The organism is Amycolatopsis sp. NPDC051373 (assembly GCF_040689465.1).
GTDB lineage: Bacteria > Actinomycetota > Actinomycetes > Mycobacteriales > Pseudonocardiaceae > Amycolatopsis.
Genome location: NZ_JBFBAE010000032.1, coordinates 57,672 through 113,465 on the forward strand (window position 1 = coordinate 57,672; position 55,794 = coordinate 113,465).

The window sequence follows — 55,794 nt, forward strand, 5'->3', positions numbered from 1 at the left end:
GGGTTCCCGCCTCGGGCCGGGTTAGGGGGAGCGGGATGACGATCAGCAGGCGCACGTTCCTGTGGGTGTCCGGGGCGGCGGTACCGGTGGCGGCGGGCCTGGGGGCCACCACTCCGGACACGGCGCCGGACCGGTGGGCGGTCCTTCGGCGGCGGCTTTCGGGGGCGTTGTTGGTGCTCGGCGACGCGGGGTACGAGGCCGCTCGCCACGGCTATTTCACGATGTACGACCACCACCCGGCGGCGATCGCCGGCTGTGTGAGCGAGGCCGACGTGCAGGCGTGCGTGGACTTCGCCGCCCGGCACGGCATCCCGGTGGCCGCGCGCTCGGGCGGGCACAGCTACGTCGGGTACTCCACTGTGGACGGTGGCCTGGTGGTGGACGTGGGGCGGCTCGACGGGATCCGGGTCCTCGACCACGGACGGGCCGTGGTGGGTGCGGGCGCGCGGCTGGGGCCGGTGTACCAGGCGCTCGGTTCCGCCGGGCGGGCGCTGGCGGCGGGCACGTGCCCGACCGTCGGCATCGCCGGGCTGACGCTCGGCGGGGGAGTCGGCGTGCTGGGCCGCAAGCTCGGGCTCACGTGCGACCAGCTCGAGTCGGCGCGGGTCGTGACGGCGGACGGCGTGGCGCGCACGGTGTCGGCGCACCAGCACGCGGACTTGTTCTGGGCGTTGCGCGGCGGCGGGGGCGGCAACTTCGGCATCGTCACGTCGTTCACCTTCCGGACCGTCGAGGCGCCGGACCTCACGTCGTTCGGCCTGCAGTTCCCGCCCGAGGCGGCCGCGACGCTGTTCGCCGAGTGGCAGGACTGGCAGCCGCGGATGCCCGACGAGCTCTGGTCCGACCTCGGGCTCGGCGCCACGGCGGCGAACTTCGGCGGCTGCTTCGCAGGTCCGCGCAGCCGGCTGAAGCCGATCCTCGACGACTTCGTCCGCCGGGTGGGCGCGGCGCCGCTGAAGCGTGAGAAGCCGGAGACCGATTTCCTCGGCGCGATGCGGTACTTCGCCGGCTGCACGGACCTCGCGGGTTCGGCGTGCGGCCCCGGCTGGGGCGGCGGTACCGGCAAGATCGGGACCGCGGCGTACGTGGCGACCTCGCGGATGCTGATGCGCCCGGCGAAGGATCCGGCTGCGGTGCTCGAGCTGCTGAGCGAGGACCCGGATTCTTACACGATCGTGGACGGTGGCGGCGGCGCGATCGCGCGCGGCGACTCGGCTTTCCCGTACCGCCGGGCGCTTGCGAGCTTCCAGTTCACCCACGGGCTGGAGCACGCGACCGAAACCGCGGCAAGGCGCGCGATCGGGCGAATTCGCGACGGGCTCGGGCCGGAATTCGGCACAACCGGCTACGTCAACTACCTCGATCCGGAAATGCCCGACTGGGGTCAGGCCTATTACGGCGGAAACCTGCCCCGGCTGCGCGCCCTCGCGCGCCGCTACGACCCGGACCGCGTGTTCGCCTTCCCGCAAGGGGTAACCCCGGCCTGACTGTCCACAACGGATTATTTTACACTTCTCCGATTCCCGTTTTCGAGGAGGAGGAAAGTGCTGGAGCTGGCGTGGTCGGCGGACGAATTGGCGCGAACGAGGCTCGCGTTCTCCCCGTTGTGGGAAATCGTGGCGAGCGTCCGGGTGCTGGCCGGTCCGGGGGAGCACGCGCTGCACCTGCCGTGGGTGCGCAAGGCGTCCGGCGCGCTGGCCGACGCGGGGATCGACGTCACGCCGCTCGCCGATCTCGTCGCCGGCCGCTCGGTGCCGCGGTTCCTCACGCCCACGCCGGCTTCGCCCGTGCCGCAGCTGGCCGACGAGCTCGCGGACCTGCGCGACGTCGCCCCGCGCGCGGTGCGGCGCGAGCTGGAGGCGATGGACCCGCCGCGCTCGGCCGCGCTGACCCGCTTGCACCGCGATCCGGAGGCGGGGCTCGACCGGCTCGCGGGGCTGATGGAGCGGTACTGGGCGGTGGCGCTGGCGCCGGCGTGGCCGCGCATGCGGGCGCTGCTGGAAGGCGACGTGCTGCACCGTTCGCGCCTGCTCGCCGCCGGTGTGGCGGAGGACCTGTTCCGCGACCTGGCGCCCGCCGTCCACTGGGCCGAGGGCGCGCTGATCGTCGCGCAGCGCCACGTCCCCGGCACGGGGGCGCCGCACGGCCACGGGCTCGTGCTGGCGCCGTCGGTGTTCGTCTGGCCGCGCGTGATCTCCCGGACCCACGCGGGCCGGCAGCCCGTGCTGCGCTACCCGGCCCGCGGCGTCGCCGGCCTGTGGGAAACCGGCGGTACCTCGTCGTCGGCGGCCCTGCGCGGGGTGCTCGGCCGCAGCCGCAGCTCGCTCCTCACTTCTCTGACCACGCCGGCGGACGTCGGCGAGCTGGCGCGCCGCGCGGGTCTGAAGCAGGGCGTTGTCGCGAAACACCTCCAGCTCCTGCGCACCGCCGGCCTGGTCGCCACGGCCCCCGACGGCGTCCACTCCCGTACGGTCGCCGCCGACGCCGTGGTGACCGCGGCCGACGACTGAGTGTCAGGGGACTCCGGCCAGCCGCAGCAGCGCCGCCGTCGCCGCGGCGGCCACGACCACGGCCACGAACGGGGCTTTGCGCCACGCCAACACACCGCCGACCAGCACCCCCGCCGGCCGGGCGATGCCGGCGAACGCATGCCCCTCCGTCAGTGCGCTTGTCGCGACCAATGCGGCCAGCAGGACGACCGCCGACAGAGCCATGAGCCGCTGGGCGCGAGGGGAGAGGCGCACGCGCGTGCGCAGCACCGGCCCCGCGAAGCGGAAGGTGAACGTGCCTGCCGCGAGGACCACGGTGGCGATCAGGAGCTCGACGCCGTCCATCAGTGGGCTCCTTCCAGCGTCTTCGGTTCCTTGGCCGCGACGCCGACGAGCACGCCGGCCAGCGCCAGCAGCACCGGGAGACCCGCGGGCAGGAACGGGGTCGCCACCAGGGCGACCACCACGCCCACGGCGACGGGCAGCCGGGTTGCGCGGTCGCGCAACGACGGCAGCACGAGGGCCAGCAGCACGGCCGGGAACGCGGCGTCCAGGCCGAACGCGGCGGTGTCGCTGATCGCGGTACCGGCGAAGGCGCCCGCGACGCAGCCGGCGTTCCACGCGACGAACAGGCCCGCGCCGCAAGCCCAGTAGGCGGCGCGGCGGCGCGCGGAATCGTGCTGGGCCAGGGCGAAGGCCACCGACTCGTCGATCATCAGGTGGCTGCCGGCGATGCGGGCGGCCCACTTCGAGCCGAAGACGTCGCCGATCGCGAAGCCGAACGGCAGGTGCCGCGCGTTCACCAGGAGGCCCGCGACCACGGCGGCCAGCGGGTTGCCGCCACCGGCGATGATGCCCACCAGCATGAACTGCGACGCGCCCGCGAAGACCAGCAGCGACAGCAGCATCGGAGCCCACAGCGGGAAGCCCGAGCTCACCGCGATGGCGCCGTAGGAGACGCCCACGAGGCCGTCGGCCACGCAGACGAGCGCGATGTCCCGGGTCAGCTCCCGGTCGAGTGTTCGCCAAATCGAACGCATAGTGCTTTATGCTGAACACAAGACCGGGTGTTCGTCAAGGCGAACGGAAAGACTGATGGAGCGAACACAGATGTCGCAGGAGACCACCGGCGCGCCGCTGGAGATCATCGCCGCGTCGCTGCGCCGCGAGCGCACCCGTGCGGGCCTGTCGCTCACCGAGGTCGCGCGCCGCGCCGGCCTGGCGAAGTCGACGTTGTCGCAACTGGAATCCGGCTCGGGCAACCCGAGCGTGGAGACGCTGTGGGCCCTCGGCGTGGCCCTCGACGTGCCGTTCTCCCGGCTCGTGGAACCCGAACGGCCCCAGGTCCGCGTGATCCGCGCGGGCAAGGGGCCGACGGTGTTCGCCGAGCACGCCGACTACGCGTGCACGCTGCTGTCCGCGTGCCCGCCCTCGGCGCGCCGGGACCTGTATGTGATCCGCGCGGAGCCGGGCACTCCGCGCAGGTCGGACCCGCACATGAACGGCGTGGTCGAGCACATCGTGATCTGCGCCGGACGGGCCCGCGTCGGCGTGCGCGACGACCCGGTCGAGCTGCTGCCCGGCGACTACATCTGCTACCCCGGGGACGTGCCGCACATCTTCGAGGCGCTGGAGCCCGGCACGTTCGGGGTGGAGATCTCGGAGTACTCGTGAAAAACCGGCGGTGAAAAACGCGGGGCTTACCAGCCGCGCTCGGCGAGCCGGTGCGGCTCCGGCAGCTCCTCGACGTTGATGCCCACCATCGCCTCGCCGAGGCCGCGCGAGACCTTGGCCAGCACGTCGGGGTCGTCGTAGAACGTCGTCGCCTTGACGATGGCCTCGGCGCGCTGCGCGGGGTTGCCGGACTTGAAGATGCCCGAGCCCACGAACACACCCTCGGCGCCGAGCTGCATCATCATCGCCGCGTCGGCCGGGGTCGCGATGCCGCCCGCGGTGAAGAGCACCACCGGCAGCTTGCCGTTCTGCGCGACCTCCTTGACCAGCTCGTACGGTGCCTGCAGCTCCTTCGCCGCCACGAACAGCTCGTCCTCGGGCAGCGACGACAGCTTGCGGATCTCGGCGCGGATCTGGCGCATGTGGGTCGTGGCGTTGGAGACGTCACCGGTGCCGGCCTCGCCCTTGGACCGGATCATTGCCGCGCCCTCGGTGATCCGGCGCAGCGCCTCGCCCAGGTTGGTCGCGCCACAGACGAAGGGGACGGTGAAGGCCCACTTGTCGATGTGGTTGGCGTAGTCGGCGGGCGTGAGCACCTCGGACTCGTCGACGTAGTCGACGCCGAGCGACTGCAGCACCTGCGCCTCGACGAAGTGGCCGATGCGGGCCTTCGCCATGACCGGGATCGAGACTGTCTCGATGATGCCGTCGATCAGGTCCGGGTCGCTCATGCGCGCGACGCCGCCCTGAGCGCGGATGTCGGCGGGCACGCGCTCGAGCGCCATGACCGCGACCGCGCCGGCGTCCTCGGCGATCTTCGCCTGCTCGGCGGTGACCACATCCATGATCACGCCGCCCTTGAGCATCTCCGCCATGCCGCGCTTGACCTTGGCGGTGCCGGTGACGGACTGGGGTTCGGGGGTGGTCTGCTGCTCGGACACCTCGGGGCCTTTCTCGGGACGGACTCCTGCGCCTTCGAGCGTAGGGGCGTGGTGGACCGGTGAACCAGGCCAGTGCGCGGCTATCTCGGCAGTCCACTTTTCGAGGGGCCACCACCTGCGGATCCGGTCGCCACGGGGTGGTGTCGGCCGCGTCACGTGCGGCCGGATCGACGCTGACCTGCGCCGGTGTCGACGGGGTATCCTGGCGGTACGGATGGGGGTCGCTTCGCGGATTCCCGGTGCTGTCCGGCCAGTGGGCGTCGTGAGCTCCGGCAAGATCCCCCTCGAGGTGGCCACTCGGCGACGTTTCGGGAAGGCCACTCGCCGGCGCCGGAGTCCGGCGGCCGGCCCGGTCCCTCGGGTGGGTGACAGCCGGTCGACCGCCCGCTGACCTGGCCGGAAGGCCCGCGAGGCGTCCCCCTAAGCTGAGCAGAACGTCTTTCGGGAGGTCGGGTGGCGACAGCTTCGGGAGCACGGCCGACGGTCGGCGTGCTCGCCCTGCAAGGCGCCGTGCGCGAGCACGTCGCGATGCTGGAGCGCGCGGGCGCGCACGCCGTGCCCGTGCGCCGCGAGGCCGAACTGTCCGAAGTGGACGGCCTGGTGCTCCCCGGCGGGGAGTCCACCACCATGTCGCGGTTGCTGGAGAGCTTCGAGCTGCTCGAGCCGCTGCGGGCGCGGATCGCGGACGGGATGCCCGCCTTCGGCTCGTGCGCCGGGTTGATCCTGCTGGCGCGCCAGGCGCTCGACGGGCGCCCGGACCAGCAGCAGCTCGGCGGGCTCGACGTGGTCGTCCGGCGCAACGCGTTCGGCAGGCAGGTCAACTCGTTCGAGGTGGACCTCGACTTCGCGCGTGTCGAAGGCGGGCCTGTGCACGCGGTCTTCATCCGGGCCCCGTGGGTCGAGAAGGCGGGGGCCGGCGTCGAGGTGCTGGCCACCGTGCCGGCAGCGCTCGTGCCGGGAGACTCGGTGCCCGAAGACCCCGTGGTCGGTGAGCCCGGGGCTAGGATCGTCGCCGTCCGGCAGGGGTCGGTGCTGGCCACGGCGTTCCACCCGGAGATCACCGGGGACGAGCGGGTGCACCGGTTGTTCGTCGAGCTCGTGCGAGAAGCCTGAGCAGGGATTGCGGCGTGCGCGCGACGCGAGTCGGGGGTACGCGGAACAAATGGAGGAAAGATGAGCGGCCACTCCAAGTGGGCCACGACGAAGCACAAGAAGGCCAACCTCGACGCGAAGCGTGGCAAGCTCTTCGCCCGGCTGATCAAGAACATCGAGGTGGCCGCCCGGACCGGCACCGGCGGTGGGGACCCCGACGGCAACCCCACCCTCTACGACGCCATCCAGAAGGCGAAGAAGAACTCGGTCCCGCAGGACAACATCGAGCGCGCGCGCAAGCGCGGCGCCGGTGAAGAGGCCGGTGGCGCCGACTGGCAGAACATCACGTACGAGGGCTACGGGCCCAACGGCGTGGCGGTACTGATCGAGTGCCTCACCGACAACAAGAACCGCGCCGCCATGGAGGTCCGGACCGCGCTCACGCGCAACAACGGCTCGCTGGCCGACCCGGGCTCCGTCGCCTACATGTTCAACCGCAAGGGCGTCGTGATCATGCCCAAGGGCGAGGTGAACGAGGACGACGTGCTCATGGCCGTGCTCGACGCGGGCGCCGAAGAGGTCAACGACCTCGACGAGAGCTTCGAGATCGTCTCCGAGGGCGGCGACCTGGTGCCGGTGCGCAAGGCGCTGCAGGAGGCCGGGTTCGAGTACGAGTCGGCGGAGCTCACGTTCCTCCCGACGGTCTCGGTGCCGCTGGACGTCGACGGCGCGAAGAAGGTCTTCAAGCTGATCGACGCGCTCGAGGACTGCGACGACGTGCAGAACGTCTACGCCAACTTCGATGTGTCCGACGAGGTCATGGCGTCGGTCGACTGACGGTCGATTTCGCCGCTGTGACGCCGTTTCCGGCGTCGCGGAGAGCGGCTTGATCACTTCTCGACCGGCCCCGGTCGGGCACGGACCACCCGCGCCCGGCCGGGGCCGACTGATCACCGGCGAACTCGCGAGTAGCCGGATCCCTTGCGGCGTCCGGGAAAACGGTCGGAAAATTGCCCCGTGCCGGTACTGGGCTCAGCCGCGTGCTTCCGGCACAATGGCCGCCGTGACGACCTCAGCCCTCACCGCCGAAGAGCAGCGCCTGATCGACTGGATCGAGTCCCAGGCGAAAGAACGGGGCAACGCGGTCATCGCGGTCCCGCAGGACGATCAGGGCGCCGGCTTCTGCTTCACCGCCTGCGCGTGGGCGCTGCACAACGTGCCGGAGGTCGTGGTCGTCGGCCTGCCGGGCGACCTGGGCCCGATCCTGCTCGACGCGTACGTCGACCGCGCGGCCAACGGCGAGATCTTCGAGGTCGGCAAACGCTACGACGACTTCTTCCAGGGCAGCGCCGTCGTTTTCGAACGCGTCGCCAAGGGCCACTACCCGGAGTACTTCGGCTCGGCGTTCCTCGTCTACCCCGACGGCGACTTCCCGGCGCTGCAGGTCGTCGTCGCCACGGCCGACGGGCACTTCCCCTGGCAGGACACGGCTCCCGAAGGCTTCGCCGAGTGGCAGCCGGTGCTCACCGAAAGCGGTGTGCCCGAGAGCTGGACTCCGGGCGTCGACGGCCCCTGATCACCGGCCCCTGATCACCGGCTGCTGATCCTCGACGGGAGCTGCCTCGACGGGCGCTGATCACCGCGGCAAGGCCCTGAGATCCGCCCCTGCGGCGGGAAACCGGGCGGCGAGCGTCTCGACGTCGGCGAACTCCACGCAGTCGTCGGTGTAGGGCGGCACCACCACGGTGCCGAGCAGCGACCACTCGCCCAGCGGTACCGTCGCCTGCCACGTCCCGGCGGGCACCACGACCTGCGGCCGTTCACCCGCGGCGACGTCGGTGCCCAGCACCGGCCGCGTCACCGTGCCGTCCGAATGCAGGAGCAGCATTCGCGCGGGCGCCCCGGCGTGGTGCACGAAGATTTCGACGCGATCCAGCCGGTGCGGCGCCGAGAACCGCGGCGCCACCAGCAGGTAGTAGATCGCGGACCCCTCTTCGGAACGCCAGCTCTCCGCGAAGAGGCCGCCTTCGACGGGCAGCGGCGAAAGACCCAGGTGGCGGATGAATTCCGGTGGCTGCGGCATGGCGACCATCCTGCCGGGCCCCCGCCCAGTAGCCTGCATCTCGAACGGATGTTCGCGCGGGCGAAGGAGAAGGTGTGCGGGTGCTCGGGGTCGACCCCGGTCTGACCAGGTGCGGTCTCGGCGTGGTCGACGGTGGCAAGGGCCGGGTCGTCCGCGCGGTGGCCGTCGGCGTCGTGCGCACCCCACCGGAGGACGATCTCGCCCACCGGCTCCTCGGCATCGCCGACGAGGTCGAGGTCTGGCTGGACCGCTACAAGCCCGAGGCGATCGCCGTCGAGCGCGTGTTCGCGCAGCACAACGTCCGCACGGCCATGGGCACCGCGCAGGCGGGCGGCGTCGTCGCGCTGGCTGCGGCCCGGCGCGGGCTGCCGGTCGTGTTCCACACCCCGAGCGAGGTCAAGGCCGCGGTCACCGGGTCGGGCCGCGCGGACAAGGCGCAGGTCACCGGTATGGTGATGCGCTTGCTCAACCTCGAGGTGAAGCCGCACCCCGCCGACGCGGCCGACGCGCTGGCGCTGGCCATCTGCCACCTCTGGCGCGAGCCGATGCGCGTTCGCCTCGCCGAGGCCGAGGCGCGCGCGGCCGAGCTGGCCCGTGCGCACAAGGCCAAGCTGGCGGCAGCCGCGAAACAGGCGGGCGCCGCCACCCGCACCCCGGTGCGGCGCACGGCCCGCCGGATCCCGAGCAAGCTGGACGACACTGGAGCACCCCGATGATCTCCTCCGTACGCGGTGAAGTGCTGTCCGTCGGCCTGGACCACGTCGTGGTCGAGGTCGGCGGCGTGGGCTTCGCCGTGCAGGCCACCCCGGCGACGCTCGCGACGCTGCGCCGCGGCGAGCAGGTGCGGCTGCACACCGCGCTGGTCGTGCGCGAGGACTCGCTGACCCTGTTCGGGTTCGCCGACGAAGACGCGCGCGAGCTGTTCGGCCTGCTGCAGACCGTGTCGGGCATCGGCCCGCGGCTCGCGCTCGCCACGCTCGCCGTGCTGGAGCCCGACAAGCTGCGCGCCGCGCTCGTGGAAGGCAACATCACCGTCCTCACGCAGGTGCCCGGCATCGGCCGCAAGGGCGCCGAACGGCTCAGCCTCGAACTGCGCGACAAGGTCACCGCACTCGCCGGCACCGGCGAGGTGCCGGCGGTGTCCGCGCCCGGCGCGCTGCGCGCCGAGGTCGTGGAAGCGTTGGCAGGGCTGGGTTTCCCGGCCAAGCAGGCCGAGCAGGCCGTGGACCGCGTGCTGGCCGAAGGCGACGGGCACACCACCGCGACGGTGCTGCGTTCGGCGCTGGCCACCCTCGGGCGCAAGCGGTAGCCGATGGACCACGAAGTGACGGAGTTCGAAGCGGACGACGAGACACTCTCCGCTCTCTCACAGAACGGCGAGCGCGAGGTCGAGACGACCTTGCGGCCGCGCAAGCTCGACGAGTTCGTGGGCCAGCCCCGCGTGCGCGAGCAGCTGGAGCTGGTGCTCGAGAGCGCCCGCCGCCGTGGGGTGCCGCCCGACCACGTGCTGCTGTCCGGCCCGCCCGGCCTCGGCAAGACGAGCATGGCGATGATCGTGGCCGCCGAGCTCGGCGCGGCCATCCGCATCACGTCCGGTCCGGCGCTGGAACGCGCGGGCGACCTGGCCGCGATGCTGTCCAACCTCGCGCCCGGCGACGTGCTGTTCATCGACGAGATCCACCGCATCGCCCGGCCCGCCGAGGAGATGCTGTACCTCGCGATGGAGGACTTCCGCGTCGACGTCGTGGTCGGCAAGGGGCCCGGCGCCACGAGCATCCCGCTCGAAATCGCGCCGTTCACGCTGGTCGGGGCCACCACGCGCTCCGGCTCGCTCACCGGGCCGCTGCGTGACCGCTTCGGCTTCACCGGCCAGATGGAGTTCTACACCGACGCCGAATTGGAACTCGTCGTGCGCCGCGCCGCGACGATCCTCGACATCCCCATCGACCGTGACGGCTGTTCGGAGATCGCCCGCCGCTCGCGCGGTACGCCCCGGATCGCGAACCGCCTGCTGCGCCGAGTCCGCGACTACGCCGAAGTCCGCGCCGACGGCAACGTGACCAGGGACGTCGCCCGTGCGGCGCTGAAGGTCTACGACGTGGACGAACTGGGCCTCGACCGGCTGGACCGGGCCGTGCTCAGTGCGCTGACCCGCTCGTTCGGCGGGGGACCGGTCGGCGTCTCGACGCTCGCCGTCGCCGTCGGTGAGGAGGCGACCACGGTGGAAGAGGTGTGCGAGCCCTACCTGGTCCGCGCGGGTATGCTCGCCCGCACTCCGCGTGGCCGGGTCGCGACCGCGGCCGCGTGGGAGCACCTCGGCCTGGTGCCGCCGCCTGAGGCAGGGCGGCCGGACCAGGGCGGTCCCTCGTTGTTCGACCAGGGCTGACGGGGACGTCGGACACCGGCCGGCGGGAGCGCAACGGACGGTGGGTGCTGGCGAATTCGCGAGCACCTGGCACACTCGAAGACAGCACATCCGTCAAAACCGGACGTAAGCACCGACGACGTGACGTCCGTCGAATGGAGAGTCATGAACAACTTACTGCTGCCGTTGCTGCTGCTGGTCGTGGTGGCCGTGCCGCTCGTCCTCGGTACCCGCAAGCAGAAGAAGCAGCAGGCAGCCCAGCAGGACCTGCAGAAGAGCATCGCCCCCGGCGACCGCGTGATGACCACCTCGGGCCTCTACGGCACCGTCGCCGACGCTTCCGGCGACGACACGATCGACATCGAGATCGCCCCGGGCGTCGTCACCACGTGGCTGCGCATCGCGGTCCGCGAGAAGGTCAACCCGGCCGTGGAGACCGACGAGACCGACGTCGAAGCCGACTCGGCCGAGGTCGAGGAGACCTCCGGTGGCGTCGCTTCCACCACCACCGAGGCGCCCGCCCAGGAGTCCATCGAGGACGACGGCCAGAAGTCCGGTGCGCAGATCGCGCCCCCGCTGGAGCACGGCAAGAAGTAACCTGCTTCTTCCCCGGGCAGTGACACGCGCGTAGCCGACGAAAGTCGGTACGGGCGAACGCAGGGCTCACGCAGCACCGAGTAGTGTCTCGGTGCTGCGTGCGTGTCCGCCGCCGTAGTCATGCCCAGCAGCGTGCCGGGAGCACCGTCCCGGCTCGCTCACCGAACCAGTTGGGGTCCACCCAGTCCGAGGAGACCGAAGCACCGTGGCACCATCGGCCGGGCATCTCCGCCCGGGACGCTATCTCGCCTTCTTCGCCCTGATCGTGGTCGTGCTCTACGCCCTGGTGTTCTTCACCGGCAGCGGCAAGCCCACACCGAAGCTCGGCATCGACCTGCAGGGCGGCACCCGGGTCACGCTCACCGCGCGGACGCCGGACGGCGGCCAGCCCACGCGAGACTCGCTGAACCAGGCGCGCCAGATCATCGAAACCCGTGTGAACGGCATCGGTGTCGCCGGCACGGAGGTCGTGCTCGACGGCAACAACGTCGTCATCACGGTCCCGGGCGCGCAGGGTGACCAGGCGAAGTCCCTCGGCCAGACCGCGAAGCTCGGCTTCCGCAAGGTGATCACCTCGCAGCCGAACACCCCGGCCGCGCCGCCCGCTTCGGGCAACCCGGCGGCTCCGCCGGCTTCGGGCACCCCGTCGGCGCCGCCGTCCTCCGGCGCCCCCTCGGCCCCGCCTTCCGCCACGGGCGCGCCCTCGAGCACGCCGAACGGCGGCGGTGGCGCGGCCGGTGCCCCGGCCCAGCAGCCGCCGAGCACCACGCCGTCGGCCCCGCCGGCCTCGAACACCCCGCCGGCCGCGGGCGACCAGGCGAAGACGCCGATCCAGCAGGCGCAGGCGATCCGGCAGAACCCGGACCTGGCCTCGACCGACCAGGCGAAGGCGCAGGCCGCACAGCAAGCCGCGCTGGCTTCGCTCACCTGCGCGCCGAACGTCGCCGACCCGCTCGAGGGCAACGACCTCTCGGACAAGCCGCTGGTCGCCTGTGGTGACCAGGACGCGACGAAGTACGTGCTCGGCCCGCAGTTCCTGCCCGGCACCGAGATCTCCGGCGCGAACTCGGGCTACGACCAGCAGCGCGGCCAGTGGATCGTCGACCTGACGTTCAACGGCACCGGCAGCAAGACCTGGGGTGACTTCACCGCGGCCAACGTCGGCCAGCAGGCCGCGTTCGTGCTCGACACCCAGGTCGTGTCGGCGCCGACCATCCAGGGCGCCATCCTCGGCGGCAACACGCAGATCACCGGGCAGTTCACGCAGGCGACCGCGAAGAACCTCGCCGACGTCCTGAAGTACGGCTCGCTGCCGCTGTCGTTCGACTCCTCCGACGCCACCACGGTGTCGGCGACGCTCGGCTCGGCCTCGCTCCAGGCGGGCCTGCTGGCCGGCGCGATCGGCCTGATCGTGGTCTTCATCTACTGCCTGATCTACTACCGCCTGCTCGGCATCCTCACGATCCTGTCGCTGGCGCTGTCCGGCCTGCTGGTCTACGCGGTGCTGGTGCTGCTCGGCCGGTGGATCGGGTACACGCTCGACCTCGCCGGCATCGCCGGGTTGATCATCGCCATCGGCATCACGGCGGACTCGTTCGTCATCTACTTCGAACGGCTCAAGGACGAGATCCGGGAAGGACGCACGTTCCGTTCGGCGGTGCCGCGCGGCTGGGCCCGGGCCCGGCGCACGATCCTGGCGTCCGACGCGGTGAGCTTCCTCGCCGCGGCGATCCTGTACGTGATCGCGGTCGGCGACGTGCAGGGCTTCGCGTTCACCCTCGGCATGTCGACGGTGCTGGACCTCGTGGTGGTCTACCTCGTCACGCACCCTGTGGTGGCGATGGTGTCCACGTCGAAGTCCCCGTTCCTGTCCAACCCCCGGAACCTCGGCCTCGGTGCCGTCCAGCAGCTGGCCTCGGAACGCCGGGCCGGCCGCACCGCCGTCGGTCGCACGAACGTGAAGGAGGCCTGACGTGGGCGTCGAAGACCTGGGCACGGACGCCGAGTCGGGCGCCCGCAAGGCCACCCCGTCCGGCAAGAAGGAAAGCGTCTTCCACCGGCTCTACGTCGGCACGGGCGCGTTCGACATCGTCGGCGCGCGCAAGCGCTGGTACATCTTCTTCGCGGCGCTGGTGCTCGTCTGCATCCTCTCGATGTTCATCCGCAGCTTCAACTTCGGCATCGAGTTCGAGGGCGGCACGCAGATCCAGCTGCCGGCCCGCGGTGCGCACGGCGAGATCACCACGTCGCAGGTGACCGAGTCGTTCACCAAGGCGCTGGGCCAGCAGCCGGCGGAGACGCAGAGCGTCGGCACCGGCAACGCGAAGACGATCCAGATCCGCTCGGAGGCGCTGCCGGTCGACCAGGTCGCAAAGGTGAAGCAGCAGCTGTTCACCGACCTGGCGCCGGAGGGCACCAACGGCCAGCCGAGTGTGCAGGCCATCAGCGACAGCGCGGTGAGCGCGTCGTGGGGCGGCGAGATCTCGCGGCAGGCGCTGATCGCGCTCGCGGTCTTCCTCGTGGCCGTGGTGATCTTCCTGGCGATCTACTTCGACACCCGGATGGCCGCGGCCGCGCTGATCTCGCTGATCCACGACATCGTGGTCACGGCGGGCGTGTACTCGCTCGTCGGCTTCGAGGTCACGCCGGCGACGGTGATCGGCCTGCTCACGATCCTCGGGTTCTCGCTGTACGACACGGTGGTGGTGTTCGACAAGGTCCGCGAGAACACGCGCGGCCTGCTCGGCCTCACCCGCCGCACGTACGCCGAGGCAGCCAACCTGGCGCTGAACCAGACGCTGATGCGGTCGTTCAACACGGCGTTCATCGCGCTGCTGCCGATCCTCGGCCTGCTCATCGTCGGGTACATCCTGCTCGGCTCGGGCACGCTGCAGGACCTGGCGCTCGTGCAGCTCACAGGCACCCTGGTCGGCGTGCTGTCGTCGGTCGCGCTCGCGACGCCGCTGCTGGTCGACCTCAAGATGCGTGAGCCGAAGTACCAGCAGCAGGCACAGCGCGTCGCGGCCCGCCGGGCCAAGGCTGCCGCTCGCGAAGCCGCGGGCGAGGACTTCGACGCGGCGGACGACGACGCCCTGGCCGCCGAGCTCCGCAAGGAGAAGGCGATGGCCGCGGCGGCCGGCGTTCCGGCCCGCACCCCGAAGGCGCGCCCGCAGAACAAGCCGCGCCGCACCGGTGGCGGCGTGTCGTCGGCGAAGCGGAAGCGCTGAGCCGGATGGAGCTGGAGAAGGCCCTCGGCCTGATCGCCGAGGTGCCGGACTTTCCCGAGCCCGGCGTGCTGTTCCGCGACCTGAGCCCGCTCTTCGCGGACGGCCCCGGGTTCGCCACGGTCGTCGACGCCCTGGCCGGCACGCTCAGCCCCGGGGTTGAGCTGCTGGCCGGCGTCGAGGCCCGCGGGTTCCTCCTCGCGGCGGCCGTCGGGTACGCCCGCGGCCTCGGCGTGGTGCTCATCCGCAAGCCCGGCAAGCTGCCGTCGGTGGCCGGCCGGGTCGACTACGCGCTCGAATACGGCACCGCCGGCGTGGAACTGCCGGCCGACGTTGTGCACCCCGGCCGGCGCGTCGGCGTGATCGACGACGTCCTCGCCACCGGTGGCACGGTCGCCGCGACGGCCAAGCTGCTCGAGAACGCCGGCGCCGTGGTCGACGGCGTGTCGGTGGTGCTGGAGCTCGCGGCGCTGGGTGGGCGTGGCGTGCTGGCGGGTCGCCGGGTCGAGGCGCTGCAGGTCGTCTGACCCCGCGTCACCAGCGCGAACGGCCGGGAAGCCGGAGTCCTCGCGCGGCGTTGAAAAGGCTGTGGCTCCGCCGGTACCCGGCGGCGCGCCGCCTGCCGATCGGACGTAGGCGGCGTGGCCACGCGGTCGAACGGCTACCCTGAGGGTTCGAAGGCCGCACGAGCAGCAGGAGGTGCGGGTGAGCCAAGAGCTCGACGCCGCGGTGCCCGCCAAGCCGGTGCCCGCGAAGGATGGCTCCGGTGCGCGTAGCGCGCAGTCGGTGCCGGCGCCGAAGGCGAACGGGGCCGCGCCCAACCCGTCGGCGACCCGCCGGGTGCGGGCCCGTCTGGCCCGCCGGATCACGGCCCAGCGGGCCGCGCCCGTGAAGCAGGTGCTCGAACCGCTCGCCGTCATCCACCGTGAGCTGCACCCCAACGCGGACCTCGCGCTGCTGCAGCGCGCCTACGACGTCGCCGAGGAGCTGCACCGCGAACAGCGGCGCAAGTCCGGCGACCCGTACATCACGCACCCGCTCGCGGTGGCCACGATCCTCGCCGAGCTCGGCATGGACACCACCACGCTCGTCGCGGCGCTGCTGCACGACACCGTGGAGGACACGGGCTTCTCGCTCGACCAGCTGAAGGCCGACTTCGGCGACAAGGTCGGCGAGCTCGTCGACGGCGTCACCAAGCTGGACAAGGTCAAGCTCGGCATGTCGGCCGAGGCCGAGACGATCCGCAAGATGGTCATCGCCATGGCGAAGGACCCGCGGGTGCTGGTCATCAAGCTGGCCGACCGGCTGCACAACATGCGCACCATGCGCTTCCTCCCGCCGGAGAAGCAGGCCCGCAAGGCCCGCGAGACGCTGGAGGTGCTCGCCCCGCTGGCCCACCGCCTCGGCATGGCGACGGTCAAGTGGGAGCTCGAAGACCTCGCGTTCGCGATCCTGCAGCCGAAGAAGTACGACGAGATCGTGCGCCTGGTCGCCGACCGCGCGCCCTCGCGCGACACGTACCTGCGCAAGGTGATCGCCGACCTCACGAGCAACCTCGTGTCGTCGCGGATCACCGCCAAGGTCGAGGGCCGGCCGAAGCACTACTACTCGATCCACCAGAAGATGATCGTGCGCGGGCGCGACCTCGACGACATCCACGACCTGGTGGGCGTGCGGATCCTCGTGGAGGACGTGCGCGACTGCTACGCCGCCATGGGTGTCGTCCACGCGCTGTGGCAGCCGGTGCCCGGGCGGTTCAAGGACTACATCGCCCAGCCGCGCTTCGGCGTGTACCAGTCGCTGCACACCACCGTGATCGGGCCGGACGGCAAGCCGCTCGAGGTGCAGATCCGCACCTACGAGATGCACCGGACCGCCGAGTACGGCATCGCGGCGCACTGGCGGTACAAGGAAACCAAGGGCACCCACAGCGGCAACTCGATGGACGTCGACGAGATCGCGTGGATGCGCCAGCTGCTCGACTGGCAGCGCGAGGCCGCAGACCCGGGTGACTTCCTCGAGTCGCTGCGGTACGAGCTGGCCGCGCGCGAGATCTTCGTGTTCACGCCGAAGGGCGACGTGATCACGCTGCCGGCGGACTCGACGCCGGTCGACTTCGCCTACGCCGTGCACACCGAGGTGGGCCACCGCTGCATCGGCGCCCGCGTGAACGGCCGTCTCGTGGCTCTCGAGCGCAAGCTGGAGAACGGCGAGAACGTCGAGATCTTCACCTCGAAGGCGGAGAACGCCGGCCCGAGCCGCGACTGGCTGCAGTTCGCCGGGTCGCCGAAGGCGCGCGCGAAGATCCGCCAGTGGTTCGCGAAGGAGCGCCGCGACGAGGCGATCGACGCGGGCAAGGAGGCGATCACCAAGGAGATCCGCAAGGTCGGGCTGCCCATCCAGCGGCTCGTCTCGGCGGAGTCCATGGGCTCGGTCGCCAAGGAGCTGCGCCATGGCGACATCTCCTCGCTGTACGCGGCGGTGGGGGAGGGCCACACCAGCGCGAAGCACGTGGTGCAGCGGCTGGTGGCGCTCATCGGCGGCGTCGACGAGGCGGAGGAGGAGCTCGCCGAGCGGGCCACGCCGTCCACCGTCACGCGGCGGCGCGGGTCCAACGACGTCGGCGTGATCGTGAAGGGCGCCAGCGACGTGTGGGCCAAGCTCGCCCGTTGCTGCACCCCGGTGCCGGGCGACGAGATCCTCGGGTTCGTCACGCGCGGCGGTGGCGTGAGCGTGCACCGCACCGACTGCACCAACGCCGACGACCTGCGTACCCAGCCCGAGCGGCTGGTCGAGGTGGAGTGGGCGCCGTCGTCCTCGTCGGTGTTCCTGGTCGCCATCCAGGTCGAGGCGCTCGACCGGCACCGGCTGCTGTCGGACGTGACCAAGGTGCTGGCCGACGAGAAGGTCAACATCCTCTCGGCGTCGGTCACGACCTCGCGCGACCGCGTGGCCGTGAGCCGGTTCTCGTTCGAGATGGGCGACCCGAAGCACCTCGGCCATGTGCTGAAGGTGGTCCGGGGTGTCGAGGGCGTGTACGACGTCTACCGGGTCACATCGGCTTCCTGATCCTCGAACCACGAGCGGAGCGCCTCGGTCACTTCGGCGGGGCGCTCCATCGGGGGCAGGTGGCCGGTGTCGGCCAGGTCGAGCCGGGTTGCGCCGGGGATTTCCCGCTCGAACTTGTCGGCCAGCTCCAGCAGGCCTGAGCCGTCTTCCCGGCCGATGACCACCAGCGTGGGTGCGGTGATCTCGCCGAGGCGGTGCCGGGTGTCGGGAACGTCCTCCGTCCACTTCGGATCGGTCCACTCGCGGCGGTAGACGCCCTCGCACATTTCGAGGGTCCGGGCGTAGAAGCCTTGGTCGACGTCTGATCGTGTCCGATGTGGACCGACGACGAGGTAGCGGACGTTGGCCTCGGCGATGGCACGGACGTCCGCCTCGTCGATGCGTTCGGCGGTGTGGTCCAGGTAGCGCTTGAGCTTCTCCAGCGGCACCGCGGCGAGCATGGCTTCGCGGCTGTCCGACGCCATCGGCTCGGGCCACTCGTGCCCGGACAACCCGGCGCCGATGAGCGCGACACGAGTGACGCGTTCGGGCGCAGCCAGCGCGGCGTCGAGCGCGTACGCGCCGCCCATCGACGAGCCGGCGAGCGCGGCCTGGTCGATGCCGAGCGCGGACATGAGCGCGAGCAGGTCGCGGTGGTGGGAGACGGTGCCTTCGGCCGCCTGCGAGTCGCCGTGGCCGCGGCGGTCGTAGCGGATCACGCGGTGGTGGTCGGCCAAGGCCGCGAACTGGTGGTCCCACATGCGCCGGTCGGCGAGCCCGGCGTGCAGGAGCACTACGGGCGGGCCCTCTCCGGCCTCGTCGTAGCCGAACCGCACGCCGTCGACCTCGATCATCCCCATGGGCGCCACGCTAGCGCGGGGAGCTGGTCACAGGCGCGGGTTTCGCGCAGGGCGATCCCGCTAGGGTGCTGGCATGACCGACGGATTCGAGTTCACGCGCGACGGCGAAGTCGCGCGGCTGACGTTCGCCCGGCCGGAGAAGATGAACGCCATCACCTACGGCATGTGGTCGGCGATCCCGGACGTCGTGGCTGAGGTCGAGGCCGACCCGGCGCTCAAGGTCCTCGTGCTCACGGGCGCGGGCAAGCACTTCTCGGCCGGTGCCGACATCAGCGAGTTCCGCGACCTGCGTTCCACCGCCGACGGCGCAGCCACCTACGACAAGGCCGTCGACGGCGCCGTGGCCGCCCTGACTTCGATGCGCAAACCGTCCGTCGCCATGATCCAGGGCAACTGCATCGGCGGCGGCTGCCAGCTGTCCGTGGCGTGCGACTTCCGCTTCGCCTCGGAAGACGCGCGCTTCGGCATCACACCCGCCAAGTTGGGCATCGTCTTCCACTTCGACTCGACGCGCCTGCTGGTTTCCCTCGTCGGCCCCGCGAACGCCAGGTACCTCCTGCTGTCCGGCGAGCTCATCGACGCCGTGCGCGCCCGCGAGATCGGCCTCGTCAACGATCTCCACGCCGCCGAAGGCCTCGCCGCGGCCACCGCGGCCTTCGTGGACACCCTCTGCTCCCGCTCGCAGGCCTCGATCCGTGGCATGAACCGCATTATCGAGAAGATCGTCGCGGGCCGGCAGACGCCCGATGACGAGGTGGACGCCATCCGCCTCGCCGCACTGCACGGCGAGGACTACGCGGAGGGCGTCGACGCGTTCCTGAACCGCAGGCCGCCGAAGTTCACGCACCGCTGAAGCGCGCTCAGATCTCGTCCCAGGGCACGCTTTCGTACGCCTCGGCGAGCAGCTGCGCGGCCGCGGGATCGTTGCGCAGCGCCACCCCGTCGACGGACGCGACGGGCCGGCCGACGGTCTCGGAGTTGGTGAGGAACACGGCGTCGAAGCCGGGCAGCTCGCGGGGTGGACCGGGCGGGTCACCTGCGCGACCGCTCCCTGCTGCTGCAGCCGTTCCTTCAGCAGCAAGGAGGTGATGCCCGGCAGCACCGCGGCTTCCGGCCACACCACGGTGTCGCCCTCGAGGAACCCGAGGTTCCAAATGGACGCTTCGCTGAGATGTCCACTGTGGTCGACGAACACCGCGTCGTCGTAGCCCGCGAGCACGGCCTGGCGCGAGTGGTGGATCAGGCCGAACGTGCCGGTGTGCTTCACCTCGGGCAGATCGCGCTGGTACCGTACCGACTTCAGCCGGATCGGGTCGGCGACGTGCTCGTGCGGGGGACCGGTGCGGACGAGGATTTCGGGCGTCATCACGGCGTCGTCGGTGCTGGATTGAGAAGAGATGAGCACGCGCACGGACAGCGCGCCTTGCCCGGCAACGAGCTTGCGGACGTAGCCGCGGACCAGGGAGACGTCGAGTTCGCTGCCGAACAGCAGCCGGGTGCTCGTGACCAGCCGCGTGAGGTGCAGCTCGAGGCCGCGGACCCGGCCGTCGCGAACCTGCATCGCGGTGAAGTGGCCGTAGCCGCCCAGAACGCGAGCGAGCTGAACGGCGCCGGGTTCAGCGCCGTTCAGCTCGAACGGGAAAGACACTCAGGCCGCGACGTTGACGGCCGTGAACTTGACCTGCTGCTTCGGTTCACCGGTCGCGCCGTCCTGGCCGACGGTGCCGATGCCCGTCTTGGCGATCGCGTCGAGGACCTTGAGGCCGTCGTCGGAGATGCTGCCGAAGATGGTGTAGTTCGGCGGCAGCTCGGCGGTGCCGTAGACCATGAAGAACTGGCTGCCGCCCGAGTTGGGCTGGCCCGTGTTGGCCATGGCGAGGATGCCGCGGCCGTACTTCTCGCCGTCGATGAACTCGTCCGGGATGGTGAAGCCGGGGCCGCCGGTGCCGTCGGCGTCCACGTCGCCCTTCGCGTTCGGGTCACCGCACTGCAGCATCTGCAGGTCGGTGACGCCGAGGCGGTGGCAGATCGTGTCGGTGTAGAAGCCTTGCTTCGCCAGGCTCACGAAGGCTTCGACGGTGCACGGCGCCAGCGCGCGGTCGAGCGTGATCGGGATATCGCCGACGGTGGTCTTCATCGTGATGTCGACCTTGCCCTGCGAGGACACGTTCTTGCCGTCCGGCGCCGTGGTCTTCTTCGGCGGCGGCGCGCTCTTCGTGTCGGCCGGGTACGCGCACGTGGTCGGGTTCGGCAGGGCCTTCGGCCGCGTCGGCAGCGCGGTGCGCTGCGTCGGGATCTGGCCGACGGTCGGCACCGGCGGGGCGGAGCTCGACGGCGGCGGGGTGGCGGCCGCGGTGGCGTCGTCGCCACCGCCGCTGTTCACCACCCACACGACTACGCCGGCCACGATGAGGACGACACCGCCGACCACTCCAGCGCCCACGATCTTGCGTCGCTTGGCCCGGTCCCGCCGGCGCTCGATCTGCCGCTCGAGTTTCCGCTTAGCGGCTTCACGGCGCTGCTGGTTGGTCGCCACCCGCCCTCCAGTTCAGGCTCGATGTCACACGTCTGAGGTAGCGGCAGTGTATGGGCACAGCCTGTGAGGACTCTGTACAGGGGCCGCTAGTCTCGATCCGATCGTGATCGGCGCCGCTTCGCCAACGCCGGGACAGGAGGGGTTTGGTGCTCGTCGTCGGGTTCGCCGCGGGGCCGCTGCGCGCGAACTGCTACCTGCTCGCCCCTGCGCCCGGCGGCGAGTGCGTGGTGGTGGACCCCGGGCAGGACGCCGCGGAACCGCTCGCGGCCGCGCTGGCCGAGCACGGGCTCACGCCGGTCGCGCTGCTCGCCACCCACGGTCACCCCGACCACGTCGCCGGCGCCGCCGGCCACGACCTCCCGCTGCACCTGCACCCCGCCGACCGCGAGTGGTTCGACCGACCGTCGGTGCCGCTGGCCGAAGGCCCGCACAAAGTGGCGGGTCTGGCGCTCGAGGTCGTGGCCGTGCCCGGCCACACGCCGGGGTCGGTGGCTTTCGCCGTGAGGGCGAGCGAAGGTGGCAGGCTGGTGCTCACGGGGGACACGCTGTTCGCCGGGTCGATCGGGCGCTCCGACGGCTCCGGCGCCGAACTGGAGAGATCGTTGCGCACGAAGCTGCTGACCCTGCCCGACGACACCGTGGTGCTGCCGGGCCACGGGCCCGCCACGACCATCGGGCGCGAGCGCGCGACCAATCCCGCGCTCACGGCGGCGGAGGCGTGACGGGCATGACCGAGCAGGACGGCGTCAAGGGCGCACCGGAACGGCTGCCGCTGTTCGCCGAGGACGCGAAGCTCACCCGCCGGCGCGCGTGGTCCGGCTTCGTCGGCGCGGTGATCGTGGCCGCGGCGTTCGGTGGCATCGCCGGGCTGATCGGCGGGCAGCCGGCAGGGCTGATCGTCGCGGTGGTCGTGGCGCTTCCCTTGCTGTACATCGTGCTCTACACGCTGCGCCGCCGGATCTGGCTCGAAGGCACGACGCTGGTCGTGCGCACTTGGGGCATCCGGCGCATCGGGCTCGTCGAGGCGGAGCGGCTCGACATCGTGATCGGCGACGTGCGCGGCACCCGCACCGTGAGCCTGCTCGTGAACGCGGGCAAGCGGCGCAAGACCGTGAAGGTCGACCTCGCCGTGTTCGCCGGCACCGGAGGGCGTGAGCTGGGTGCGTTGCAGTTGCGCCGCGTCGCCGACGCACTGCTGAACAACACCGAGGCCAACGGGCTGGTGTTCTCCGAGCTGCTGGTCGCCGAGCTGCGGTCAGAGGCACGCGGCGACGCCGTGGCCGAGCGGCCGTTGTACCGGCTCGCGTCGGCGGCCCCGGCCGGGCGCTACATCCAGCGGTTCCCGATGGAGGCCGTCAGCCGCTTCGTCGCGACGCTGGAGTGACTGCTGGAGGGACGCTGCCCTTCAACGCTTCCTCCATGCCGTCGACGCGGGCGCGGATCTGCTCCACCTGGTCGGCCAGGTCGGGCAGCTCCTCGGCGACGTAGGCGAGCAGGCGCTCGAGGTGGCGCAGTGTCGCCCGCACGTCGTCGAGCGCGCTCGCGATCCGCGGGACGGCCTCGGCCGCCTCCAGCAGCGCCGCGAACAACCGCCGGACCAGGTGCACGGTGACCCGCGGTCCCGCCAGTACGGCTGAGAACACGACCCCTCCTCGGGTACGGATGTACTCGCCTCGGTCGCGGACTTCGTACCGCAGCCACCGGGTCCGCTTCCGGCCGGGGTTCGCTCGTGTTACTGGTGTGACTACGGCGTATTTGTGGTGCTCACGAGGTGGACGACGGGCTCGCGCGCCGCGATCAGCGCCGCCAGGATCGTCGTCACCGGGACCGCCGCGACGATGCCCACGGACCCCGCGAGCGTGCGGATGATCTCCGACGCGATGTCCTCGCTGCCGAGCAGCGCGCCGAGCCCGACGCCGGAGATCGACGAGTACAGCAGCACCGGCAGCGCGGCGCCGGCGTAGGCCATCACGAGGGTGTTCACGGCCGAGCCGACGTGGTCCCGTCCGATGCGCAGGCCCGAGCGGTAGAGCTCCCGCCAGCCCAGCGACGGGTTCGCGCGCCGCAGCTCCCAGACGGCGCTGGTCTGCGTCACCGTCACGTCGTCGAGCACACCGAGCGCGCCGATCACGATGCCGGCGAGCAGCAGGCCGCGCGCGTCGATGCCGTGGCCGAGAGAGCCGATGAGCGTGGACGTGCTGTCGTCGAGGCCGGTGAGCGAGGCGCCGACGGAGAAGATCGCCGAGAGGACACCGATCAGTGCGAGGCTGGCCAGCGTGCCGAGCACCGCGACCGACGTTCTCGCCGACAGCCCGTGGGTCAGATACAGCGCCACGAACATGATCGCGCCGGCGCCCGCGATCGCGACCACCAGCGGGTTCTCGCCGGCGAGGATCGAGGGGAGCACGAACAGCACGATCACCACGAAGCTCAGCACCAGCGCGACGAGCGCCGCGAGCCCCTGCCAGCGGCCGAGCACGAGCACGGCGAGGGCGAACAGCGCGGCCAGCAGCACGAGCGGCGTGCCCCGCTGGAAGTCGACGAGCTGGAACGACGCCGGGTCGGTTGCGTTGCCGCCGTTGTAGGCGAGGACCACCTTGTCGCCGGTGGAGAAACGCGGCGTGCTCGGCTCGATCGGAACGATGAGGCGCAGCGGTTTCCCGTTGCCCGGGCCGTCGGTCATCGTCAGGTCGACGGTCAGGCACGGCTTCTGGTCGGGGTCGGTATCGGCGCCGACCTGCACCTGGCCGTTCGCGAGACACGGCCCCGTGGCGGTTGCCGTGATCGACGCCTGCACCGGCGTGCCCTGCGGCACCACACTCGTCGGCGACGCTTTGCCCCACGGGTACAGCACGACCATGCCGACGACCGTCGCGAGGGCGAGCGGGACGAGCAACCAGATGAGGAGCTTGCGGACGCGGGTGGAGGCGGGGGCGGCGGGGCCGTGGCCGTGGCCGTGGCCGTGCCCATGACCGTGGCCGTGTGCTTGCGCGGTGAGGGCGGCGCGGAGGCCCTTGCGGGGGGTGGGTTCGGGAGCGTCGGTGGGTTCCGGCGCTTCGTCCGGGCTCACGGCGGTGCGGGGGCGGCGGCCGGAGGGGGGAGGAGTGTCGCCGGAGCGGGAAGACGCTGGGGGAGACGTTTCGCCGGTGCGACGGCCGGCGGTCGGCCAGGCGCCGTCTACGTCCGGTGCCGAGGGTTCGCTTGTGGTGCGCGAGGTTTCGCCGTCGCGGCGTGCCGGCCCCTGGGCGCGGCGGGAGGTCGGGAGCGGGGATTCGCCGGTCTGGCGACCTTGTCCCTCGGTCCGGTGTGAGGGCGGCAGCGGAGTTTCGCCCGTGCGCCGCGCTGTTTGGCCGGCACGGCGGCCGGTCGGCGGCGGAGTTTCGCCGCGGCGGCGTGGGGGGAGCGGGGTTTCGCCCGTGTGGCGGCCGGCGGGTGCCGGGGTTCCGTCGGCGTGGCGCGACGGCAGCGGAGCCTGCCCGGTTCGGCCGGCCCGCGGGGTTTCGGCGGTGCGGCCACTCGCCGGGGGTGGTGTGTCTCCGTTGCGGCGGCCGGCCGGCGGGGGAGTGTCGCCGGAGCGGCGTGGTGGCAGCGCGGTTTCGCCTGCGCGGCGGCCGGCGGGGTTGTCACCGGAACGGGGCGCGGCTCGGCGCACGGGCTCTTCGGCTCCGGGCCAGGCCGGCTCGTCGCCCGCGTGGGATCGGCGGGGCCGGGCCGGGGGCGCGGAGGAGTCGCCGGCGACGCGGCGGATGGGACCGGTGTCGTCGGCGTCGTCGGGGTAGTCGGGCGGTGCCACGGCGCACATCCTGCACTCCGGCCGTGGCCGTCACCCGTACCGGGTGGGGACGACCCGGTCGTATCCGGCGTTTCGCTCAGCCCAGCGCCTGGCGCAGGTGCACGCGGCGGTAGGCGGACGGCGGGGTGTCGAAGTGGTCGAGGAAGGCCTGGCGCAACGTCTCGGTGGAGCCGAAGCCGCAGCGGCGGGCGATGGCGGCCAGGGGCAGGTCGGTGCCCGCGAGCAGGCGGGCGGCGTGCTCGGCGCGGACGGTGCGCACGTACTTGCCGGGTGTGGTGCCGAGGTGTGCGTCGAACAGGCGGGTGAGCTGACGGGTGCTGATGCCCGCCTGCCGGGCCAGCACCGGCGTGCCGAGGTCTTCGCCCAGGTGTTCGGCGACGAACGCGGTGAGGTCGCGCACCTGGCGGTGCTCGGGCGGCGAGCCGGACAGGAACATGCTCACCTGCGCCTGGTTGCCGGGCCGCTGCAGGTAGGTCACGAGGGCGCGGGCGGCTTCGCGGGCGAGCGTTGGGCCGTGGTCCTCCTCGACGAACGCCAAGGCGAGGTCCAGCCCGCTGGTGACGCCGGCGGAGGTGTAGACGTCGCCGTGACGGATGAACAGGGGCACCGGATCCACGGTCACCGACGGGTACTTCGCGGCGAGCTGCGCCGCGTACGCCCAGTGCGTGGTCGCGCGGCGGCCACTCAGCAGGCCGGCCGCCGCGAGCACGGTGGAGCCCGTGCAGACCGACGCCGTGCGCGTGCTGTCGTGGGAGAGTCGGCGGACGTGTTCGAGGAGGCGCTCATCGCCCGCCGCCGTGCGGTGGCCGAGGCCGCCGGAGACGACGATCGTGTGCAGCGGCCCCGAAACCTGGTCGAGCCGCACGTGGGGCGTCAGCGTGATGCCGGACTGGCAGCGGAACGGGTATCCGTCCACAGTGGCCAGACGCAGGGCGTAGCCCGGGCGCGCGCCGAGCCGGTTGGCGGCGTCGAGCGCGTCGGAGACGCACGCGATGTCCAGCAGTTCGGCGTCGGGATACCCGACGATCACGACCTGCCGTTCTGGCCCCGGCATGATCGAACGTTAGCAGGTCAGCAGGCCGATCGACATGGTTCGCAGGATTACGGACATCGCCCTCCCGTCCGCGCGCCCGCGGGGGCACGGTGGGACGCATGACCGAGAAGACGTTCGCCTTTGTCCTCTACCCCGGCCTCACGGTGCTCGACCTCGTGGGCCCGCTCCAGGTGCTGAGCGCGTTCGCCATGGCGGATCAGGACTTCCGCGTGGTGGTCGTGGGCGAGACCCTCGACCCGATCGGCACCGACACGCCCCTGCGGATCGCGCCCAGCCACACCTTCGCCGACGTCCGCGAGCCCTACGGCGTCCTCGTCCCGGGCGGCTCCGAGCCGACCCTGGAGGCGCTCGCGAACCGGCCGCTGATCGACTACCTGGCCACGACCGCGCGCACGGCAGAGCTGATGACGTCCGTCTGCACCGGCGCCCTGCTCCTCGGCGAGGCCGGCCTCCTCGACGGCCGCGAGGCCACCACCCACTGGATGTTCCGCGACCTGCTGCGCGCCTTCGGCGCCACCCCGGTCGCCCGGCGCTGGGTCGACGCCGGTCCCGTGATCACTGCCGCGGGCGTTTCGGCGGGCATCGACCTGGCCCTGCACCTCGTCGACCGGCTCGCCGGCCCCGACGTCGCCCGCACCGTCCAGTTCGGCATCGAATACGACCCGGAGCCGCCGCTGGGCCCGCTCGATTGGGCGAGCGCCCCGCATGGTGCTCTGAAGCCGTTGCTGGAACACGCCCTGGGCGACCATGTCCTGGCCGACCGTCCGGATTTGAAGGCGAAGCTGCTCGCACGCGCCTGAGCCGGGACACTGGTGCGAACGGACCGGTCACGCTGGGTCCACCGCTCGTGTGGGTGGCGTTCCGGTGCACGGCGGGATTGTTCGCGCCGGGCGGCGCATGGTCTGGTGGGCGCTGCGTTGCGCTCGGCGACCGGTGCGGTGCTGAGCGATGGTCGAGCGCCCTGCAGCTCTTGCTGGAGCACGCCTTGGGCGGCGACGTCCTGGCCGACCGGCCGGATTCGAGGGCGAACCTGCTCGCTCAGGCTAGAGCCGGGAGGCCGGCGCGAACGGACCGCTGCGTCGCACTGTGTTGGCGGGTGGGTGCTCGCTCTGACGGCGTCGGCTCGCTCCGGCGGTGCCGGGCGCGCGAGGAGTGGACGCGGCGGGACTGTTCGCGCCGAGCCGCGCATGGCGGGTGGGCGGCTGCGTGACGTTCGGTGAACGGGACCGCTCGCCGAGCGAGGGTCGAGTGCGGCGGGACTGTTCGCGTCCAGTTGTTCAGGCCGAGCGCGCCGCACGGGCCGCCTGCCCGGCGGGGTGCAGACGGGGGCCGGGGTGAAGGGACCGTGCACCCTTCCAACGGGGTGAGCCATCCGGGTGAGGGCCGCCCGAACGGCCGGGAGCGGAGGGTGTCACAGGTACTTTCGGGTCGCTCGATCAGGTGACGTGCGGCCGTGGGGAGCTTGCGGTGCGGTTCCAGGTCCTCGGTCCGCTGGCGGCGACCGTCGCGTTGCCGTCGGCGGCGCAGCCGCGGCGGTTGCTCGCGTTGTTGCTCGCGCGGCCCAACGAGGTCGTCGGGCGGGCGACGATCGTCGACGAGCTGTGGCCCGACGGGGCGCCGCCGAGTGCGGCGGCGATCGTGCAGGTGACGGTGTCGAAGCTGCGCAAGGCGGTGTCGCCCGGGTTGGCCGCGGACGACCCGGACCAGCGGCTCAAGTCGGGGCCGCGGGGGTACGCCCTCAGCGTGGCCGAAGGCGAGCTCGACGCGGCGGAGTTCGTCGCGCTCGCGTCGGCAGGGTTGGCGGCGGAGGACACCCGGGCGAAGCAAGAGCTGCTGACCCGCGCCCTTGCGTGCTGGCGGGGCGGGGCGTTCTGCGACGTCGCGACGGGACCGCTCGTCGAGGCGCACGAGGTGTGGCTGGAGGACCGTCGGCGGACGGTCCTGCTGCAGCTGGTGGAGCTGCAGCTCGCCGAGGGCGACGGCCAAGCCGTGGTGCACCGGCTCGCCCCCGTCGTGGCCGCGAGGCCCGCCGACGAACGGCTCGCCGGCCGCCTCGCCGGGGCGCTGGAGGGCCTGGGCCGTCGCGATGCCGCGCTCGACGTGTTGCGCCGCACGCGCCGCGCGCTGTGGGACGAGGCCGGCGTGGCGCCCGGCCCGGAGCTCGACGCGCTGTACCGCCGCATCGCCGGCGCCGAGTGGACGGCCGGAGGCCCGCCCGCGCAGCTGCCCGCGCCCGTGCCCGACTTCACGGGCCGCGCAACGGAACTGGCCGCCGTCGCGCGGCACCTGCGCGCGCCCGCGCCGGTCGTGGTCCACGGCGCCGCCGGGGCGGGCAAGAGCGCGCTCGCGGTGCAGGCCGCGTGGCGGGTGCGGCGCCGCTTCCCCGACGGGCAGCTCGTGGCCGACCTCGCCACCACCGAACCCCGCGACGTCCTCATCGCCTTCCTGCGCGCCCTCGGCGCCGCCACGGCCGAGCTCACCGACGAGCTCACGGCGCTGGTCGCCGCTTGGCGCAGCCACACCGTCGACCGGCGGCTGCTGGTCCTGCTCGAAAACGCGCGCGCCGAAGCCCAGATCCGCCCCCTGCTGCCAAGCGGCTCCGGCTGCGGCGTCCTCGTGACGGCGCGGCAGCCGTTGCCAGGATTGGCGGCAGCCAGGCCGGTTCCCGTCGGTAATCTGTCCACTGTGGACGCGAAGGTGCTCCTCGCCGCCATTGCCGGCGAAGCCCGGATCGCGGCCGATCCCGCCGCCGCCGACGAAGTGGTCGCCCGCTGCGCCGGGCTTCCCCTCGCCCTGCGCATCGCCGGGCTGCGGCTCGCCACCCGGCCCCACCTCCGGATCACGGACCTGGCCGCCCGCCTCGGCGACGACCGCCGCGCCCTCGACGAGCTCGCCGCCGGCGACGTCAGCGTCCGCGCGGCGATCCTCCCGGCACTGCGCGACGGCCCCGCGGAAGACCGCGATTTCCTGCGCCTGCTGGGTTGTTCCGCCGTCCCGTGCCCGACTGGTGCGCCGCCGTGCTGCTCGCCGTCCGCCCCGCCGAAGCCCGCGACCGCCTCGAAGCCCTCGCCGACATCCACCTCCTGGCCGCCGACGACCACAGTCTCCGGCCCGGCCCAGCTGCACCGATGACCGTTCCGCGCGGTTTCGGTCACTCTGGGCGACGGGTGAGGTCCCCCACCTGCGCGCCGCGCGGGGGTTGACCGGGCCGGAGGAGCGCGTACCGTCAGCCCAATGCCCCAGCGCCGAGGGGATTCCGGTCTCACCCTCCTGACCACCGTCCGCGACGACGACCTCGTGCTCGTCACCGCCGCGGGCGAGATCGACGCCGCCTCGGTCGGCGACTTCCGGACGGTGCTGGCCGCGGCGTGCGTAGTGGGGGACAAGCTCGTGGTCGACCTCTCGCGCGTCGGGTTTCTCAGCTGCGCCGGCCTGCGCGTGCTGGAGGAGACGAGCCGCACGCGCCCCGCGTTGTCCGTGGTCGCGACCGGACGCCTCGTGCTGCGGGTCTTCGACGTCACGGGCGCCGCCCAGGCCCTCGACGTGCGGCCGCGGCTCGTGGACGCCTGCGCGGCCGCCCGCGCCTGACCGGCCGCCGAACGGGTGGAGATCACCCGGGCCCCGTGCGAGCCGCGCTGATCGTGGGTACTCCACCCGTAAACCCGATCAAGGGAACCCGACTACGGCGAGGTGATCCGGGATGTCCACCACGACCGAACGCACCGGCGCGAACGGTGCCGTCGGCGCACTGGTCGGCGGCGCCGCGGGGCTGGCCGTGCTGGCCGGTCTGTACTTGATCATCGGCCCGTGGCTGGCGCGGTTCGGCGGCGCGGCCGAGCTCGCGATCAGCAACACGGTGGCCGGTCTGGCGATCATCGTGCTCGCCGCCGTGCGAGCGCGCACCACGCGCCCGCAGGCCCTCACGTGGGTCCTGCCGGTGCTCGGCGTCTGGGCCGCGGTGTCGCCGCTGGTCCTGCGCTACGGCGACGAAACCGCGCCGTCGGCGGGCGCGTTGACGGGCAACATCGTCGCCGGTGCCGTCGTGCTGCTGGCCGGTATCGCGCTGTGCCTGCGCCGCCCGGCTACCCGGGCTCGCTGAGCAGCCCGCGCCAGCGCGGCGCGGACTTCGGCCCGTGCACGACCTCCGCGGCGAGCACGGGCCGCACCCAGCGCGCATCGGGGTGGTCCGGCACGTCGGCCAACGGCGGCCGCGGTTGTTCCAGCTCCGCGAGCGTTGCGGCGAGCGAGCCGAGTTCCTCCTGGGAGAAGCCGACTCCGACGCTGCCCGCGTAGCGCAGGCTCGCGCCATCGGGCACGGCCAGCAGCAGCGAGCCGAACGTCCCGGCTCGCCGGCCGCCACCGGGGCGCCAGCCGGCGATGAGTACCCGGCGCACGTCCGGGGCCTCCACGAACAGCCAGTCCGTGTTCGCCCGGCCCGGCCGGTACGGGCTGCTCCGGCGCTTCGCGAGAAGGCCGGGCAGGCCGTGGTCGCGGCTCGCCCGCGCGACGGCGCCGCCGTCGCCGAGGTGGGTCGGCGGCACCTGCCAGTGGTCGCCGGCGAGGCCCAGCTCGTCGAGCAGCGCGCGGCGTTCGACATACGGCAGGTCGAGCCGCGAGTGGCCGTCGAGGTGCAGTACGTCGGACACGAAGAAGAACGCGGGGTGCCGGTCTACCAGCCGGCGCGCCGTTTCGCGGTCCGCTTCCGCGCGGCGGCGCAGCCCTTCCGGATCCGGCCTGCCCGCCGCGAACACCACGACCTGCCCGTCCAGCAACGCTTCCGTAGAACCGAGCTGCGCGGCGAGACCACGCAGCTCCGGGTAGCGCGCGGTCACGTCGGCGCCGGTCTCGTCGACGGCCGTCACGCGCGCGCCGCCCGCGCGCACGAGCGTGCGGCGGCCCGGCCACGCGAACTCGTAGGCCCATTCGCGGTCCTCGGCGGTGGAGGGCATGCGTCCTGGCCGGGCGGGCATCGGCGCGAGGAACCGCGGGGTGTCCTCGTGGCCGGGCTCGGCGGGGTCGAGGCGGCGCAGCCGCCAGCCGTCTGGCCCATCCGCCCCGGTACTGCCGCGGTCCAGCTCGTAGCGGCCCCGCAGGCGTTCGCCGTGGAGTACGAACTCGATGCGGTGCTCGTGCCAGTGCACGGTTTCGTAGCGGCCCCGGTCCCACACCTCGACCGTCCCGGCGCCGTACGCGCCGGCCGGGACCTCGCCTTCGAAGTCCGCGTAGGCCACGGGCTGGTCGTCGATGCGGATGGCGAGCCGGCCGCGGCCGGGGGAGCGGGGCAGGCCGCGCGGGACGGTCCACGACGTGAGCACCCCACCGCGTTCGAGGCGGAAATCCCAGTGCAGCTGCGAAGCGCGGTGCTCCTGGACGACGAACGCACCACCGTTTTCGATGAGGTGCTGGTCAAGGGCGTGCTGGTCGACAGGGTGGTTCTCGACGGGATGCTCGGGTGCCGGTTCGGGAGCCTGGCCGAGTGCGCGTCGGCGCCGGCGTTCGGCGAGTTCGTCCGCCATCGCAGGCGTGGCACCCCCGTCCCTTCGGGTGCGCCCACCTTAGCGCCCGCTCAGCCCAGCACGCGCTCCAGCCACGCCTGCCAGGCCTTGCCTTCCTGCTCGACGTCGGCGTCGCCGGCGAACAGGTGGTGCCCGATCGCGATCGGCATCCCCATCCCGGAGCGCTCGTGGAAACGGTAGAGCGCGTCCGGAGTCCGGATGCCCGCGTAGTGCGGGGTCGTGTAGTCGAGGATCCCGTCGACAGGCCCTGCGCCGTCGACCGCGAACCGCACCGGCTGTCCGACCTCGGCCGCGTCCGGCAGCCCCAGTGCTCGCACCAGCTTCGGCCAGGCTTCCGGCGACGCCGACGACTCCGGGCCGCCGGCGATCACGAACCGCGCGCGGCGGCCGGGGAAGTGCTGCAGGAGCTGGCCGAGCGTGTGCAGGTACATGTCCCAGCCGCGGCTGAAGCCCTCGTGGTACTCCTCGCCCCAGTCCTGCGCGGTGAAGCCGTGGTGGATGAAGCGCAGCACCGACGTGCCGCCCTCGGCCGCCTCCACGAGGAACTCGAAGGCGTCGAAACTGCCATCGGGCGCCGGCGTGGCGTGGTAGGCGAAGCGCCGCGGCGGCTCCCACGTGGTGATCTCGGCTTCGCTGGTGAACTCGCCCATCGCGAAGCGGACGCGCCGCGCCTGGGCGTCGACCTCGTGCTTGCCCATGAACCACGAGTCGATGCCCGGTCCCGTGGCCACGGCGTCCCACACGGCCTCCGGGGGCGCGGGCAGACGGACCTGCTTGGTTACGTCGAACTCGTGGGTCATGACCGGTTCCTCCTCACCTGACGGGAATTCCACGGTGTCATTGACAAGAATAGTTGTCAAGGGCGAGCGACGTTCACCGGGAGGTGCGAGACTGCCGGGGAACCGAGGGAAAGGACCGCTCATGGCGACCGTGGCCGACCAGCTGATCGACGTTCTCGTGCAGTCCGGCGTGCGCCGCATCTACGGTGTGGTCGGCGACAGCCTCAACCCCGTGGTCGACGCCGTGCGCCGCACCGGCGGCTCGGCGCGCGGCGGGATCGACTGGGTGCACGTGCGCAACGAGGAGGCCGGCGCGTTCGCCGCGGCCGCCGAGGCGCAGCTCACCGGTGAGCTGGCCGTGTGCGCGGGCAGCTGCGGTCCTGGCAACCTGCACCTGCTGCAAGGGGTCTACGACGCGCACCGCTCGGGCGCTCCGGTGCTCGCGCTCGCCTCGCACATCCCGTCGACGCAGATCGGCACCGGGTTCTTCCAGGAGACGCACCCGCAGCAGCTGTTCGCGGAGTGCTCGCACTACTGCGAGCTGGTGAGCGGCCCCGAGCAGATGCCGCGGCTCGCGCGGATCGCGGTGCAGAACGCGGTGGGCCGGCGCGGCGCGGCCGTGCTGGTGCTGCCCGGCGACGTCTCGCACGAGTCCGCCGTGAACCCGACGGGGGTGTCGGCGCCGCTCGGCACTCCACCGGCCATCGTGCCCGCCGCGGCCGACGTCGACCGGCTCGTGGAGCGGATCAACCGCGCCGAGAAGGTGATGATCATGGCCGGCGCGGGTTGCCGTGACGCCCACGAAGACCTCCTCGCGCTGGCCGACACGATCGGCGCGCCCGTAGGACATTCCTTGCGGGGCAAGGAGTTCGTGCAGTACGAGAACCCGTTCGACGTCGGCATGAGCGGCCTGCTCGGCTACGGCTCCTGCTACGACGCGATGCACGAGGCCGACCTCGTGCTGCTGCTCGGCACCGACTTCCCGTACGACACGTTCCTGCCGCAGCGCAACACCGTGCAGGTGGACATCGATCCCGCCCGCATCGGCCGCCGCTCGGTGCTCGAGTTCGGGGTGCTGGGCGACGTCGGCGCCACCATCCGCGCCGCCCTGCCGCGGCTGCGCCGCCGCGAGGACCGCTCGTTCCTGCACGGCATGCTGCACAAGCACGAACGCAGCCTGCAGCGCGTGGTCGACGCGTACACCAGCGACGTCGCGCAGCGCGTGCCGCTGCACCCGGAGTACGTCGCCGACATCCTCGACGAGGAGGCCGCCGACGACGCGGTGTTCACCGTGGACACCGGCATGGGCAACGTCTGGGCGGCCCGCTACGTCACGCCCAATGGCCGGCGCCGGCTGATCGGCTCGTTCGTCCACGGCAGCATGGCCAACGCCCTGCCCCACGCCATCGGCGTGCAGTCGGCCGCGCCGGGCCGCCAGGTCGTGGCGATGTGCGGCGACGGCGGGCTGGCGATGCTGATGGGGGAGCTGCTCACGCTGAAGACCCACGCGCTGCCCGTGAAAGCCGTGGTGTTCAACAACTCCTCGCTCGGCATGGTGAAGCTCGAGATGCTCGTGGACGGCCTGCCCGAGTTCGGCACCGACCACGACTCCGTCGACTTCGCCGCCATCGCCCGCGCGTCCGGCCTGCACTCCCGGCGGGTCGAGAAGCCGGCCGACGTGCGCGAGGGCATCCGCGAGATCCTCGACCAAGACGGCCCCGCGGTCCTCGACGTGGTGACCGATCCCAACGCGCTGTCGATCCCGCCGAACATCACCGCCGCTCAGGTGCGCGGCTTCGCGCTCGCCGCGAGCCGCACCGTCCTCGGCGGCGGCGTGGGCAAGATGCTGCAGCTGGCGAAGTCCAACCTGCGCAACGTGCCTCGCCCGTAGAACGCCTGGAGTACCAGAGCCCGGGAACGCATCCGGGGCGGCGCCGTGAAGGCACCGCCCCGGATCGAACACCCCGGCGAATCAGTCCGTCTCGGCCATCGCCTCGGCGAACTGCGCCGCGTACAGGCGGGAGTACGCGCCGCCCGCGTGCAGCAGGGTTTCGTGGTCGCCCTGCTCCACGATGCGGCCCGACTCCATCACGAGGATCACGTCGGCGTCGCGGATCGTGGACAGGCGGTGGGCGATCACGAAGCTCGTGCGGCCCTCGCGCAGCGAGTTCATCGCGTGCTGGATGAGCACCTCCGTGCGCGTGTCCACGGAGCTGGTCGCCTCGTCGAGGATGAGGATGGCCGGCTTCGCGAGGAACGCCCGTGCCACCGTGATCAGCTGCTTCTCACCGGCGCTGACCGTGCCGCCCTCGTCGTCGATCACCGTGGCGTAGCCGTCGGGCAGCGTGCGCACGAAGCGGTCGACGTACGTCGCGGTGGCCGCTTCCACGACCTGCTCGTGGGTCACCTCGTCGGCGCCGTAGGCGATGTTCTCCTCGATCGTGCCGCCGAACAGCCACGCGTCCTGCAGGACCATGCCGGTCTTGTCGCGCAGCTCCTCGCGGTCCATCTTCGCGATGTCCACGCCGTCGAGCGTGATGCGGCCGCTGTCGATCTCGTAGAACCGCATCAGCAGGTTCACCAGCGTGGTCTTGCCGGCGCCGGTGGGACCGACGATCGCGACCGTCTGGCCCGGTTCCACCGTGAGCGAGAGGTTTTCGATCAGCGGCGTGTCCTCGAGGTAGCGGAAGGACACGTCGTGGAACTCGACCTTGCCGTGCACCACGGACGGGCGCTGCGGGTCCGCCGGCTCCGGCTCCTGCTCCTTCGCGTCGAGCAGCGCGAACACCCGCTCGGCCGAGGCGACACCCGACTGCAGCAGGTTCGCCATGCTCGCGATCTGCGTCACCGGCTGGCTGAACTGGCGCGAGTACTGGATGAACGCCTGCACGTCGCCCAGCGTCAGGCTGCCCGACGCCACACGCAGCGCGCCGATCACGGCCACCAGCACGTAGTTCAGGTTGCCGATGAACATCATCGCCGGCTGGATCGTGCCGGAGATGAACTGCGCCCGGAAGCTCGCGTTGTACAGCGTGTCGTTCTGCTCGCGGAACACCTCTTCGGCCTCTTCGCGCCGGCCGAAGACCTTCACCAGCGAGTGGCCGGTGTACATCTCCTCGATGTGCGCGTTGAGCTTCCCGGTCGTGGCCCACTGCTTGATGAACTGCGGCTGCGCGCGCTTGCCGATCTTGGCCGCGACGAACACCGACGCGGGCACAGTCAGCAGCGCGATGACCGCGAGCAGCGGCGAGATCAGGAACATCATCACCAGCACGCCGATCACCGTCAGCACCGACGTGACGATCTGCGAGAGCGTCTGCTGCAGCGACTGCGCGAGGTTGTCGATGTCGTTGGTGACGCGGCTGAGCACCTCACCGCGCGGCTGGCGGTCGAAGTAGCGCAGCGGCAGCCGCGCCAGCTTCTCCTCGACTTCGCGGCGCAGCGAGTAGACCGCGCCCTGCACGAGGCTCGTGGTGAGGCGTGCCTGGATCAGGCCGAAGAACGACGCGACCACGTACAGCGCCAGCACGATCAGCAGCACCTGGCCCACGGCGGTGAAGTCGATGCCCTGGCCCGGCACGATGTCGGCGCGGGCGAAGATGTCCGCGAGCGTGGTGTTGCCCTGCGCCCGCAGGCCCGCGACCACCGCGTCCTTCGTGACGCCGGAGGGCAGGTTCTTGCCGATCACGCCCGCGAAGATCAGGTCGGTGGCGCGCGCGAGGATCTTCGGCCCGATCACGGTCAGCGCGACGCTCACCGTGCCAAGGATCAGCACGCCGATCAGCGCCGCGCGCTGTGGCCGCAGCAGGCGCAGCAGCCGGGCCAGCGAGCCCTTGAAGTCCATCGCCTTTTCCGGCGGCATGCCGCCGGCCATGAACCGCCCCGGCCCGGCGGCCGGCGCGACGTTCTTGTTGCGCGCCGCGGTCGGCCTTTCGCCGACCTCCGTCGCGACGTTGCCGCTGCTCTCGACTTCCGCTTCCTCGCTCACGCCGCCTCCTCTTCGGACGCGCCAAGGCGCGGCAGCATCACAACGTCGGCGAGCGTGGTGTTCGATGATTCGGACCTGCAAGCAGTCCTCATGCCGCCTCCTGCTCGGTCAGCTGCGAAAGCACGATCTCGCGATACGTTTCGTTGCCGTCCATCAGTTCGTGGTGGGTTCCGGTGCCGACGACGCGCCCGTCGTCGAGGACGATGATGCGGTCGGCGCCCCGGATGGTGCTCACGCGCTGCGCGACGATGACCACCGTCGCCTCGCGCGTCTCGTCGGTCAGTGCGCGGCGAAGCGCCGCGTCGGTGGCGTAGTCCAGTGCGCTGAACGAGTCGTCGAACAAGTAGATCTCCGGTTTGTGCACGAGCATCCGCGCGATGGCGAGCCGCTGGCGCTGCCCGCCCGAGACGTTCGTGCCGCCCTGGGCGATCGGCGAGGCGAGCCCTTCGGGCATCTTCTGCACGAAGTCCTTGCCCTGCGCCACTTCCAGCGCGTGCCAGAGCTCCTCGTCGGTCGCGTCCGGGTTGCCGTAACGCAGGTTGCTGGCCACCGTGCCCGCGAACAGGTACGGCTTCTGCGGCACCATCCCGACGGCCGAGGCGAGCACGGCCGGGTCGAGCTCGCGCACGTCGACGCCGTCCACGCGGACAGTGCCGGCGGTGGCGTCCATGAGCCGGGGGATCAGGTTGAGCAGCGTGGTCTTGCCGCTGCCGGTGCTGCCGATCACGGCGGTGGTCTCACCGGGGCGCGCGATCAGCGAGATGTCGCTCAGCACCGCCTTCTCCGCGCCGGGGTAGCAGAACTCGACGCCTGTCATCTCCAGCGCGCCGTGCACGCGGCCGGGGGAGACCGGCTTGAGCGGCGGGCGGACGCTCGACTCGGTGTCGAGGACCTCGGAGATGCGCTCGGCGCTCACCTCGGCGCGCGGCACCATCATGAACATGAACGTGGCCATCATGACCGACATCAGGATCTGCAGCAGGTAGGCCAGGAACGCCGTCAGCGCGCCGATCTGCATCGAGCCGCTCTCGATGCGATGCCCGCCGAACCACAGCACGGCGACGCTCGAGACGTTGACCACGAGCATCACGGTGGGGAACATCAGCGCCATCAGCCGGCCGACCCGCAGCGACACGGTGAGCAGCTCGTCGTTGGCCTGGCCGAAGCGTTCGCGCTCGCGCTTGTCGCGCACGAACGCGCGGATCACGCGGATGCCCATGATCTGCTCGCGCATCACCTGGTTGATCTTGTCGATGCGTACCTGCATGAGCCGGAAGGCCGGGCGCATGCGGGCGATGATCAGGCCGACCGCGACGCCCAGCACGGGCACGATCACCAGCAGCAGCGAGGAGAGCGGCACGTCCTGGTTCAGCGCCAGGACGATGCCGCCGACGCACATGATCGGCGCCGACACCATCAGCGTCAGCGTCATCAGCACGAGCATCTGGATCTGCTGCACGTCGTTGGTGGTGCGGGTGATGAGCGAGGGCGTGCCGAACTGGCCGACCTCGCGGGCGGAGAAGTCCTGGACCCGGTGGAACACGGAGCCGCGCACGTCGCGGCCCAGGGACATGGCGGTGCGCGCGCCGAAGTAGACGGCGCCGATCGAGCCGGCGATCTGCACCAGCGTGACCAGCAGCATCATGCCGCCGATCCGCATGATGTAGCCGGTGTCGCCCTTCACGAGCCCGTTGTCGACGATGTCGGCGTTGAGCGTCGGCAGGTACAGCGCGGCGAGCGTCTGAATCAACTGCAGGACGACGACCAGCCAGATGGTCGTCTTGTAGGGGCGCAGATGACTGCGCAACAGCCGGATCAGCACGGGTCGGTTCTCCCCCAGGGTGGTGTTCTGTGGTGATGTGTCCGGTTCGGACGGTTCGGTTCTGGAATTGTGGTGTGGTTCGGGCGGTTCACGACGCCGCGGTGCGTTCCGCCGTGGCGCCGGCCGCGGCCGCGGTGAGGGCGGGCATGCCCGCGGCCGCTTCCCGCAGCAGGTTGACGAACGTGGGCAGGAACTCCGCGTCGGGTCCGGAGGTCAGCCACGTGTGGAACGCGATGCGGGAAGCGCTCTGTACGATCCCCGCGAGCATCCTCGCGTGCAACGGATTTGCGGTGCTGCCTGCCCGCTCGGCCACGGCCTCGGCCAGTACCCGCTCCACGGTGGCGTGAGCGCGCAGCATCTCCGCGAACAGCCCGGCGTTGCGCAGCATGTCGCGCATGCGGCGCACGTCTTCGCGTCGCGGCGAGCCGTCGCGCGAAGCCTGGATGACCGCGGCGTTGATCACGGCGTCCCACAGCGGCTCGTCGGCGGGGCGGGCCCGCAGCGCCTCCCGGATCCGCTCCTGCTGCGCGACGATGAACGAGCAGACCGCCTCCTCCTTGCTGGAGAAGTAGTTGTTGAACGTGCGTGGCGACACGCCGACCTCGCTCGCGATGTCTTCGACCCGCAGCCGTTCCAGGCCACGCTCGAGCGCGAGCCGCAGCGCCGCGGCACCCAGCGCCTGCCGGGCCGCCAGCTTCTTGCGTTCGCGCAGCCCGAGCACGGGTGCCACGGATTCGGAGGTCACGCGAACCAGCGTAGCAAAAGTGCGGGGCACGCAATAATCTGCGTGCCCCGCACTTTTGCGTGACGGGGTACCTCCGGGGAAGCCGCTACCCCGGGTGACGAGTCCCGACCGGTCGTCGCAGGTCAGGCTGGGCCGGTCGGGAGCCGCGCCGACCGGCGGGACTGTCGGGATCGGATGATCCGGGCTACGGTTGTTACCGAGCGTGAGTGGAGCACCGGCGGACGGCGGAGGAGCGCGCATGCGGTCGATGTGGAAGGGCTCGGTCTCGTTCGGGCTGGTCAGCATCCCGATCCAGCTGTACGCGGCCACGGAGAACAAGAACGTCTCGCTGCGCCAGGTGCACGAGTCCGACGGCGGCCGGATCCAGTACAAGCGCTTCTGCACGGTCGACGGGCAGGAGGTGCCCTACGCCGAGATCGCCAAGGGCTACGAGCTGCCCGACGGCGAGATGGTCGTGATCACCGACGCCGACCTCGCCGACCTGCCGCTGGCCACGCAACGCACGATCGACGTGCTGGAGTTCGTGCCGCTCGAGTCGATCGACCCGATCCAGTTCGACAAGACCTACTACCTCGAGCCGCAGAAGAACGCCGTCAAGCCGTACGTGGTGCTGCGCGATGCGCTGCACAAGGCCGGCCACGTGGCGATCGCCAAGGTCGCCGTGCGCCAGCGCGAGAGCCTGGCGCTGCTGCGCGTGGTGTCCGACGTGCTCGTGATGACCACGATGCTCTGGCCCGACGAGGTCCGCACGCCCGATTTCCCGTTCCTGCGCGAGGATCCGCCGCAGGTGCGCCCGCAGGAGCTGACGATGGCCGGCTCGCTGATCGATTCGCTGTCGGAACCGGTGTTCGAGTCCGAAAAGTACACCGACGGCTACCGTGAGGCGCTCGAATCCGTGATCGAGGCCAAGGTCTCGGGCAACGAGACGACGAAACCCGGCGCGGTGGGGGCGAAAGCCGACGTCGTCGACCTCATGGCGGCCCTGGAGGCGAGCGTTTCCGAGGCCCGCAAGTCGCGCTCGGGCACGCCGGCCAAGAGCACGTCGTCGCGCTCTCGCAAGGCCGCGTCCGACGAGGAGAAGCCGGCCAAGAAGGCCGCCCCGCGGACCCGTCGGTCGAAGAGCGCCTAGTGATCTTTTCCCGCTGAGCTGCGGGATTTTCGAGCCCATCCGAGATCACCGGACCGGGTGCGGCGACACGCCGCCCGTATGCCAGACTCTGGCGCTCACCGGTGGTACCAAGAAGCTGTCCGGTCTGATAAGAGCCGGTTGTGACCTGAGCCGGTTCGAGAGCACGAGAGCGGAAGGCGGCCTGAGCATGGAGTGCGCGTTCTGCACCAGCGGGATCGACCACTGTCACGGCACCCTGGTGGTTCACCCGGACGGCGGGTTCGCCGAGTGCACGCACGGGAGCTGCGCGGACCTCGATCGCGTCCGCCACGCGCTGATCATCGACTGCCACACCGTCGACGCGGAGTGCTCCTGCACGCTCGCCGTCGAGGTCGAGGCGGAGCTTCGGCAAGCTTCCTGAGCCATCCCGCGGCCCAGTGACCGTGAAGGCCTCGTTCCCCGGACCACCGGGGAACGAGGCCTTCACGGTTTTCGCCGAAGGTTTCCCCTCCGGCCCCGATCCTTACCCGATCGTGTATGCAGCTGTGTACACCGGCTTGGCGATGTGCTAACACTAACGAGGTCCTTCGGCTCTCCCTCCCCCTCGGAGCCGGAGGACCCTTTATTTCCGGCCTCCGGTCTCCGCCGGGGTGGCCCGGGGCTCAGTAGCGGTAGTGTTCCAGCTTGAACGGGCCGGCCGCGTCCACGCCGATGTACTCCGCCTGCTCCTTCGTGAGCTTCGTCAGCCTCACACCGAGCGCGTCGAGGTGCAGCCGCGCCACCTTCTCGTCGAGCAGCTTGGGCAGGCGGTGCACGCCCACCGGGTACTCGCCGGGCTTGGTGAACAGCTCGATCTGCGCGATCGCCTGGTTCGCGAACGAGTTCGACATGACGAACGACGGATGCCCGGTGGCGTTGCCGAGGTTCATGAGCCGGCCCTCGGACAGCACGATGATCGAGTGCGCCGGGCGCCCCTCGGCCGAGGGGAAGGCCCACTCGTGCACCTGCGGCTTGATCTCCAGCTTGCGGATGCCAGGCACCTTCGCGAGCCCGGCCATGTCGATCTCGTTGTCGAAGTGGCCGACGTTGGCGACGATCGCGTTGTGCTTCATCCGCCCCATCTGCGCGGCGGAGATGATGCCGAAGTTGCCGGTGGTGGTGAGGAAGATGTCGCCGCGCTCCACGACGTCGTCCAGCTCGACCACGTCGAGGCCTTCCATCGCCGCCTGCAGCGCGCAGATCGGGTCGATCTCCGTGACCACCACGCGCGCGCCCTGGCCGCGCAGCGCCTCCACGGCGCCCTTGCCGACGTCGCCGTACCCGCAGACGACGGCGAGCTTGCCGCCGATCATGACGTCGGTGGCGCGGTTGAGGCCGTCGACCATCGAGTGGCGGATGCCGTACTTGTTGTCGAACTTGGACTTCGTCACCGAGTCGTTCACGTTCATCGCCGGGAACAGCAGCGCTCCCTCGGTCGCCAGCTTGTAGAGCCGCTTGACGCCGTTGGTGGTCTCCTCGGTCACGCCGCGAACCTCGCCGGCGATGCGCGTGAAGCGCTTCGGGTCGGCGGCGAGGCTCTCGGCGAGCGTGCGCAGGATGATCGCGTACTCGTCGGCGTCGGCGTCGGCGTCCGTGGCGGGCGGCACGGCGCCCGCGGCCTCGAACTCGACTCCCTTGTGGACGAGCAGCGTCGCGTCGCCGCCGTCGTCGAGGATCATGTTGGGGCCCTGGCCGTCGGCGAACCGGAAGAGCCGGTCGGTGCACCACCAGTACTCGTCGAGCGTCTCGCCCTTCCACGCGAACACCGGCGTGCCCTCGGGCCGCTCGGCGGTCCCGTTCGGACCGACGACGACGGCGGCCGCGGCCTCGTCCTGGGTGGAGAAGATGTTGCAGGACACCCAGCGCACGTCGGCGCCCAGCGCCACGAGGGTCTCGATCAGCACGGCGGTCTGCACGGTCATGTGCAGCGAGCCGGCGATGCGGGCGCCCTTCAGCGGCTGCGCCTCGGCGAACTCGCGCCGGATCGCCATCAGACCGGGCATCTCGTGCTCGGCCAGGCGCAGTTGTGTCCGCCCGGCCTCGGCGAGCGCCAGGTCGGCCACCGCGAACTCGAGTCCGCCGACCTTCTGCAGTTTCGGGCTCATAGAGGTTCCGCTCCCGTTCGATACTGTTCTGGTTTCTGTTTCAGGGCACGGGGAATCGCGGCACGACCGCGTTCGGCAGCACCGGACTCACCAGGGAGGGGTTCAGGAGGTGCGGGGGCCGTCCGCCGGCTTTTCCTGGGACGGCAACACCTGTGCCGACGACGTCCGGGTCGACGACAGCTGGGTCAACAAAAAAGGCACCTCCTTCGCAGGAGGCGCCCTTCTCCGGAACTCGCGGGCCGAGCGTGGCGGAAACCTCTCGGCTTCCGTCGCAGCGCCTCTCGGCCCGGAGTGCGCCCTCGCGGCGCACGGTTCGTTCTACCGGTTCCAACCATGGCAAGGCGGGCCGGAGGCTGTCAAGCGCGCGGACCGGGCAGGTCGAGCTCGGTGTGGCGCGTGGCCAGGGTCTCGGCGAGCACGGCGAGCTTCACGTTGAGGTCCTGTGACGTACGGCGCAGGATGTCGAACGCCTCGACGGCCGAGATGCCGCGCCGCTGCATCAGGATGCCCTTCGCCTGGCCGATCACATCGCGCGAGTCGATGGCCTTGCGCAGGTGCGCCCGCTGGAGGTCCGCGGCCGTCACGGCGTTGGTGGTGGCCAGCGCCAGCGAACCGTGGGTGGCCAGCAGCAGCGCGAGGTCGCGGTCGGCGGGCGTGAGTGCGCCGGTCTCGCGCGCGTAGACGTTGAGGGCACCGGACAACTGCGGCTCACGGGCGTCGGGCAGCAACGCGATGGCGAGCATCGAGCCCATGCCGAGCTCGGCCGCGGCCGGTCCGAACTTCGGCCACTCGGTCTCGTGGGCGAGGTCCTGGCTCTCCGCGTGGGCCGGGCCGTCCGGGCGGGCCGCGTCGAGGCAGGGGCCCTCCCCGGTGCGGTACTGCACCTGGTCGAGCTCGACGGCGACTGCATCGGTCTCGATCGGGGTGTAGAACAGCCCGTCGGGCGAGCGCAGCGTGATGCTGACGACGCTCGCCGCGGGGATCACCCGGACCGCCGCCGTCACGAGCTGCTGCAGCACGCCGCCGACAGTCGTGACCTCCAGCAGCGACCGCGTGAGGTCCCGGAACTCGCCACCCAGCCCGCCGAATCGGTCATCGGAACCGGTCGCGGGGACTCCGTTTTCGGACATGCCTCACCTCACTCGTGTGCCCGGAGTCCCGATTACCCCGCCGGCAGGCCCGGCCAAACGCGCACCCCGCCGGTCACGGCGTCCGATCACGCGGGCGGGTGGGGGAACTCCGCGCGCACCCCGAGCAACCGGACCGGCTGGTCCAGCGTGAACATCCCGAGCACCTCGCGCGCGGCGCGCCCGATCGCCGCGGCGTCCGAGGTCGGCTCCGGCAGCGTGATGCTGTGGGTGTGCGTGTGGAACGGCGCGAAGCGCACCTTCACCGCGACGCGTGCCGCCGGGCGGCCCTCGTCCACGACGTCGCGCGCGACGCGCACGGCGAGGGTGTCGATCTCTTCCGCGATGCGCGCGGGATCGGTGAGGTCTTGCTGGAAGGTCGTCTCGCGGCTGCGGGAGCGCGCGACGTACGGGGTGGCGGTGACCTCGGCGTCGCCGATCCCGCCCGCCAGCACCCGGTACCACGGGCCGAGGCGCGGGCCGAAGCGTGCGGCGAGGTCGTCCGCGTCGGCGCCGGCCAGTTGCAGCACCGTGGTGAACCCGGCTTCGGCGAGCTTCTTGGCCGTCTTGCGCCCGATGCCCCACAGCGCGTCGGTGGGCCGCTCGGCCATCACCGCCCACCAGTTCTCGCTCGTGAGGCGGAAGATCCCGGCCGGTTTCGCGAAGCCGGTGGCGAGCTTGGCGCGCAGTTTGTTGTCGCCGATGCCGACCGAGCACGAAAGCCCGGTCTCCTCCTCGACCGCCCGGCGGACCTCGGCCGCGAACGCCTCGGGGCCATCGGTGCCGGCGGTCTCGGTGTCGAGGCCGAGGAAGGCCTCGTCCCACCCGAGCACCTCGACCACGACCGGCAGCTCACGCAGCCGCGCCATGACGCGGTCGGAGACCTCCTGGTACGCGGGCGCGTCCGTGGCCAGGAACACCGCGTCGGGACAGCGTTTGGCGGCCAGCCGCAGCGGCATGCCGGACTGCACGCCGAACTCGCGCGCCTCGTAGGACGCGGTGGCCACCACGGCGCGCTCGGCGGGGTCGCCGTTGCCGCCCACGACCACCGGCCGGCCGCGCAGCTCGGGCCGGCGCGCGATCTCGACCGCGGCGATGAACTGGTCGAGATCGACGTGCAGAACCCAGGCGGACACCGCACCAGTGTGCTGCGCGGACCCGGGTGAGCGCACGTCAGACGCGCCGCGGCTCCCGCTGCGTCAGAAGCGGCCATGCCCGTGCACGACGTGCAGCGCCACCCCGCCGCCGGCGGCGAGCAGCGCGCACAGCGTGAAGGCGGGGCTCGTGGTGACGAGACCGGTCACGAGGAACGCGACGGCCGAGACGTCGAGCAGCACCGCGAAGAGGGTGAGCAGGCGGCGGTTCGGCGTCGGCTTGCCTCGGGAGAGCGCCGCCGCCAGTTCCGGATCGCTGAACTCGAACCAGCGTTCGATTTTGTCCAGCTCGCTGCGTTCGTGGTGACTGAGCATGAAGGTCTCCTTCGGCGGCGCGCCTGCCGTCACGTCCGCCAGATACCCCCGGCCGCCGTGATCCAATCGCCGATCCGGGCGCTCCGCTGCGGGTTCACCCGGCCGCACCCATTCGTGTAACGGGCTATACGTCGAATCCTGGACCGCCGTGCCGGTTTTTCGTCCACTGTGGACGCTTGATCAGCCGGACGGGTGACTCTGCTGTTCACGCAGTGCAGCGCCGGTTCCCTTGGCAGCAAAGGGAACCGGCGCCGGGTCACGGCGCGCAGTCCGACTCGGGGCCGACGTAGCCCTCGCGGGACGATTTGTCGATCCCGGCCTCGCAAGGGATGTCCTCGTCCCGGCGGGCGTGTCCGCACCCGTCCTGAACCCCACGGGGGGTGTCTCCGGTTCGGCTGAGTGGCCGTCCGTTTTCGGGCCGTAGGCCCGCATCGGGGGGTGGTCCCGATCCGGGCCGCTTCCTGCCACCGGACGTGATGCAGTATCGTCACTGCGAGTTACCTCACAGAGGTCCGACCACGCCGAGGGGAGCGTCGGTGCAGGGTGACCAGCTGATCGCGCAGCGCTATCGACTGCTCGAGCGGATCGGCACCGGGGGTATGGGCGTGGTCTGGCGCGCGCACGACGAGCAGCTCGACCGCGAGGTGGCGCTCAAGCAGGCGCGGCTCTCCGATGCGGTCAGCGGCCGCACCCTGCGTCGCGAAGCCCGGCTCGCCGCCGGCGTGCAGCACCCGAACGTGGTGACCTTCTTCGATGTCGTCGCCCAGGGCGACGAGCTGTGGCTCGTGATGGAGTACGTGCCCTCGCGCAGCCTCGCCGAGGTCCTCACCGCCGAGGGCAGCCTGCCCGCGCGCACGGTCGCCGAGATCGGCGTGCAGGTCGCGGGCGCGCTCGCGGCGGTGCACGAGGGCGGGGTGGTGCACCGCGACGTGAAGCCCGGCAACGTCCTCATCACCGACGACGGCCGTGCCAAGCTCACCGACTTCGGCATCTCGCGCTCGGTCCGCACCGACGAGACGGTCACCGACTCCCCGCACATCGGCGGCACCCCCGGCTACCTCGCGCCGGAGGTCGCGCAGGGACACCCGCCGACTTCCGCGTCCGACGTCTTCTCCTTGGGCGCCACGCTGTTCTCCGCGGTCGAAGGCGCTGCGCCCTTCGGTGGCGGCAACGAGTACGCGACCATCCGGCGCGCGGCAGAGGGCGCGGTCCCGCCGGCGCGCAAGGCCGGTGATCTCGCGCCCGTGCTCGCCGCGCTGATGCGGACGGCACCCGAAGACCGGCCCACCGCGGCCGCCGCGCACGACCTGCTGGTCGCGGGCGTGGGCGGGCTGCCTCCCGCGCCGCCGCTGCGTCGCCGGCCCGCCCTGCGCCGGCGGCGGCTCGTGCTCGCGGGGGCGGTGGCCGCCGTCGTGGTGCTCGCGGGCGTGGCCCTGATCCTGTTGCCGGACAAGGGAAAGCCGCAGACCCCGGCCGCGGCTTCGAAGGTGCCTGCCGCTCCGGCGAAGCTCGGCATCGGCAAGGACCCGCGTTCGGCGGATCCGTGCCGGCTCGTGGACGCGGTGCCGCTGCGCCCGTATGGCGACCCCGAGGTGGAACCCGACTACGGCAACTTCGACCGCTGCGACGTGATCCTCAAGCGTGGCAACGATCTGCAGGCCGACGTGAAGGTCGAGCTGGAGGACCCGCCGTCCGGCGGCGCCGCGCCGGAGGGACAGCGCTCACGCTCCGGCCCGTTCGACGTGTTCGGCGACCCCGCGCAGGACGGCGCCTGCGTCCGCCTGCTCCAGCTGCAGGACCATTACCTCGTGCGCGTGACCGTCTCCGACGACGACGGCGACAACCTCGACACGTGCAAGCCCGCCGACGTCGCGGTCGCGTCGGCGGCGAAGGTGCTCGCCGTGGCGGGCGTGCCCGCGCGGTCGGCGCCGGCCCCGGACGGCTCGCTGTCCGATGTGGACGCGTGTTCGCTGCTGAGCTCCGCCTCGCTCGGCAGCACTGCGGGCGTCACGGCGCCGGTGCAGGTGGTGCCGGGCTACGGGGACTGGACCTGTGACTGGGACAGCTCGGCGTCGGACCGCGCGGTCACGGTGATCTTCGACCGCGACCAGCCGCCGGACGGCGACTCGGGCCAGCTCGTCAAGGTCTCCGGGCACGACGCGTACCTCGCGACCGACGACTTCGCCGACGACACGTGCCAGGCGCTGCTGGTGTACCGGCGCTACACCGACGCACACGGAGAGGCCGCGGTGGAGCAGATCAAGGTGGTGGTCCACGGCGACCCGCCGTCGCAGGGCCTCTGCGCACCGGCCACGTCACTGGCCGGCGACGTCGTCGCGAAGCTGCCGCAGGCATGACCGCGCTGCGATCCGGCGGGCCGGCCGAGTCCCTCGGCGCCGACCACGGCAGCCTCGCCTACGGGGTGCCGCCCGCGGCGCCGGGCACGATCTTCGCGCTGGCCGTGACCGGCGGCGTGCGCATGCCGCCCCGCGACGGCCGTGAAGTCCTCTTCGGACGCAACCGTGAAGACGTCCACGTGTGCGTGGGAGAGGACGACCGGAAGGTCAGCCGCAAACAGGGTTTCCTCGTGCGCCGGCGCGACGCGTGGTGGATGCACAACACCGGGCGGCTACCGATCCGACTGCCCGGCTCGCGCCTGTTGTTCCCCGAAGAGGAGCCCGTGCCGCTCGCGGAGGGCTACACGGCGGTGTTCGTGCGCGGTTCGGCCGACCGCGAGCACCTGCTGGAGCTGTACGTGTCGGGGGCGGACGGACGCCGGCCGGAGTCGCGCCCGCAGGACGTGACCGAGCCGCCGCGCATGTGGCGGCTGAGCCCCGACGAGCGGCTCGTGCTGGTCTCGCTGGCTCAGCGTTACCTGCTGCAACAGCCCTACCCGCAGCCGATGGCGTGGCGACAAGTCGCCGAGCAGCTCTCCGAGCTGGCGCCCGGCAGCCGCTGGACACCCAAACGGGTGGAGCACCTCGTGGTCGCCGTGCGGTCGCGGCTCGCGCGCGCCGGCGTCGCGGGCCTCACGCGTGAAGAGGTCGGTGAGCCGGTGGGCAACTCCCTCAACGACAACCTCGTGAAGGAACTCCTGTTGTCCACTTCGCTGGTGCCGCCGGACCTCGCACTGCTCGAACCACCCGACGAAACCGCTCCGGGAGGGGTCCCGGCGCCGCCCGGTTAGCCTCGCGGCGCGCGGTGGGGCAGGCCCCGCGCCGGCAACGGGCGGGGGACGTCGTGACGGGTGAGGGGATGCGGGCACTGCCCGCCGGGCATCCGAGCCTGGCGCGGGGCTTCGCGTCACCGCCGGGCACGCTGGTCGTGCTCGGGCTTGCCGGGGGAGTGCTGGTGCCGCCGTCCGCGCCGGGTCCGGTGACGTTCGGGCGCAACACCGCGGAGGTCTCCGTGCCGGTCGGGGAGGACGACCGGCGGGTGAGCCGCCGCCACGGCGTGCTGGAGCACCACCGCGATCGCTGGTGGGTGCGGGCGACGGGCAAGGTCCCGTTGCGGCTGCCGGAATCCCGGCTCCTGTTCACCGGCGCAGCGCCGCTGGCGCTGCCGGCGGGCTACCTGCCGTTGTTCGTGCACGGTTCGCGGGGGCGGGAGCACGTGCTGGAGGTGCACGTCGCCGACGGCAGGCCCGCCGCGCCACCCGCGGCGCGCGGGGGGCTCGACACGCGCGAACGGCTGGCGCTCACCGTGGTCGGCCAGAGCTTCCTGCGCTGGGAGGCATTACCGCGGCCGGTGCCGCCGGAGCGGGCGGCGGCTCAGCTCGCGGTTCTGGACCCCGGCGGCGACTGGACCGCGCTGGGTGTGCGGGCCGCCCTCGACGGTGTGCGGGCCAGGTTCCGCCCGGCGAGCGGCGACGACCTGTTGTTCGGTGCGTTGCTGGCCGCCGCGGTGCTCGTGCCGCCGGACCTGGCCTTGCTGACCGCCGAACCCGTGCCGCAACCGCGCGTGCCCGACTGGACACAGAGGACAGTCGGCTCGTAGTGCGGGGTGCCGAGCGTCACACGGCGGTTCGCTGCGGCCGCTGGGCGCCGCGCAGCCGGGACTCCAGGGTGTCGAGCACGGTGCTGAACGCGCCGAACTGCTCGGGGGTGAGCGCGTCGACGAGCAGCTCACCCACGAGCGCGGCGTGCCCGGAGGCCGCCTCGCGAAGCTGCGACCAGCCGAGATCGGTGAGGAAGGCGATCACGCCGCGGTCGTCGGACTCGCACGAACGGCGCCCGACGAGCCCGGTTTTCTCCAGCTGGCCGACCTGGTAGCTCAGCCCGCTCTTGGACGTGAGAGCCGCGCCCGCCAGCTCCGTCATGCGCAGGGCGCCGCCGGCGGCGGCGAGGCGCGCCAGAACTTCGTACTGTGGGTGCGAAAGCCCCGCGTCGTCGCGAAGCTGCTGTTCGACGCGACGGTTGAGCTGCGAGCTCACCGCCAGGAAGGCCTGCCAGGTCTTCAGCTGGCGATCCGTGAGCCATCGGGGGTCGGCCATGCACCCATGGTAACGCAGGTTGTTCGAATTTGAACCATGTTGTAGGGTCGATCAAGTCGTGGTTCGAATTTGAACCACCTGGGAGAACGGAGCAGCCGATGGCGATGGTGGCGGAGGTGCGTGCGCGGGTGCGGATCCCGCTGCGGCTGGGCGACGACCTCTCCGTCGACGCGGAGGCCGTGACGTTCCACGGGCTCGCCGACGGGCTGGAGCACCTCGCGTTCGTGCTCGGCGAGCCGGGCCCGGTGCCGCTCGTCCGGATGCACTCCGAGTGCCTGACCGGCGACGTCTTCGGCTCAGCCCGCTGCGACTGCGGCCCGCAGCTGCGCGAGTCCGTCGCCCGGATCTCCGAAACCGGCGGCTACCTGCTCTACCTGCGCCAGGAAGGCCGCGGCATCGGCCTGTACAACAAGCTCGACGCGTACGCGCTGCAGGACGGCGGGCTCGACACCTACGAAGCCAACGCCGCGCTCGGCCTGCCCGAGGACGCCCGCGACTACACCGCCGCCGCGCAGATGCTCACCGCGCTCGGCGTGCGCCGTCTCGACCTGCTGTCGAACAACCCCGACAAGGCGGCGCAGCTGACCGCCCACGGTCTCGACGTGCGCGACCGCGTACCCACGGGCGTGTTCGCGACGGAGACCAACGTCCGGTACCTGCGGGCGAAGGTCGAGCACACCGGCCACAGCCTCGTGCTGCCGGCCGGGTTCGGCCACGCCGGCCTCGCCAGCTGAACCGTCCACATCGGATCGTCCGCGTCAGGGCGCCGACTCCCGCACCACCAGTTCGGTCGGCAGCACGGTCATGCCGTCGAGAGGCGTGTCGCCGGTCAGCTTGCCGAGCAGGCGTCGCGCCGCCGTTTCCCCCAGTGCCCGCGAGGGCCTGCGCACGGTCGTGAGCGGCGGCTGCGTGAACGCCGCGAGCGGCAGGTCGCCGAACCCGGCCACGGCGACGTCTCCGGGCACGGTGCGGCCGGCTTCGCGCAGTCCGGTGAGGACACCGGCTGCCACCACGTCGTCACAGGCGAACACGGCGTCGAACCCGTGGCCCGAGGCGACGAGCCGCCGCACGGCCGAGCGGCCGCTGCCGGCGGTGGAACCCGCCTCGGTGACGGCGTCCCCGGTGAGCGGTGAACCGGCTTCTTCGAGTACGGACCTGAATCCGGCGAACCGGGAGGCGGCGTGTTCGCCGGGACCCGTCACCACGGCGACGCGACGCCGGCCGCGCGCGAGGAAGTGCCGGGCCACCGCGGCGGCGCCCGCGGCGTCGTCGCCGGTCACGGACGGGAACGCCGAGCGCGCCCCGTCCACGACCACGACCGGGAGGTCGGCGTCGCGCAGCGCGTCGTTGTCCGTGACAGCGGGTGGCGGGTCGAGCAGCAGCAGTCCGTCGAACGCGTGCGCACGCACCTGGTGCGTGAAGCGCTCGAGCGAGTCCGCGCCCCGGGCGGCCGTGCTCAGCAGCAGGCCGTGGTCACTCGCCTCGACGACGTCGGCCACTCCCTGCAACACCTCGCCGACGCCTGAAGACGAGAGTCCCGGCACGAGCACCCCGACCAGCCGGGTCCGGCCCTTCGCCAGGCCGACGGCCCCGGCGCTCGGGATGTAGCCCGTCGCGGCGATGACTTCACGCACGCGCACGGCGGTGGCGGCGTCCACGTCGGACTTGTTGTTGAGCACTCGGGACACGGTCGTCTTGCTCACCCGCGCACGGCGGGCGACCTCCGCGATCGTGACGCGCATCGGTCCTCCATGCGAATCCGAGCACCGGGCGGGTTGCCTTGTCCTCAACGTACTCGCCTGTCCGCCTGTCGCCCGGCGTCCGTTCGGCGGTGTCCGTTCAACCGGAAGTGACATGTATAACAACCTATACGGCGGCGCGGGAGCGCGTGTTCTGATGGCGGGCGTGATCATCGACTCGGGCGAGTTCGTCCTCCTGCTGCTCGCCGGAGTGGGCGCCGGCCTCGTCGGCGCCACCGCCGGGCTGGCCTCGCTCGTGTCGTACCCCGCGCTGCTCGCCGCCGGGATGCCGCCGGTGGTCGCGAACATGACCAACACCGTCGCGATGCTGGGCACCACCGCCGGCGCGGCCGCCGGTGCGCGGCCCGAGCTGAAAGGGCAGTGGCGCCGCCTGCTGCCGCTGTGCCTGATCACCACTGCCGGCGGGGGCTGCGGCGGGCTCGTGCTGCTCCTGACGCCTCCCGGCGCGTTCACCGTGGTGGTGCCGTGGCTGATCGGGGGTGCGTCGGTGGTGCTGTTGGCGGGTCCGCGGTTGCGCCGGTTGGCGGAAGGCGCGGAACGCCACGGCATCGGCCCGGGCGCCGGCGCGGCGGCGTTCCTGGTCGGCGTGTACGGCGGTTATTTCGGTGCCGCGGCGGGCGTGCTGATGCTGGCGCTGCTCACCACCGTGTGGACGCAGCCGCTGGCCCGCACGAACGCCGCGAAGAACATCGCCACGGGCACGGCGAACCTGATCGCCGCGGCCGTCTTCGCGTTCACCGGCCGCGTGCTCTGGCCTGCGGCGCTCGCCGTGTGCCTGGGTTCGGTCGCGGGGTCCTGGCTCGGTTCGATCCTCGTGCGATACCTGCCCGCGACACCGCTGCGGATCGCGATCGCGATCGGCGGGCTCGTGCTCGCGGTGGTGCTCGCCCGGGAGGCCTACGCCGGCTGATCGCAGCGGATTCGTTGCCGTGCCAGCCTGCCGCGCGGGCACCCCAGGGGGCATGATCGGCGGGGTACCCGAGCAGGAGGCCAGATGAGCATTGTCGGCACCCGCGTGGTGCGCGTCGAGGACGAGAAGCTGATCACCTCGGGCGGAACGTACGTCGACGACTTGCGGGAGGTGGCGCTCACCGGTGCCGTCCACGCGGTCTTCGTGCGCAGCCCGATCGCCCACGCGCGCATCACCGGCATCGACACCGAAGAGGCGAAGCAGGCACCCGGAGTCGTCGCGGTTTTCACCGCGGCGGACCTCGACCTCGCGCCTCAGCAAGTCGGTCCCGTGACCGAGCCGTTCCTCGCCATCGACGTCGTGCGCTACGTCGGCGAACCCGTCGCGCTGGTGCTCACCGAAGAGCGCTACCAGCTGGCCGACGCGGCGGAGCTGGTCGACGTGGACTACGACCCGCTGGACGCCGTGGCGAGCATCGACGCCGCGCTGTCCGGCGAAATCGAGCTGTTCCCCGGTGGTGGTGTCACCGGCAACGTCATGCAGGTGAACGGCGCCGAGGATTTCGACGACGCGGTGTTCGCGGACTGCGACGCCGTGGTCACACAGACGATTCTCAACCCGCGCGTGGCCCCGGCGCCGCTCGAGGTGCGCGGCGGATCGGTGGCGTGGGGCGAGGACGGGCGGTTGACGTTGTGGCTGTCCACGCAGAACGCCCAGATCGCCCGGACCACCGTGGCGGGTGCTCTGGGGCTCGACGAGGAACGGGTGCGCGTGATCACGCCGGACGTCGGCGGCGGCTTCGGCGCCAAGATCGGCGCCGACCCCGAGGCGAGCCTGCTCGGCTGGGCCGCGCGTGCCGTCGGGCGGCCGGTGCGGTGGACCGAGTCGCGCAGCGAGAACCTCACGGCGATGACCCACGGTCGGGCCCAGCAGAACACGGTGACCATCGGCGGGAAGCGCGACGGGACGGTGCTCGCGTACCGGATCGACGTCGTGCAGGACAGCGGCGCCTACCCGCGCGCCATGTTCCTGCCCACGCTGACCGAGATGATGGCGCCCGGCGTATACCGCTTCCCGGTGGTGCAGACGCGCAGCCGTTGCGTGGTCACGAACACCACGCCGATCGCCGCCTACCGCGGCGCGGGCCGGCCCGAGGCGACGGCCGCGGTCGAGCGCGCGATGGACCTGTTCGCCGCCGAGATCGGGATGGACCCGGCCGAGGTGCGGCGGGTCAACTTCATCCGCCCGGAGGAATTCCCGTACACCACGCCGACCGGCGGGGACTACGACACGGGCGAGTACGCAGCGGCGCTCGACAAGGTGCTCGAGGCCGCCGGCTACGCCGAGCTGCGCGCGGAGCAGGAGCTGCGCCGCGCCGCGGGTGACCCGGTGGCACTGGGTCTCGGCATCGCGGCCTACGTCGAGATCACCGGCGGCGACGCGAGCGGCGAGAGTGGCCGCGTCGACATCCACGAAGACGGCTCGGTCACCGCGTACACGGGCAGCTCGCCGCACGGCCAGGGGCTGGCGACGTCGTTGGCGATGCTCCTGTCCGACCAGCTCGGCGTGCCGCTGGCGAAGATCACCGTGAAGCACGGCGACACCGACGAGGTCCCTCGCGCGGTCGGCACGTTCGGCTCGCGGTCGCTGCAGCTCGGCGGCTCGGCGGTCCGGCAGGCGGCCGATGAGGTGATCGCCCAGGCCCGCGAGCTCGCGGCCGACCTGCTCGAGGCCGCGACCGAGGATCTGGAGCTCGACACGGAACGCGGGGTCTGGCAGGTGCGCGGCGCGCCGTCGAGCACCACGCTCGACTGGGCGCGGATCGTGTCCTCGGCCGAGGGCACGGCGCTGTCGGCCGACGTGTGGTTCGGCGACGGCAAGCCGACGTTCCCGTTCGGCGCGCACCTGGCCGTGGTCGAGGTCGACACGGAAACGGGCAAGGTCGAGGTGCGGCGGCTGGTCGCGGTCGACGACGCCGGGCCGGTGGTGAACCCGCTGACCTTCCGCGGCCAGCGCCACGGCGGGCTCGGCCAGGGCATCGCGCAGGCGCTGCTGGAGGTCGTGTACTACGACGAGGACGGCAACCCGACCACGGCCACGCTCGCGGACTACTCGTTCGTGACCGCGACCGAGCTGCCCGACTTTGAGCTCGTGGACATGGCGACGCCGACGACGCGGAACCTGCTGGGCGTCAAGGGGATCGGCGAGGCCGCGACGATCGGGTCGACGCCGGCGGTGCACAACGCGGTGGTCGACGCGCTCGCCCACCACGGCGTGCGGCACCTGGACATGCCGACCACCCCGATGCGGGTCTGGGCGGCCCTGAACGACGTGAGGAAGGCGAACTGACGTGCGGGTCTCCATCGAGGTGAACGGCCGGACCACGGCCGGGGAGGTGCCGGACCGGACGCTGCTGGTGCACTACCTGCGCGACACCGTCGGGCTCACCGGCACGAACATCGGCTGCGACACCACTTCGTGCGGCGCCTGCACGGTCTTGTTCGACGGCGAGTCGGTGAAGTCGTGCACGGTGCTGGCCGCGCAGGCCGACGGGCACGAGGTGACCACAGTGGAGGGTCTGGCCGGCGACGACGGCGAGCTGCACCCCGTGCAGCGCGCGTTCCGCGAGCAGCACGGGCTCCAGTGCGGCTTCTGCACGCCGGGGATGATGATGGCTTCGGTGTCGCTGCTGAAGGAGAACCCGCAGCCGTCGCGACGCGAGGTCCGGGAGGCGCTCGAAGGGAACCTGTGCCGCTGCACGGGTTACCACAACATCGTGAGTGCCGTGGTCGAGGCTTCGGGTGCGGAGGTGGACCGGTGATCCCCGCCGAGTTCTCCTACCGCCGGGCGTCCACTGTGGACGAGGCGCTGGCGCTGCTGGCCGAGCACGGCGAGGACGCGAAACTGCTCGCCGGCGGGCATTCGCTGCTGCCGCTGATGAAACTGCGGTTCGCGGCGCCCGAGGTCGTGGTGGACATCGCGCCGCTCGACGAGCTGAAGTTCGTGCGGCTCGACGGAGACGAGGTGGTGATCGGCGCGCTGTCGCGGTACCACGACCTCCACGGCGACCCGGTGCTCGCCGAGCACGCGCCGCTCATCGCGCACGCTTCGGGTGCCGTCGGAGATCCGCAGGTGCGCCACCGCGGCACGCTCGGCGGTTCGCTCGTGCACGCCGACTCGGCCGCCGACCTGCCCGCGGTGATCCTCGCGTCCGACGGCGTGCTCGTCGCGCGCGGTCCGGCGGGGGAGCGGCGCATCCCGGCGTCGGAGTTCTTCCTGGGCCCGTTCACCACGCCGCTGGAGCCGGACGAGCTGCTGACCGAGATCCGCCTGCCCAGCCAGGCCGGACTGGGCTGGGGCTTCGAGAAGTTCACGCGCCGTAACATCGACTGGGCGATCGTGGGCGTGGCGGTGGTCGGCAAGTCCGTGGGCCTGATCAACCTCGGTGGCACCCCGCTGCGGGCCGCGGCGACGGAGAAAGCACTGGCGGACGGCGCTTCGGCCGACGAGGCCGCGGCGCTCGCCGCCGAGAACACCTCGCCGCCCGACGAGCCCCACGCGTCGGCGGAGTACCGCCGGCACCTGGCGCGCGTGCTGACGCGGCGGGCGCTGCTGGCGGCGGGCATCGCCTGAGTCGTCCGGCCGGTGGGGAACGGGCGTGATCGTGACGTCCGTTTCCCGCCAGCCGCGCGCGCCCGGCGTGCGCAGACTGGGGACGTGAACACGACGTTTCCCTTGCACACGGCCATCGAGCCCGGAATCCTGTACTTCGGCACCCCGGTGGTGCTGATCTCCACGACCAATGAGGACGGTTCGGCGAACCTCGCCCCGATGTCCTCGGCGTTCTGGCTCGGCTGGCGTGCCATGCTCGGCCTCGGCGCGCGCTCGAAGACCACCCAGAACCTGCGGCGCACGCGCGAATGCGTGCTGAACCTGCCATCGTCCACCCTCGCCGCGGCCGTCGACCGGCTCGCGCTCACCACGGGCACGGACCCGGTGCCCCCGGGCAAGCAGCAGCGCGGCTACTTCCACGTCGCCGACAAGTTCGGCCGCGCGGGCCTCACCCCCGTCCCGTCCGAGACGGTCGCGCCGCCGCGCGTCGCCGAGTGCCCGGTGGCCATGGAGGCCGTCCTCGAGGCCACCCACCCCTTCGCTGCCGACGATGAGACCCAGCACGG

Annotated in this window: 54 protein-coding genes and 1 pseudogene (1 of these 55 cut by a window edge); 33 read left to right on the plus strand and 22 right to left on the minus strand. The window is 71.8% G+C overall.

Features of this window, described 5'->3' with window-relative positions:
- Nucleotides 1–35 precede the first annotated feature (35 nt).
- Together AB0383_RS41535 and AB0383_RS41540 are read left to right on the plus strand one after the other, a co-directional pair.
- Nucleotides 36–1,487, plus strand: a complete 1,452-nt coding sequence (locus AB0383_RS41535) for an FAD-binding oxidoreductase (RefSeq protein ID WP_364171349.1) — start codon at nt 36–38, stop codon at nt 1,485–1,487.
- A 57-nt stretch (nt 1,488–1,544) separates the two neighbouring features.
- Entirely contained in the window at nt 1,545–2,510 is a 966-nt protein-coding gene (locus AB0383_RS41540) for a DUF5937 family protein (RefSeq protein WP_364171347.1), read from the plus strand.
- A gap of 3 nt (nt 2,511–2,513) precedes the next feature.
- Here the strand turns inward: AB0383_RS41540 and AB0383_RS41545 are convergent, their stop codons facing one another.
- Together AB0383_RS41545 and AB0383_RS41550 are read right to left on the minus strand one after the other, a co-directional pair.
- A complete protein-coding gene (locus AB0383_RS41545) occupies nt 2,514–2,834 on the minus strand; it encodes an AzlD domain-containing protein (RefSeq protein ID WP_364171345.1) in 321 nt (106 codons plus the stop codon).
- Nucleotides 2,834–3,529, minus strand: coding sequence for an AzlC family ABC transporter permease (locus AB0383_RS41550; protein WP_366190183.1), 696 nt, complete (start codon nt 3,527–3,529; stop codon nt 2,834–2,836). Before AB0383_RS41550 ends, AB0383_RS41545 begins: the two co-directional genes overlap by 1 nt.
- Nucleotides 3,530–3,599: 70 nt before the next feature.
- Between AB0383_RS41550 and AB0383_RS41555 the strand changes: the two genes are divergently transcribed.
- Complete coding sequence (locus tag AB0383_RS41555; RefSeq protein ID WP_364171390.1) at nt 3,600–4,163, plus strand: XRE family transcriptional regulator; 564 nt, start codon at nt 3,600–3,602, stop codon at nt 4,161–4,163.
- Nucleotides 4,164–4,189: 26 nt separating this feature from the next.
- On the opposite strand, the gene pdxS is transcribed toward AB0383_RS41555, so the two are convergent.
- Nucleotides 4,190–5,104 (minus strand): pyridoxal 5'-phosphate synthase lyase subunit PdxS, encoded by a 915-nt coding sequence (pdxS, locus tag AB0383_RS41560; protein ID WP_364171341.1) that lies wholly within the window; start codon nt 5,102–5,104, stop codon nt 4,190–4,192.
- 453 nt (nt 5,105–5,557) lie between these two features.
- Here pdxS and pdxT point away from each other — a divergent pair, with 453 nt between their 5' ends.
- From pdxT to AB0383_RS41575, 3 genes are all read left to right on the plus strand, one after another.
- Entirely contained in the window at nt 5,558–6,217 is a 660-nt protein-coding gene (gene pdxT, locus AB0383_RS41565) for a pyridoxal 5'-phosphate synthase glutaminase subunit PdxT (protein ID WP_364171339.1), read from the plus strand.
- A 60-nt stretch (nt 6,218–6,277) separates the two neighbouring features.
- Nucleotides 6,278–7,033 carry a YebC/PmpR family DNA-binding transcriptional regulator gene (locus tag AB0383_RS41570; protein WP_364171337.1) on the plus strand — a complete coding sequence of 252 codons (756 nt, stop codon included), beginning with the start codon at nt 6,278–6,280 and terminating at the stop codon, nt 7,031–7,033.
- Nucleotides 7,034–7,250: 217 nt separating this feature from the next.
- Complete coding sequence (locus AB0383_RS41575) at nt 7,251–7,772, plus strand: DUF4262 domain-containing protein (protein WP_364171335.1); 522 nt, start codon at nt 7,251–7,253, stop codon at nt 7,770–7,772.
- A 60-nt stretch (nt 7,773–7,832) separates the two neighbouring features.
- On the opposite strand, the gene AB0383_RS41580 is transcribed toward AB0383_RS41575, so the two are convergent.
- On the minus strand, nt 7,833–8,279 hold the full coding sequence (locus AB0383_RS41580; protein ID WP_364171333.1) for a cupin domain-containing protein: 447 nt from the start codon (nt 8,277–8,279) through the stop codon (nt 7,833–7,835).
- Nucleotides 8,280–8,353: 74 nt separating this feature from the next.
- Between AB0383_RS41580 and ruvC the strand changes: the two genes are divergently transcribed.
- From ruvC to AB0383_RS41620, 8 genes are all read left to right on the plus strand, one after another.
- Nucleotides 8,354–8,995, plus strand: coding sequence for a crossover junction endodeoxyribonuclease RuvC (gene ruvC, locus AB0383_RS41585; RefSeq protein WP_364171331.1), 642 nt, complete (start codon nt 8,354–8,356; stop codon nt 8,993–8,995).
- Nucleotides 8,992–9,588 (plus strand): Holliday junction branch migration protein RuvA, encoded by a 597-nt coding sequence (gene ruvA / locus AB0383_RS41590; protein WP_364171329.1) that lies wholly within the window; start codon nt 8,992–8,994, stop codon nt 9,586–9,588. Before ruvC ends, ruvA begins: the two co-directional genes overlap by 4 nt.
- A 3-nt stretch (nt 9,589–9,591) precedes the next feature.
- Nucleotides 9,592–10,665, plus strand: coding sequence for a Holliday junction branch migration DNA helicase RuvB (gene ruvB / locus AB0383_RS41595; protein WP_364171327.1), 1,074 nt, complete (start codon nt 9,592–9,594; stop codon nt 10,663–10,665).
- Between the two features lie 144 nt (nt 10,666–10,809).
- A complete protein-coding gene (gene yajC / locus AB0383_RS41600; RefSeq protein ID WP_364171325.1) occupies nt 10,810–11,241 on the plus strand; it encodes a preprotein translocase subunit YajC in 432 nt (143 codons plus the stop codon).
- 205 nt (nt 11,242–11,446) lie between these two features.
- A complete protein-coding gene (gene secD, locus AB0383_RS41605) occupies nt 11,447–13,213 on the plus strand; it encodes a protein translocase subunit SecD (RefSeq protein ID WP_364171323.1) in 1,767 nt (588 codons plus the stop codon).
- Between the two features lies 1 nt (nt 13,214).
- Entirely contained in the window at nt 13,215–14,468 is a 1,254-nt protein-coding gene (gene secF, locus AB0383_RS41610; protein ID WP_364171321.1) for a protein translocase subunit SecF, read from the plus strand.
- A gap of 5 nt (nt 14,469–14,473) precedes the next feature.
- Nucleotides 14,474–14,992 (plus strand): adenine phosphoribosyltransferase, encoded by a 519-nt coding sequence (locus AB0383_RS41615; RefSeq protein ID WP_364171319.1) that lies wholly within the window; start codon nt 14,474–14,476, stop codon nt 14,990–14,992.
- A gap of 178 nt (nt 14,993–15,170) precedes the next feature.
- Nucleotides 15,171–17,534: a bifunctional (p)ppGpp synthetase/guanosine-3',5'-bis(diphosphate) 3'-pyrophosphohydrolase gene (locus AB0383_RS41620; protein WP_364171317.1), complete on the plus strand. Its 2,364-nt coding sequence runs from the start codon at nt 15,171–15,173 to the stop codon at nt 17,532–17,534.
- Here the strand turns inward: AB0383_RS41620 and AB0383_RS41625 are convergent.
- Nucleotides 17,510–18,373, minus strand: a complete 864-nt coding sequence (locus tag AB0383_RS41625; protein ID WP_366190184.1) for an alpha/beta fold hydrolase — start codon at nt 18,371–18,373, stop codon at nt 17,510–17,512. The genes AB0383_RS41620 and AB0383_RS41625 overlap by 25 nt on opposite strands.
- 73 nt (nt 18,374–18,446) lie before the next feature.
- Here AB0383_RS41625 and AB0383_RS41630 point away from each other — a divergent pair, with 73 nt between their 5' ends.
- Nucleotides 18,447–19,226 carry an enoyl-CoA hydratase-related protein gene (locus tag AB0383_RS41630; RefSeq protein WP_364171314.1) on the plus strand — a complete coding sequence of 260 codons (780 nt, stop codon included), beginning with the start codon at nt 18,447–18,449 and terminating at the stop codon, nt 19,224–19,226.
- A gap of 7 nt (nt 19,227–19,233) precedes the next feature.
- Here AB0383_RS41630 and AB0383_RS41635 read toward each other — a convergent pair whose 3' ends face one another.
- The 3 genes and pseudogenes from AB0383_RS41635 to AB0383_RS41645 form a co-directional block, all read right to left on the minus strand.
- On the minus strand, nt 19,234–19,365 hold the full coding sequence (locus AB0383_RS41635; protein WP_366190185.1) for a hypothetical protein: 132 nt from the start codon (nt 19,363–19,365) through the stop codon (nt 19,234–19,236).
- A 74-nt stretch (nt 19,366–19,439) separates the two neighbouring features.
- Nucleotides 19,440–20,021 (minus strand): annotated as a pseudogene (locus AB0383_RS41640) (aminotransferase class IV); the annotation flags it as partial.
- On the minus strand, nt 20,022–20,909 hold the full coding sequence (locus AB0383_RS41645) for a peptidylprolyl isomerase (protein ID WP_364171310.1): 888 nt from the start codon (nt 20,907–20,909) through the stop codon (nt 20,022–20,024).
- A 146-nt stretch (nt 20,910–21,055) separates the two neighbouring features.
- Between AB0383_RS41645 and AB0383_RS41650 the strand changes: the two genes are divergently transcribed.
- Nucleotides 21,056–21,631: an MBL fold metallo-hydrolase gene (locus tag AB0383_RS41650; RefSeq protein ID WP_364171308.1), complete on the plus strand. Its 576-nt coding sequence runs from the start codon at nt 21,056–21,058 to the stop codon at nt 21,629–21,631.
- 5 nt (nt 21,632–21,636) lie between these two features.
- Nucleotides 21,637–22,293 carry a hypothetical protein gene (locus AB0383_RS41655; protein ID WP_364171306.1) on the plus strand — a complete coding sequence of 219 codons (657 nt, stop codon included), beginning with the start codon at nt 21,637–21,639 and terminating at the stop codon, nt 22,291–22,293.
- Here the strand turns inward: AB0383_RS41655 and AB0383_RS41660 are convergent.
- The 3 genes from AB0383_RS41660 to AB0383_RS41670 all read right to left on the minus strand — a co-directional run bounded on the left by AB0383_RS41660 (nt 22,265) and on the right by AB0383_RS41670 (nt 25,756).
- Entirely contained in the window at nt 22,265–22,552 is a 288-nt protein-coding gene (locus AB0383_RS41660) for a hypothetical protein (protein WP_364171305.1), read from the minus strand. The genes AB0383_RS41655 and AB0383_RS41660 overlap by 29 nt on opposite strands.
- A 101-nt stretch (nt 22,553–22,653) precedes the next feature.
- Nucleotides 22,654–23,979, minus strand: a complete 1,326-nt coding sequence (locus AB0383_RS41665) for a YibE/F family protein (RefSeq protein ID WP_364171303.1) — start codon at nt 23,977–23,979, stop codon at nt 22,654–22,656.
- 799 nt (nt 23,980–24,778) lie between these two features.
- The gene (locus AB0383_RS41670) at nt 24,779–25,756 is read right to left on the minus strand and encodes a GlxA family transcriptional regulator (protein ID WP_364171301.1); all 978 of its coding nucleotides are present in this window, start codon (nt 25,754–25,756) and stop codon (nt 24,779–24,781) included.
- 98 nt (nt 25,757–25,854) lie between these two features.
- Here AB0383_RS41670 and AB0383_RS41675 point away from each other — a divergent pair, with 98 nt between their 5' ends.
- The 4 genes from AB0383_RS41675 to AB0383_RS41690 all read left to right on the plus strand — a co-directional run bounded on the left by AB0383_RS41675 (nt 25,855) and on the right by AB0383_RS41690 (nt 29,855).
- Nucleotides 25,855–26,556 (plus strand): DJ-1/PfpI family protein, encoded by a 702-nt coding sequence (locus AB0383_RS41675; protein WP_364171299.1) that lies wholly within the window; start codon nt 25,855–25,857, stop codon nt 26,554–26,556.
- Nucleotides 26,557–27,223: 667 nt separating this feature from the next.
- On the plus strand, nt 27,224–28,888 hold the full coding sequence (locus AB0383_RS41680) for a BTAD domain-containing putative transcriptional regulator (protein WP_364171297.1): 1,665 nt from the start codon (nt 27,224–27,226) through the stop codon (nt 28,886–28,888).
- A 102-nt stretch (nt 28,889–28,990) separates the two neighbouring features.
- A complete protein-coding gene (locus tag AB0383_RS41685) occupies nt 28,991–29,344 on the plus strand; it encodes an STAS domain-containing protein (protein WP_220241337.1) in 354 nt (117 codons plus the stop codon).
- Nucleotides 29,345–29,456: 112 nt separating this feature from the next.
- Nucleotides 29,457–29,855: an SPW repeat protein gene (locus tag AB0383_RS41690; RefSeq protein ID WP_354875618.1), complete on the plus strand. Its 399-nt coding sequence runs from the start codon at nt 29,457–29,459 to the stop codon at nt 29,853–29,855.
- On the opposite strand, the gene AB0383_RS41695 is transcribed toward AB0383_RS41690, so the two are convergent.
- A complete protein-coding gene (locus AB0383_RS41695) occupies nt 29,839–31,272 on the minus strand; it encodes a DNA polymerase ligase N-terminal domain-containing protein (protein WP_366190186.1) in 1,434 nt (477 codons plus the stop codon). The two genes, AB0383_RS41690 and AB0383_RS41695, sit on opposite strands and share 17 nt — an antisense overlap.
- A gap of 50 nt (nt 31,273–31,322) precedes the next feature.
- Nucleotides 31,323–32,072 (minus strand): SRPBCC domain-containing protein, encoded by a 750-nt coding sequence (locus tag AB0383_RS41700; RefSeq protein ID WP_364171290.1) that lies wholly within the window; start codon nt 32,070–32,072, stop codon nt 31,323–31,325.
- Nucleotides 32,073–32,193: 121 nt separating this feature from the next.
- Here AB0383_RS41700 and AB0383_RS41705 point away from each other — a divergent pair, with 121 nt between their 5' ends.
- Nucleotides 32,194–33,942 carry a pyruvate dehydrogenase gene (locus AB0383_RS41705; RefSeq protein ID WP_366190187.1) on the plus strand — a complete coding sequence of 583 codons (1,749 nt, stop codon included), beginning with the start codon at nt 32,194–32,196 and terminating at the stop codon, nt 33,940–33,942.
- Between the two features lie 81 nt (nt 33,943–34,023).
- On the opposite strand, the gene AB0383_RS41710 is transcribed toward AB0383_RS41705, so the two are convergent.
- From AB0383_RS41710 to AB0383_RS41720, 3 genes are all read right to left on the minus strand, one after another.
- The gene (locus AB0383_RS41710; protein WP_364171388.1) at nt 34,024–35,913 is read right to left on the minus strand and encodes an ABC transporter ATP-binding protein; all 1,890 of its coding nucleotides are present in this window, start codon (nt 35,911–35,913) and stop codon (nt 34,024–34,026) included.
- 214 nt (nt 35,914–36,127) lie between these two features.
- Complete coding sequence (locus AB0383_RS41715) at nt 36,128–37,861, minus strand: ABC transporter ATP-binding protein (protein ID WP_364171287.1); 1,734 nt, start codon at nt 37,859–37,861, stop codon at nt 36,128–36,130.
- Nucleotides 37,862–37,949: 88 nt separating this feature from the next.
- A complete protein-coding gene (locus AB0383_RS41720) occupies nt 37,950–38,606 on the minus strand; it encodes a TetR family transcriptional regulator (protein ID WP_366190188.1) in 657 nt (218 codons plus the stop codon).
- Nucleotides 38,607–38,844: 238 nt separating this feature from the next.
- On the opposite strand from AB0383_RS41720, the gene AB0383_RS41725 reads away from it, so the two are divergent.
- Together AB0383_RS41725 and AB0383_RS41730 are read left to right on the plus strand one after the other, a co-directional pair.
- Nucleotides 38,845–39,735: a Ku protein gene (locus AB0383_RS41725; protein ID WP_364171283.1), complete on the plus strand. Its 891-nt coding sequence runs from the start codon at nt 38,845–38,847 to the stop codon at nt 39,733–39,735.
- Nucleotides 39,736–39,922: 187 nt separating this feature from the next.
- Complete coding sequence (locus tag AB0383_RS41730) at nt 39,923–40,135, plus strand: hypothetical protein (protein WP_366190189.1); 213 nt, start codon at nt 39,923–39,925, stop codon at nt 40,133–40,135.
- Nucleotides 40,136–40,376: 241 nt separating this feature from the next.
- Here the strand turns inward: AB0383_RS41730 and ahcY are convergent, their stop codons facing one another.
- The 4 genes from ahcY to AB0383_RS41750 form a co-directional block, all read right to left on the minus strand.
- Nucleotides 40,377–41,858 carry an adenosylhomocysteinase gene (ahcY, locus tag AB0383_RS41735; protein WP_366190190.1) on the minus strand — a complete coding sequence of 494 codons (1,482 nt, stop codon included), beginning with the start codon at nt 41,856–41,858 and terminating at the stop codon, nt 40,377–40,379.
- A gap of 356 nt (nt 41,859–42,214) precedes the next feature.
- Nucleotides 42,215–42,988: a GAF and ANTAR domain-containing protein gene (locus AB0383_RS41740; RefSeq protein WP_364171279.1), complete on the minus strand. Its 774-nt coding sequence runs from the start codon at nt 42,986–42,988 to the stop codon at nt 42,215–42,217.
- Between the two features lie 86 nt (nt 42,989–43,074).
- Complete coding sequence (locus tag AB0383_RS41745; protein ID WP_366190191.1) at nt 43,075–44,121, minus strand: DNA polymerase IV; 1,047 nt, start codon at nt 44,119–44,121, stop codon at nt 43,075–43,077.
- Between the two features lie 63 nt (nt 44,122–44,184).
- Entirely contained in the window at nt 44,185–44,454 is a 270-nt protein-coding gene (locus AB0383_RS41750; RefSeq protein WP_364171275.1) for a DUF3040 domain-containing protein, read from the minus strand.
- 536 nt (nt 44,455–44,990) lie between these two features.
- Between AB0383_RS41750 and AB0383_RS41755 the strand changes: the two genes are divergently transcribed.
- The 3 genes from AB0383_RS41755 (at nt 44,991) to AB0383_RS41765 (ending at nt 48,450) form a co-directional block, all read left to right on the plus strand.
- On the plus strand, nt 44,991–46,811 hold the full coding sequence (locus AB0383_RS41755; RefSeq protein ID WP_364171274.1) for a serine/threonine-protein kinase: 1,821 nt from the start codon (nt 44,991–44,993) through the stop codon (nt 46,809–46,811).
- The gene (locus AB0383_RS41760) at nt 46,808–47,641 is read left to right on the plus strand and encodes an FHA domain-containing protein (protein ID WP_366190192.1); all 834 of its coding nucleotides are present in this window, start codon (nt 46,808–46,810) and stop codon (nt 47,639–47,641) included. Before AB0383_RS41755 ends, AB0383_RS41760 begins: the two co-directional genes overlap by 4 nt.
- A 68-nt stretch (nt 47,642–47,709) precedes the next feature.
- On the plus strand, nt 47,710–48,450 hold the full coding sequence (locus AB0383_RS41765; protein ID WP_364171270.1) for an FHA domain-containing protein: 741 nt from the start codon (nt 47,710–47,712) through the stop codon (nt 48,448–48,450).
- 16 nt (nt 48,451–48,466) lie between these two features.
- Here the strand turns inward: AB0383_RS41765 and AB0383_RS41770 are convergent, their stop codons facing one another.
- The gene (locus AB0383_RS41770; protein ID WP_364171268.1) at nt 48,467–48,946 is read right to left on the minus strand and encodes a MarR family winged helix-turn-helix transcriptional regulator; all 480 of its coding nucleotides are present in this window, start codon (nt 48,944–48,946) and stop codon (nt 48,467–48,469) included.
- A gap of 104 nt (nt 48,947–49,050) precedes the next feature.
- On the opposite strand from AB0383_RS41770, the gene ribA reads away from it, so the two are divergent.
- Complete coding sequence (ribA, locus tag AB0383_RS41775; RefSeq protein WP_364171386.1) at nt 49,051–49,680, plus strand: GTP cyclohydrolase II; 630 nt, start codon at nt 49,051–49,053, stop codon at nt 49,678–49,680.
- A 24-nt stretch (nt 49,681–49,704) separates the two neighbouring features.
- Here the strand turns inward: ribA and AB0383_RS41780 are convergent, their stop codons facing one another.
- Nucleotides 49,705–50,688: a LacI family DNA-binding transcriptional regulator gene (locus AB0383_RS41780; protein WP_366190193.1), complete on the minus strand. Its 984-nt coding sequence runs from the start codon at nt 50,686–50,688 to the stop codon at nt 49,705–49,707.
- 163 nt (nt 50,689–50,851) lie between these two features.
- Here AB0383_RS41780 and AB0383_RS41785 point away from each other — a divergent pair, with 163 nt between their 5' ends.
- The 5 genes from AB0383_RS41785 to AB0383_RS41805 form a co-directional block, all read left to right on the plus strand.
- Nucleotides 50,852–51,616: a sulfite exporter TauE/SafE family protein gene (locus AB0383_RS41785; RefSeq protein ID WP_366190199.1), complete on the plus strand. Its 765-nt coding sequence runs from the start codon at nt 50,852–50,854 to the stop codon at nt 51,614–51,616.
- Nucleotides 51,617–51,700: 84 nt separating this feature from the next.
- Nucleotides 51,701–53,965, plus strand: a complete 2,265-nt coding sequence (locus tag AB0383_RS41790) for a xanthine dehydrogenase family protein molybdopterin-binding subunit (protein ID WP_364171265.1) — start codon at nt 51,701–51,703, stop codon at nt 53,963–53,965.
- A gap of 1 nt (nt 53,966) precedes the next feature.
- The gene (locus AB0383_RS41795) at nt 53,967–54,437 is read left to right on the plus strand and encodes a (2Fe-2S)-binding protein (RefSeq protein ID WP_366190194.1); all 471 of its coding nucleotides are present in this window, start codon (nt 53,967–53,969) and stop codon (nt 54,435–54,437) included.
- Nucleotides 54,434–55,249, plus strand: a complete 816-nt coding sequence (locus AB0383_RS41800) for a xanthine dehydrogenase family protein subunit M (RefSeq protein ID WP_364171261.1) — start codon at nt 54,434–54,436, stop codon at nt 55,247–55,249. The genes AB0383_RS41795 and AB0383_RS41800 overlap by 4 nt, the downstream gene beginning before the upstream one ends.
- Nucleotides 55,250–55,333: 84 nt before the next feature.
- Nucleotides 55,334–55,794, plus strand: the 5' portion of a protein-coding gene (locus AB0383_RS41805; protein ID WP_364171259.1) for a flavin reductase family protein. It continues 247 nt past the right edge of the window; 461 of the gene's 708 nt are visible here — the first part of the coding sequence; it begins with the start codon at nt 55,334–55,336; its stop codon lies beyond the right edge, outside the window.

Bases quoted from the DNA above. Each gene is read 5' to 3' on its own strand.
- AB0383_RS41535 (WP_364171349.1), top strand. From the start codon at position 36: ATGACGATCAGCAGGCGCACGTTCCTGTGGGTGTCCGGGGCGGCGGTA.
- AB0383_RS41545 (WP_364171345.1), bottom strand. From the start codon at position 2,834: ATGGACGGCGTCGAGCTCCTGATCGCCACCGTGGTCCTCGCGGCAGGC.
- AB0383_RS41550 (WP_366190183.1), bottom strand. From the start codon at position 3,529: ATGCGTTCGATTTGGCGAACACTCGACCGGGAGCTGACCCGGGACATC.
- AB0383_RS41555 (WP_364171390.1), top strand. From the start codon at position 3,600: ATGTCGCAGGAGACCACCGGCGCGCCGCTGGAGATCATCGCCGCGTCG.
- AB0383_RS41570 (WP_364171337.1), top strand. From the start codon at position 6,278: ATGAGCGGCCACTCCAAGTGGGCCACGACGAAGCACAAGAAGGCCAAC.
- AB0383_RS41575 (WP_364171335.1), top strand. From the start codon at position 7,251: ATGGCCGCCGTGACGACCTCAGCCCTCACCGCCGAAGAGCAGCGCCTG.
- AB0383_RS41580 (WP_364171333.1), bottom strand. From the start codon at position 8,279: ATGCCGCAGCCACCGGAATTCATCCGCCACCTGGGTCTTTCGCCGCTG.
- ruvA (WP_364171329.1), top strand. From the start codon at position 8,992: ATGATCTCCTCCGTACGCGGTGAAGTGCTGTCCGTCGGCCTGGACCAC.
- ruvB (WP_364171327.1), top strand. From the start codon at position 9,592: ATGGACCACGAAGTGACGGAGTTCGAAGCGGACGACGAGACACTCTCC.
- yajC (WP_364171325.1), top strand. From the start codon at position 10,810: ATGAACAACTTACTGCTGCCGTTGCTGCTGCTGGTCGTGGTGGCCGTG.
- AB0383_RS41615 (WP_364171319.1), top strand. From the start codon at position 14,474: ATGGAGCTGGAGAAGGCCCTCGGCCTGATCGCCGAGGTGCCGGACTTT.
- AB0383_RS41625 (WP_366190184.1), bottom strand. From the start codon at position 18,373: ATGGGGATGATCGAGGTCGACGGCGTGCGGTTCGGCTACGACGAGGCC.
- AB0383_RS41630 (WP_364171314.1), top strand. From the start codon at position 18,447: ATGACCGACGGATTCGAGTTCACGCGCGACGGCGAAGTCGCGCGGCTG.
- AB0383_RS41655 (WP_364171306.1), top strand. From the start codon at position 21,637: ATGACCGAGCAGGACGGCGTCAAGGGCGCACCGGAACGGCTGCCGCTG.
- AB0383_RS41670 (WP_364171301.1), bottom strand. From the start codon at position 25,756: ATGCCGGGGCCAGAACGGCAGGTCGTGATCGTCGGGTATCCCGACGCC.
- AB0383_RS41675 (WP_364171299.1), top strand. From the start codon at position 25,855: ATGACCGAGAAGACGTTCGCCTTTGTCCTCTACCCCGGCCTCACGGTG.
- AB0383_RS41685 (WP_220241337.1), top strand. From the start codon at position 28,991: ATGCCCCAGCGCCGAGGGGATTCCGGTCTCACCCTCCTGACCACCGTC.
- AB0383_RS41690 (WP_354875618.1), top strand. From the start codon at position 29,457: ATGTCCACCACGACCGAACGCACCGGCGCGAACGGTGCCGTCGGCGCA.
- AB0383_RS41695 (WP_366190186.1), bottom strand. From the start codon at position 31,272: ATGGCGGACGAACTCGCCGAACGCCGGCGCCGACGCGCACTCGGCCAG.
- AB0383_RS41700 (WP_364171290.1), bottom strand. From the start codon at position 32,072: ATGACCCACGAGTTCGACGTAACCAAGCAGGTCCGTCTGCCCGCGCCC.
- AB0383_RS41705 (WP_366190187.1), top strand. From the start codon at position 32,194: ATGGCGACCGTGGCCGACCAGCTGATCGACGTTCTCGTGCAGTCCGGC.
- AB0383_RS41710 (WP_364171388.1), bottom strand. From the start codon at position 35,913: ATGCCGCCGGAAAAGGCGATGGACTTCAAGGGCTCGCTGGCCCGGCTG.
- AB0383_RS41725 (WP_364171283.1), top strand. From the start codon at position 38,845: ATGCGGTCGATGTGGAAGGGCTCGGTCTCGTTCGGGCTGGTCAGCATC.
- AB0383_RS41730 (WP_366190189.1), top strand. From the start codon at position 39,923: ATGGAGTGCGCGTTCTGCACCAGCGGGATCGACCACTGTCACGGCACC.
- ahcY (WP_366190190.1), bottom strand. From the start codon at position 41,858: ATGAGCCCGAAACTGCAGAAGGTCGGCGGACTCGAGTTCGCGGTGGCC.
- AB0383_RS41740 (WP_364171279.1), bottom strand. From the start codon at position 42,988: ATGTCCGAAAACGGAGTCCCCGCGACCGGTTCCGATGACCGATTCGGC.
- AB0383_RS41750 (WP_364171275.1), bottom strand. From the start codon at position 44,454: ATGCTCAGTCACCACGAACGCAGCGAGCTGGACAAAATCGAACGCTGG.
- AB0383_RS41760 (WP_366190192.1), top strand. From the start codon at position 46,808: ATGACCGCGCTGCGATCCGGCGGGCCGGCCGAGTCCCTCGGCGCCGAC.
- AB0383_RS41765 (WP_364171270.1), top strand. From the start codon at position 47,710: ATGCGGGCACTGCCCGCCGGGCATCCGAGCCTGGCGCGGGGCTTCGCG.
- AB0383_RS41770 (WP_364171268.1), bottom strand. From the start codon at position 48,946: ATGGCCGACCCCCGATGGCTCACGGATCGCCAGCTGAAGACCTGGCAG.
- ribA (WP_364171386.1), top strand. From the start codon at position 49,051: ATGGTGGCGGAGGTGCGTGCGCGGGTGCGGATCCCGCTGCGGCTGGGC.
- AB0383_RS41780 (WP_366190193.1), bottom strand. From the start codon at position 50,688: ATGCGCGTCACGATCGCGGAGGTCGCCCGCCGTGCGCGGGTGAGCAAG.
- AB0383_RS41790 (WP_364171265.1), top strand. From the start codon at position 51,701: ATGAGCATTGTCGGCACCCGCGTGGTGCGCGTCGAGGACGAGAAGCTG.